This is a genomic window from Novilysobacter erysipheiresistens (assembly GCF_036663935.1).
Taxonomy (GTDB): domain Bacteria; phylum Pseudomonadota; class Gammaproteobacteria; order Xanthomonadales; family Xanthomonadaceae; genus Novilysobacter; species Novilysobacter erysipheiresistens.
Window position 1 is genome coordinate 1 of record NZ_JAXGFP010000001.1, and the last position, 56,467, is coordinate 56,467.

The 56,467-nt window shown below is 68.3% G+C and carries 50 protein-coding genes (1 of these 50 cut by a window edge); 23 read left to right on the forward strand and 27 right to left on the reverse strand.

Annotation, left to right across the window (positions count from 1 at the left end; all coding sequences use genetic code 11):
- A partial coding sequence (locus tag SNE34_RS00005) for an adenylyl-sulfate kinase (protein WP_332613590.1) occupies positions 1-220 on the forward strand: 220 nt, incomplete at its 5' end.
- Between the two features lie 60 nt (positions 221-280).
- Here the strand turns inward: SNE34_RS00005 and SNE34_RS00010 are convergent.
- Together SNE34_RS00010 and SNE34_RS00015 are read right to left on the reverse strand one after the other, a co-directional pair.
- A complete protein-coding gene (locus SNE34_RS00010) occupies positions 281-529 on the reverse strand; it encodes a GlsB/YeaQ/YmgE family stress response membrane protein (RefSeq protein ID WP_332613591.1) in 249 nt (82 codons plus the stop codon).
- A 67-nt stretch (positions 530-596) separates the two neighbouring features.
- Positions 597-2,117, reverse strand: a complete 1,521-nt coding sequence (locus SNE34_RS00015; RefSeq protein ID WP_332613592.1) for a M20 family metallopeptidase — start codon at positions 2,115-2,117, stop codon at positions 597-599.
- A 199-nt stretch (positions 2,118-2,316) separates the two neighbouring features.
- On the opposite strand from SNE34_RS00015, the gene SNE34_RS00020 reads away from it, so the two are divergent.
- Both SNE34_RS00020 and SNE34_RS00025 read left to right on the forward strand, forming a co-directional pair.
- Positions 2,317-2,601, forward strand: a complete 285-nt coding sequence (locus SNE34_RS00020) for a ComEA family DNA-binding protein (protein ID WP_332613593.1) — start codon at positions 2,317-2,319, stop codon at positions 2,599-2,601.
- A gap of 147 nt (positions 2,602-2,748) precedes the next feature.
- Positions 2,749-3,345 carry a HutD/Ves family protein gene (locus tag SNE34_RS00025; RefSeq protein WP_332613594.1) on the forward strand — a complete coding sequence of 199 codons (597 nt, stop codon included), beginning with the start codon at positions 2,749-2,751 and terminating at the stop codon, positions 3,343-3,345.
- A 128-nt stretch (positions 3,346-3,473) separates the two neighbouring features.
- Here the strand turns inward: SNE34_RS00025 and SNE34_RS00030 are convergent, their stop codons facing one another.
- The 11 genes from SNE34_RS00030 to SNE34_RS00080 form a co-directional block, all read right to left on the reverse strand.
- Positions 3,474-6,044, reverse strand: coding sequence for a sulfite reductase flavoprotein subunit alpha (locus SNE34_RS00030; RefSeq protein ID WP_332613595.1), 2,571 nt, complete (start codon positions 6,042-6,044; stop codon positions 3,474-3,476).
- Positions 6,044-6,724 (reverse strand): Fe2+-dependent dioxygenase, encoded by a 681-nt coding sequence (locus SNE34_RS00035; RefSeq protein ID WP_332613596.1) that lies wholly within the window; start codon positions 6,722-6,724, stop codon positions 6,044-6,046. The genes SNE34_RS00030 and SNE34_RS00035 overlap by 1 nt, the downstream gene beginning before the upstream one ends.
- An 85-nt stretch (positions 6,725-6,809) precedes the next feature.
- A complete protein-coding gene (locus tag SNE34_RS00040; RefSeq protein WP_332613597.1) occupies positions 6,810-8,960 on the reverse strand; it encodes a TonB-dependent receptor in 2,151 nt (716 codons plus the stop codon).
- 142 nt (positions 8,961-9,102) lie between these two features.
- Positions 9,103-9,423 carry a non-heme iron oxygenase ferredoxin subunit gene (locus SNE34_RS00045; protein ID WP_332613598.1) on the reverse strand — a complete coding sequence of 107 codons (321 nt, stop codon included), beginning with the start codon at positions 9,421-9,423 and terminating at the stop codon, positions 9,103-9,105.
- Complete coding sequence (locus SNE34_RS00050) at positions 9,420-9,947, reverse strand: GNAT family N-acetyltransferase (protein WP_332613599.1); 528 nt, start codon at positions 9,945-9,947, stop codon at positions 9,420-9,422. Before SNE34_RS00050 ends, SNE34_RS00045 begins: the two co-directional genes overlap by 4 nt.
- A 128-nt stretch (positions 9,948-10,075) precedes the next feature.
- A complete protein-coding gene (locus SNE34_RS00055) occupies positions 10,076-11,314 on the reverse strand; it encodes a cysteine desulfurase (protein ID WP_332613600.1) in 1,239 nt (412 codons plus the stop codon).
- Entirely contained in the window at positions 11,311-12,618 is a 1,308-nt protein-coding gene (sufD, locus tag SNE34_RS00060; RefSeq protein WP_332613601.1) for a Fe-S cluster assembly protein SufD, read from the reverse strand. The genes SNE34_RS00055 and sufD overlap by 4 nt, the downstream gene beginning before the upstream one ends.
- The gene (gene sufC, locus SNE34_RS00065) at positions 12,618-13,382 is read right to left on the reverse strand and encodes a Fe-S cluster assembly ATPase SufC (protein WP_332613602.1); all 765 of its coding nucleotides are present in this window, start codon (positions 13,380-13,382) and stop codon (positions 12,618-12,620) included. The genes sufD and sufC overlap by 1 nt, the downstream gene beginning before the upstream one ends.
- A 131-nt stretch (positions 13,383-13,513) precedes the next feature.
- Entirely contained in the window at positions 13,514-14,989 is a 1,476-nt protein-coding gene (gene sufB, locus SNE34_RS00070) for a Fe-S cluster assembly protein SufB (RefSeq protein WP_332613603.1), read from the reverse strand.
- Positions 14,990-15,073: 84 nt separating this feature from the next.
- Complete coding sequence (locus tag SNE34_RS00075; protein WP_332613604.1) at positions 15,074-15,541, reverse strand: SUF system Fe-S cluster assembly regulator; 468 nt, start codon at positions 15,539-15,541, stop codon at positions 15,074-15,076.
- A 111-nt stretch (positions 15,542-15,652) separates the two neighbouring features.
- Complete coding sequence (locus tag SNE34_RS00080) at positions 15,653-16,201, reverse strand: c-type cytochrome (RefSeq protein ID WP_332613606.1); 549 nt, start codon at positions 16,199-16,201, stop codon at positions 15,653-15,655.
- Positions 16,202-16,324: 123 nt separating this feature from the next.
- Here SNE34_RS00080 and SNE34_RS00085 point away from each other — a divergent pair, with 123 nt between their 5' ends.
- The 4 genes from SNE34_RS00085 to SNE34_RS00100 all read left to right on the forward strand — a co-directional run bounded on the left by SNE34_RS00085 (position 16,325) and on the right by SNE34_RS00100 (position 21,411).
- The gene (locus SNE34_RS00085) at positions 16,325-16,804 is read left to right on the forward strand and encodes an SET domain-containing protein (RefSeq protein WP_332613607.1); all 480 of its coding nucleotides are present in this window, start codon (positions 16,325-16,327) and stop codon (positions 16,802-16,804) included.
- 218 nt (positions 16,805-17,022) lie between these two features.
- Positions 17,023-17,823, forward strand: coding sequence for a 3-hydroxybutyrate dehydrogenase (locus SNE34_RS00090; RefSeq protein ID WP_332613608.1), 801 nt, complete (start codon positions 17,023-17,025; stop codon positions 17,821-17,823).
- Positions 17,824-17,836: 13 nt separating this feature from the next.
- Positions 17,837-19,003 carry a patatin-like phospholipase family protein gene (locus SNE34_RS00095; RefSeq protein WP_332613609.1) on the forward strand — a complete coding sequence of 389 codons (1,167 nt, stop codon included), beginning with the start codon at positions 17,837-17,839 and terminating at the stop codon, positions 19,001-19,003.
- 113 nt (positions 19,004-19,116) lie between these two features.
- Entirely contained in the window at positions 19,117-21,411 is a 2,295-nt protein-coding gene (locus tag SNE34_RS00100) for a DUF5916 domain-containing protein (RefSeq protein ID WP_332613610.1), read from the forward strand.
- A gap of 114 nt (positions 21,412-21,525) precedes the next feature.
- On the opposite strand, the gene SNE34_RS00105 is transcribed toward SNE34_RS00100, so the two are convergent.
- From SNE34_RS00105 to fusA, 5 genes are all read right to left on the reverse strand, one after another.
- On the reverse strand, positions 21,526-21,981 hold the full coding sequence (locus tag SNE34_RS00105; RefSeq protein WP_332613611.1) for a putative toxin-antitoxin system toxin component, PIN family: 456 nt from the start codon (positions 21,979-21,981) through the stop codon (positions 21,526-21,528).
- Between the two features lie 7 nt (positions 21,982-21,988).
- A complete protein-coding gene (locus tag SNE34_RS00110) occupies positions 21,989-22,732 on the reverse strand; it encodes a hypothetical protein (protein ID WP_332613612.1) in 744 nt (247 codons plus the stop codon).
- Positions 22,729-23,307, reverse strand: coding sequence for a DUF1439 domain-containing protein (locus SNE34_RS00115; RefSeq protein ID WP_332613613.1), 579 nt, complete (start codon positions 23,305-23,307; stop codon positions 22,729-22,731). Before SNE34_RS00115 ends, SNE34_RS00110 begins: the two co-directional genes overlap by 4 nt.
- An 84-nt stretch (positions 23,308-23,391) precedes the next feature.
- Positions 23,392-23,922, reverse strand: coding sequence for a M23 family metallopeptidase (locus SNE34_RS00120; protein ID WP_332613615.1), 531 nt, complete (start codon positions 23,920-23,922; stop codon positions 23,392-23,394).
- A gap of 94 nt (positions 23,923-24,016) precedes the next feature.
- Positions 24,017-26,059 (reverse strand): elongation factor G, encoded by a 2,043-nt coding sequence (fusA, locus tag SNE34_RS00125; protein ID WP_332613616.1) that lies wholly within the window; start codon positions 26,057-26,059, stop codon positions 24,017-24,019.
- Positions 26,060-26,298: 239 nt separating this feature from the next.
- On the opposite strand from fusA, the gene SNE34_RS00130 reads away from it, so the two are divergent.
- Positions 26,299-26,733, forward strand: a complete 435-nt coding sequence (locus tag SNE34_RS00130) for an OsmC family protein (protein WP_332613617.1) — start codon at positions 26,299-26,301, stop codon at positions 26,731-26,733.
- A gap of 134 nt (positions 26,734-26,867) precedes the next feature.
- Positions 26,868-27,581 carry a glycine zipper 2TM domain-containing protein gene (locus SNE34_RS00135; RefSeq protein ID WP_332613618.1) on the forward strand — a complete coding sequence of 238 codons (714 nt, stop codon included), beginning with the start codon at positions 26,868-26,870 and terminating at the stop codon, positions 27,579-27,581.
- Between the two features lie 132 nt (positions 27,582-27,713).
- Here SNE34_RS00135 and SNE34_RS00140 read toward each other — a convergent pair whose 3' ends face one another.
- On the reverse strand, positions 27,714-28,595 hold the full coding sequence (locus SNE34_RS00140; protein ID WP_332613619.1) for a PhzF family phenazine biosynthesis protein: 882 nt from the start codon (positions 28,593-28,595) through the stop codon (positions 27,714-27,716).
- A gap of 175 nt (positions 28,596-28,770) precedes the next feature.
- Here SNE34_RS00140 and SNE34_RS00145 point away from each other — a divergent pair, with 175 nt between their 5' ends.
- The 3 genes from SNE34_RS00145 to murD are packed head-to-tail and all read left to right on the forward strand — an operon-like array spanning position 28,771 to position 34,128.
- A complete protein-coding gene (locus SNE34_RS00145; protein ID WP_332613620.1) occupies positions 28,771-31,356 on the forward strand; it encodes a bifunctional aspartate kinase/diaminopimelate decarboxylase in 2,586 nt (861 codons plus the stop codon).
- Entirely contained in the window at positions 31,353-32,729 is a 1,377-nt protein-coding gene (murL, locus tag SNE34_RS00150) for a UDP-N-acetyl-alpha-D-muramoyl-L-alanyl-L-glutamate epimerase (protein WP_332613621.1), read from the forward strand. The genes SNE34_RS00145 and murL overlap by 4 nt, the downstream gene beginning before the upstream one ends.
- On the forward strand, positions 32,710-34,128 hold the full coding sequence (murD, locus tag SNE34_RS00155) for a UDP-N-acetylmuramoyl-L-alanine--D-glutamate ligase (protein WP_332613622.1): 1,419 nt from the start codon (positions 32,710-32,712) through the stop codon (positions 34,126-34,128). The genes murL and murD overlap by 20 nt, the downstream gene beginning before the upstream one ends.
- A 113-nt stretch (positions 34,129-34,241) precedes the next feature.
- On the opposite strand, the gene SNE34_RS00160 is transcribed toward murD, so the two are convergent.
- Complete coding sequence (locus SNE34_RS00160) at positions 34,242-35,249, reverse strand: polyprenyl synthetase family protein (RefSeq protein ID WP_332613623.1); 1,008 nt, start codon at positions 35,247-35,249, stop codon at positions 34,242-34,244.
- Positions 35,250-35,447: 198 nt separating this feature from the next.
- Here SNE34_RS00160 and ssb point away from each other — a divergent pair, with 198 nt between their 5' ends.
- The 3 genes from ssb to SNE34_RS00175 all read left to right on the forward strand — a co-directional run bounded on the left by ssb (position 35,448) and on the right by SNE34_RS00175 (position 39,053).
- Positions 35,448-35,930 (forward strand): single-stranded DNA-binding protein, encoded by a 483-nt coding sequence (gene ssb / locus SNE34_RS00165; protein ID WP_332613624.1) that lies wholly within the window; start codon positions 35,448-35,450, stop codon positions 35,928-35,930.
- A gap of 75 nt (positions 35,931-36,005) precedes the next feature.
- Positions 36,006-36,950: a dTDP-4-dehydrorhamnose reductase gene (rfbD, locus tag SNE34_RS00170; protein WP_332613625.1), complete on the forward strand. Its 945-nt coding sequence runs from the start codon at positions 36,006-36,008 to the stop codon at positions 36,948-36,950.
- Between the two features lie 42 nt (positions 36,951-36,992).
- Positions 36,993-39,053: an alpha/beta hydrolase family protein gene (locus SNE34_RS00175; protein ID WP_332613626.1), complete on the forward strand. Its 2,061-nt coding sequence runs from the start codon at positions 36,993-36,995 to the stop codon at positions 39,051-39,053.
- A 68-nt stretch (positions 39,054-39,121) separates the two neighbouring features.
- On the opposite strand, the gene SNE34_RS00180 is transcribed toward SNE34_RS00175, so the two are convergent.
- A complete protein-coding gene (locus tag SNE34_RS00180) occupies positions 39,122-40,864 on the reverse strand; it encodes a peptide MFS transporter (RefSeq protein WP_425604415.1) in 1,743 nt (580 codons plus the stop codon).
- A 157-nt stretch (positions 40,865-41,021) separates the two neighbouring features.
- Between SNE34_RS00180 and SNE34_RS00185 the strand changes: the two genes are divergently transcribed.
- On the forward strand, positions 41,022-43,112 hold the full coding sequence (locus tag SNE34_RS00185; RefSeq protein WP_332613629.1) for a S9 family peptidase: 2,091 nt from the start codon (positions 41,022-41,024) through the stop codon (positions 43,110-43,112).
- A gap of 29 nt (positions 43,113-43,141) precedes the next feature.
- Positions 43,142-44,383, forward strand: a complete 1,242-nt coding sequence (locus SNE34_RS00190) for a DUF819 family protein (RefSeq protein ID WP_332613630.1) — start codon at positions 43,142-43,144, stop codon at positions 44,381-44,383.
- A gap of 95 nt (positions 44,384-44,478) precedes the next feature.
- Here SNE34_RS00190 and SNE34_RS00195 read toward each other — a convergent pair whose 3' ends face one another.
- From SNE34_RS00195 to SNE34_RS00215, 5 genes are all read right to left on the reverse strand, one after another.
- Positions 44,479-45,480 carry a magnesium and cobalt transport protein CorA gene (locus SNE34_RS00195; RefSeq protein WP_332613631.1) on the reverse strand — a complete coding sequence of 334 codons (1,002 nt, stop codon included), beginning with the start codon at positions 45,478-45,480 and terminating at the stop codon, positions 44,479-44,481.
- A gap of 177 nt (positions 45,481-45,657) precedes the next feature.
- The gene (locus SNE34_RS00200) at positions 45,658-46,878 is read right to left on the reverse strand and encodes a lipoprotein N-acyltransferase Lnb domain-containing protein (RefSeq protein WP_425604416.1); all 1,221 of its coding nucleotides are present in this window, start codon (positions 46,876-46,878) and stop codon (positions 45,658-45,660) included.
- Positions 46,879-46,930: 52 nt separating this feature from the next.
- Complete coding sequence (locus tag SNE34_RS00205; protein ID WP_332613632.1) at positions 46,931-47,821, reverse strand: CorC family transporter; 891 nt, start codon at positions 47,819-47,821, stop codon at positions 46,931-46,933.
- A gap of 79 nt (positions 47,822-47,900) precedes the next feature.
- The gene (gene ybeY / locus SNE34_RS00210; protein WP_332613633.1) at positions 47,901-48,374 is read right to left on the reverse strand and encodes an rRNA maturation RNase YbeY; all 474 of its coding nucleotides are present in this window, start codon (positions 48,372-48,374) and stop codon (positions 47,901-47,903) included.
- 28 nt (positions 48,375-48,402) lie between these two features.
- Entirely contained in the window at positions 48,403-49,389 is a 987-nt protein-coding gene (locus SNE34_RS00215) for a PhoH family protein (RefSeq protein WP_332613634.1), read from the reverse strand.
- 111 nt (positions 49,390-49,500) lie between these two features.
- On the opposite strand from SNE34_RS00215, the gene SNE34_RS00220 reads away from it, so the two are divergent.
- From SNE34_RS00220 to SNE34_RS00230, 3 genes are all read left to right on the forward strand, one after another.
- Positions 49,501-51,180, forward strand: coding sequence for an amidohydrolase (locus tag SNE34_RS00220; RefSeq protein ID WP_332613635.1), 1,680 nt, complete (start codon positions 49,501-49,503; stop codon positions 51,178-51,180).
- A 143-nt stretch (positions 51,181-51,323) separates the two neighbouring features.
- Positions 51,324-52,061, forward strand: a complete 738-nt coding sequence (locus tag SNE34_RS00225; protein WP_332613636.1) for a hypothetical protein — start codon at positions 51,324-51,326, stop codon at positions 52,059-52,061.
- A gap of 180 nt (positions 52,062-52,241) precedes the next feature.
- Positions 52,242-53,918 (forward strand): carbohydrate binding domain-containing protein, encoded by a 1,677-nt coding sequence (locus tag SNE34_RS00230; RefSeq protein ID WP_332613637.1) that lies wholly within the window; start codon positions 52,242-52,244, stop codon positions 53,916-53,918.
- A 66-nt stretch (positions 53,919-53,984) separates the two neighbouring features.
- Here SNE34_RS00230 and SNE34_RS00235 read toward each other — a convergent pair whose 3' ends face one another.
- The gene (locus tag SNE34_RS00235; protein WP_332613638.1) at positions 53,985-54,194 is read right to left on the reverse strand and encodes a hypothetical protein; all 210 of its coding nucleotides are present in this window, start codon (positions 54,192-54,194) and stop codon (positions 53,985-53,987) included.
- A 177-nt stretch (positions 54,195-54,371) separates the two neighbouring features.
- Between SNE34_RS00235 and SNE34_RS00240 the strand changes: the two genes are divergently transcribed.
- The 3 genes in view from SNE34_RS00240 to SNE34_RS00250 are tightly spaced (at most 20 nt apart) and all read left to right on the forward strand, a layout consistent with a single transcriptional unit that may run on beyond the window.
- The gene (locus tag SNE34_RS00240; RefSeq protein WP_332613639.1) at positions 54,372-55,016 is read left to right on the forward strand and encodes a TetR/AcrR family transcriptional regulator; all 645 of its coding nucleotides are present in this window, start codon (positions 54,372-54,374) and stop codon (positions 55,014-55,016) included.
- Between the two features lie 5 nt (positions 55,017-55,021).
- Positions 55,022-55,978, forward strand: coding sequence for an HlyD family secretion protein (locus SNE34_RS00245; protein ID WP_332613640.1), 957 nt, complete (start codon positions 55,022-55,024; stop codon positions 55,976-55,978).
- 20 nt (positions 55,979-55,998) lie between these two features.
- A protein-coding gene (locus SNE34_RS00250) for an ABC transporter ATP-binding protein (protein ID WP_332614577.1) crosses the window boundary here: on the forward strand, positions 55,999-56,467 show its 5' end (the start). Its footprint extends 470 nt past the window's final position; the window shows 469 of its 939 coding nt (coding positions 1-469); it begins with the start codon at positions 55,999-56,001; its stop codon lies off the right edge, out of view.

The following is a 56,467-nucleotide window of genomic DNA, read 5'->3' on the forward strand; positions in this document are numbered from 1 at the left end:
CGAGGTGTACGTCGACACCCCGCTGGAGATCGCCGAGCAGCGCGACGTCAAGGGCCTGTATGCCAAGGCGCGGGCCGGACAGCTGCGCAACTTCACCGGCATCGACTCGCCGTATGAGGTCCCCGAGGCCCCCGACTACCGGCTGCCCACCACCGAGCAGAGCGCCGAGGTGTTCGCCGAACAACTGGTCGAGCGGATCCTGGACAGATCGGCGCGCTGAGGCGGCGCCAAACGAAAACACCCCGGCCGGAGCCGGGGTGTCGGGTTGCCGCAAGGGCGGTCAGCCCGGTCGCTTGGCCTGTTTGCTGCGGATCATCTCGTAGACGAACAGCAGCACGATCGCGACGATGATTGCCACGACCCAGCTCAGGATGCCGTCGGTGACCAGCATGCCGCCGATCACCGCGCCGGCGATGCCGAGCACGATCGTCATGATCCAGCCCATCGGGTCGGCGCCCGGTTTGAAGAAACGGGCGAGGACGCCGATCACCGCGCCGCCGATGATGTACCCCAGAATGCCGTCGAACATGGTCGCTCCTTAGCAAGTGGTTGGTACCGCGATCGGATCGTAACAGCTGCCGCGCGCCGGCGAGTCCTCAACAGCAACCGTGCTCGCCGCGCTCCTGGGTGCTGGCCGCGGCGGCCACGCCGGTGGTCTCGCCGCGTTGGCCCGCCTGGTGGTGGGCGGCGATCACGTGGGCGACGCAGGCGGTGACCCGCTTGCCCATCGGGATGTGCAGGAACTCGTTGGGGCCGTGGGCGTTGGAATGCGGGCCGAGCACGCCGGTGATCATGAACTGCGCGCCGGGGAACTTCTCGCCGAGCATACCCATGAACGGGATCGAGCCGCCTTCGCCCATGTACATCGCCGGCTTGCCGAAGAACGCCTGGCTGGCGTCGTCGATCGCGCGGGTCAGCCACGGCGACTGCGCCGGTGCGTTCCAGCCGGTCGAGGATTTCTCCAGCTCCAGTTCGACGGTGGCGCCGTTGGGCGGGTTGTCGAGCAGCACCTGCTTGAGCAACTCGCCGGCGCGCTTGCCGTCCAGCGTCGGCGGCAGGCGCAGCGACAACTTGACCGCCGTGTGCGGCCGCAACACATTGCCGGCGGAGGCCAGCGGCGGGATCCCGTCGATGCCGGTCACCGACAGCGCCGGCCGCCAGGTGCGGTTGAGCACCAGTTCGGTGAGGTCGTCGCTCATCGGCTGCATGCCGTCGAGCAGCGGGAACTTGTCGAACACCTCGGTGCTCAGCACCTCGGCGCACTTGCGCGCCTGTTCCAGACGTTCGGCCGGCACTTCCACATGCAGGCCGTCGACAATGATGCGGCCGGTGTCCTCGTCCTCCAGCCGCGACAGCAACTGGCGCAGCAGGCGGAAGCTGGACGGCACCACGCCGGACGCATCGCCCGAGTGCACGCCTTCGTCGAGCACCTTCACCGTGAAATTGCCGCCGGCCAGGCCGCGCAGCGAGGTGGTGCACCACAGCTGCTCGTAATTGCCGCAGCCCGAGTCCAGGCAGACCACCAGCGACGGCTTGCCGATGCGCTCGGCAAGGTGGTCGACGTACGCGGGCAGGTCGTAGCTGCCGGACTCCTCGCAGGCCTCGATCAGGATCACGCAGCGCGCATGCGGCAGGCCCTGTTCCTGCAGTACGAGGATCGAGGTCAGCGAGCCGAAGATCGCGTAGCCGTCGTCGGCGCCACCGCGGCCGTACAGCTTGTCGCCCTTGATCACCGGCTTCCACGGGCCGAGGTCGTCGTCCCAGCCGGTCATTTCCGGCTGCTTGTCGAGGTGGCCGTACAGCAGCACGGGGTCTTCATCGCTGCCGCCATTGGCGGCGGGAATGTCGACGAAGATCAGCGGCGTGCGACCTTCCAGTCGGATCACCTCGACCTGCATCCCGGCGATCGGCTGCGCCTTCGCCCAGGTTTCCATCAACACGACCGCCTGCTCCATGTAGCCATGCTCGACCCAGTCGGCGTCGAACATCGGCGACTTGTTGGGGATGCGGATGTAGTCGACCAGCTGCGGAACGATCTCCCGGTCCCACTTGTCCGCAACAAAGCTCTCGACGACGGCCGGGGCCGGAAGTGCGGGCTGGGTGTTGTTGTCGGACATGGGCAAACCTCGGAACAGGGCAAAGAAGCCCATTGTAACGCCGGGCGTGTAGGGCTTTTCCTACCCGGCGACGGGGCGACGCCTGCAATGCCGGCGGCGCGTTCGGCGATGGGCCGCGACCGGTCGGCGGCGGAGACTGTTTCCACCGGCGAGGGATCGCCGGCCGGAACACAACCCACCCCTTCGCAAGGAGTCCGCCATGAAGTCCCTCGTTGTCGTCGCCAAATCGTTGCTGCTGTCGCTGCTGATCGCCGGTTCGGCCTTCGCCGCCGACAAGGTCAACATCAACACCGCCGATGCCGCCACCATCGACGACGTGCTGCTCAACGTCGGCCCGGCCAAGGCCCAGGCCATCGTCGACTACCGCAAGGCCAACGGCGCATTCCGCAGCGCCGAGCAACTGGCGATGGTCAAGGGCATCGGCCTGAAGACGATCGAGAAGAACCGCGACCGTATCGTGGTCGGCGGCAAGAGCGCCAAGTAAGAAACGGGAAGTACCGGGCAGGACGCCCGCAGGACATCGGGAATTTCCCGGACACGGATGTACGCCGGCTGCTGCGGAAGGATCCGCGGCGGCCGGCACTTTTTCGCGGTATCGCTAGACTGGGTGCATCTCACCGGACCTGTCGCCATGCGTATCGCCCCCGGCTCCCGTGTCATTCCCGCCAACGAGTACCGCCGTGAACGCTGGAAGAACCAGCTTGGCTGGACCCGCGAGATCGCCCGCGGTGGCGGCGACGGTGGCGAGGATTGGGACTGGCGCCTGTCGATCGCCGAGATCGAACGCGACGCCGCGTTCTCGACGTTCGCCGGCATCGATCGCGAACTGGTGCTGCTGGCGGGCAACGGCCTGCGCCTTCGCTTCGAAGACGGCGAGACGGTCGAGCTGCAGCCACCGCATGACAAGCACCGGTTTAGCGGCGAGCGCGCGGTCACCGGCGAACTGATCGACGGCCTCACCCACGATTTCAACCTGATGTGGCGGCGCGACCGGGTGCAGGTCGAACTGTGGCACCGGCCGCTGGTCGGACCGATGGTGATCTTCGCCGAGCCCCACAGTACCTGGGCGGTGCACCTAATCGCCGGCCAGGCGCGTTTCGCCGACGACTCTGGGCTGCCGCCGCTGGCGAGCGGCGATACCGCGATCCTGGCTGCCGGCGAGGACAAACTGCGGCATGTGCTGGACGGTGGCGGCGAGGCGCTGGTGATCCGCATCGCGCCGCGCTGACGCCAAGCTCCGAGCAAGGGGATCACTTGTAGGAGCGGCTTTTTAGCCGCGATCTGAAACCGTTCGATCGTGCCGATTCCAGATCGCGGCTAAAGCCGCTCCTGCATCGAACCAGACGGCAACGCGCCTCAATACACGTCGCGCCGATACCTCCCATCGGCCGCCATCGCTTCCAGCATTTCCCCGCCGAGGATTTCGCCGAGCACCGCATCCACCGCCGGCGCCATGCCTTCGAGGCTGCCGCAAACGTAGATCGCGCCGTCCTCGCCGATCCAGCGGCGCACTTCGTCGACGCGCTCACCCAGCAAGTGCTGGACGTAGCGACGCTCGACCTGGTCGCGCGAAAACACCCGGTCCAGTCGCGGCAGCCCGCCGTCGCGTTGCCATCGCTCCAGCTCGTCGCCGTGGAAACCGTCATGCGCGGCGCTGCGCTCGCCGAACACCAGCCAGTTGCGCCGGTGGCCGGCGGCAATCCGCGCCTTGAGCACCGCGCGCAGGCCGGCCAGGCCGGTGCCGTTGCCGATCAACAGCAACGGACGATCGTCGACCGGCGGGTGGAATGACGGATTGCAGCGGATACGCAGGTCGATGTCGCTGTCCGGGTCGGCGTGTTCGGTCAGCCAGCCACTGCCGCTGCCGAACCGGCCATCGGGGCCGCGCATCTGCCGGACCAGCAACTGCAGGCTGCCGTCGGCGGGCAACGAGGCGATCGAGTATTCGCGATGCGGCAGCGGCTTGAGGGCCTCGGCGACGGTTTGCGGCGGTTGTCCGCGCATGCTGTCGGGATCGGGCAGGCGCGAGCGGGCGACAACGGCCGCAAACGGTTCGTCGTGGCCATCCAGTTGCACCGGTGCGTCGCCGTCGATTGCCGCCGCGCGCAGCCAGGCGGCCACTTCGGCCGATGCGTGGCGCGGCCCGACTTCTGCGATATCGCCGGCGCTCCAGTCGAGGTCGCTCGCCGCTTCGGGCACCAGCGCCAGGTGGAACGCCGGGGCGCCGGCACTGCCGGGGTTGAGCAGCCGGCGCTCGGCCAGTCGCCAACGGCGATAACGCGGCACGCTCCAGTCGGGCAGGTCGCTGCGGCCGGCGAGCTGGCCGATGTGGTGCTGCCAATGGCGCAGTGCACCGGCGTCGGCGCCATCGACGTCGATGCGGTCGAACAGCGGCTGCGCGCCGGCATGGTGCAGCCACAGGTCGAGCGTACGGCCGAAACCGCAGTAGCTGTCGCCGTACTCGCGGTCGCCCAAGGCCAGCACGCCGTAGCGCAGGCCGGCCAACGTGGGCGCCACCGCACCGTCGCGCATGCGCCGGACGAAGGCGCGGGCGTGGTCGGGCGCTTCGCCTTCGCCGAAGCTGGAGGCGATGAACAACACCTGGCCGGCGGCGGCGAGCATGGCCGGGTCGAGCTTGCCGAGTGGCTGCACGTCCACCGCGCAACCGCCCTCGCGCAAGGCCGCGGCGGTCTGCCAGGCCAGGCCTTCGGCGGTGCCGGTCTGGCTGGCGTAGGCGACCAGTACCGGTGCGCCGCCGGCGGGACCGCGCGGCTGCGGTGCAGTGAGCGAAGCCACTCCGCCCGCCAGCGCCGCGGCGGCGCGCTGCTTGCGGCCGCGGTCGAGGTAGAGCATCCAGCCGGTAATGGCGAACAGCGGCATCAGCAGGCTGGCGAGCATGAACACCACCACGCCCGTCGTCCCGAAGAAGCTGCCGCGATGCAACGCGAACATGCTGGCGCCGATCTTCTGTCGCCACGAGCCGTCGTCGTAGCGCTGGTGGTCGACCACCTCAAGGCTCCAGCGGTCGAGCTGCAGTTCGTTGCGCGCGCGCTCGTGCGCCGGGTCGGCGTCGAGATAGCGGAAGCCGATCGGCTCGGCGCCGTCGGGCCAGTTCAGCGTCGCGTTGCTCCACGCCGGTGCGACCGCATTGAACGCCTGCCAGGTCGCGGCGATGTCGATTGGCGGCGGCGTGCCGCGATCGGTGTTCTCGCGCGGCTGCGCCTGCTCGTCACGTCCGGCCCAGTCGTTGACCGCGCTGCGATACCAGTCGTAAGACCACCACAGCCCGGTCAACGACATCACCAGGTACGCGACCAGCACCCAGGTGCCGACGATCGAATGCAGGTGCCACAGGAAGTTGCGGCCCTTCTGCCGCCAGTCCAGTCCCAGCCAGGTGCGCAGGCTGCCCCAGCGGCGCGGCCAGCGCAGGTACAGGCCGGAGACGCAGAAGAAGATGAGGATGACGGTGGAGGCGCCGACGATCTGCTTGCCGACCTCGTCGGCGACCAGCCAGCGGTGCAGCTTCATGGTGACGCTGAAGAATTCCTTGTAGCGTGGTTCCGGCAATACCCGGCCGTCATAGGGATCGACGTGCACGCGCTCGCCGCGGCGGCCCCCGTCCTTTGCCGCAAAGCCGACATAGGCGCTGTCGCGCGGATCGGCTGACAACTGCAGCGAGGCGATCGCATCATCCGGCCGCTGCGCGCGCACGCGTTCGACCAGCGCCTCGGGCGACAAGGCCGCGCCGCGCGGCTCGACCGTCATCACCCCGGGGTTGAGCGCCTTGAGCAGTTCGTCCTCGAAGCTGAGCATGCCGCCGGTGAATCCGACCAGCGCCAGCACCACCCCGGCGGTGATGCCGAACAACCAGTGCAGCTGGAAGATCGCGTTGCGGAAGCTGAGGTTGGACAGGGTCGAACTCGACATCAGGTATCCGCCCAGCGGCGCAGGAGGTTGTGGTAGACGCCGGTCAGGCCCAGCGCGGCGGACGAATCGGGCAGGTCGCGATGGACCTGCTGGGTGGCACGGTCGAGGTCGTACAGCAGGGTGCGCTGGCCGTCGTCGCGGACCATCGACTGGATCCAGAAGAACGAGGCGACGCGCGCGCCGCGGGTGACCGGTTGCACCAGGTGCAGGCTGCTGGCCGGGTACAGCAGCAAATGTCCGACGGGCAACTTGACCGCGTGGGTGCCGTAGGTGTCCTCGATCACCAGTTCGCCGCCGTCGTATTCGTCGGGCGCGCTCAGGAACAGCGTCGCCGACAGGTCGGTGCGGACCTTGTGCGGGGTGCCGCGGACCGGGCGGATCGCGTTGTCGACGTGGCTGCCGAACGAGTGGCCGCCGGCGTAGCGGTTGAACAGCGGCGGGAACACCTTCAGCGGCAACGCCGCCGACATGAACAATGCGCTCTGCTGCAGCGCGCCGAGGATCGCGTCGCCGAGTTGGCGGGCGACGTCGGAGTCTTCCGGCAATTGCTGGTTGTGCTTGGCCTGCGCCGACTGGTAACCGGCGGTGACGCGGCCATCGGCCCAGTCGGCCGCATCCAGCGCCTTGCGGCACTGCGCGACCTGTTCGGCAGTCAGTACGTCGGGAACCTGCAGCAGCATGGCGGAGCTCCGGAAAAAAGCACGGCCCGCCACTGTCGGCGGGCCGTGAAGGCGAATCAAATCACTGGGAGAGAGAGCGGGTGCATCAGAAGCTGAAGTCGGCGCTCAGCATCCAGGTGCGCGCGGCGCCGGGGACGTAATGGCCGCCGCCGACCTGGTCGACGTAGTCCTTGTCGCTGAGGTTGTAACCGTTCAGGCGCAGCGCCAGCGCGTCGCTGACCCGGTAGCCGACCATCGCGTCGTACAGGGTGTAGGACTTGGCCATGCGGCCGTTGTCCTCGCCGGTGTAGCGCGAGCCGACGTGCTGGATGCCGAAGCCGGCCTCCAGCGAGTCGGTGATGGCATAGCTGTTCCACAGGCTGGCGCTGTTGCGCGGGGTGTTGCCCAGCGCGTTGCCGACCACCGCCGGGTCGAGCGAGGTCAACACTTCGCTGTCGAGCCAGGTGTAGCCGGCGAACAACGTCCAGGCCTCGGTGACCTGGCCGGCCACGCCGATTTCGAAGCCGTCGACGCGCTGCTCGCCTTCGAGCACGTAGATGCGTTCGGTTTCGAGCGGATCGCGCACGCGGGCGTTGGTCTTTTCGGTACGGAACAGCGCGGTGCTCAACAGCAGGCCGTCGGCGAGTCGCCACTTGGCGCCCAGCTCGATGGTGTCGCTCTGCTCGGGATCGAGCTCGGCGGTGTTGGCGTTGAGTTCGAGCTCTTCGGCCGACGGATTGAACGAGTTGCCGTAGGCCAGGTAGACGCTGGCATCGGTCACCGGCTTGAACACCACCGCGGCGCGGCCGCTGATCTCGGTGTCGGTGCGCGAGAAAGTGCCGCGGGCGGCGAGGTTGCGGTCCCAACCGGTGGCTTCGGCCTCGAAGCGGTCCCAGCGCAGGCCGCCGGTCAGCTCCCACATCGGGTTCAGTTCGATGGTGTCGAACGCGTAGACGGCGATCGACTCGGCTTCGGAGTCGGCATCGTTCTCCGGGTCGCGGGTGATGCCGCCGACATAGGGATCGTTGAAGTCCGGGGCGAACAGGGTGGTGTGCGGCTCATCGGTAACGCTGCGGGCGAGGTTGGTCGACTCCTCCTTGCCCAGCTCCAGGCCGGCGACCAGGGTGTGGCGCGCGGCGCCGGTGTCGAAGCGCGCGGTCAGGTCGGTGGCGTTGAGCAGGATGCGGTTCTCGGTCAGGCGGGTCTTGCCGCCACGCTTGATCTCCAGCGAATCGTCGGCGACAAAGCGCGCCGCGGTGATGATCGAGTCGCGCTCGCTCTGGCCCCAGCGGGTCAGGTTGCGCAGTTGCAGGGAGTCGTTGAACACGTGGTTGACGATCACCGTCGCCATGTCGGCGCTGGTGTCCTCGTAGTCGCGGTCCACCAGGCCGTAGAAGTTCTCGCGGTCGACCGGCGAGCGTCCGTTGCGGCTACCGACCAGCAACTCGTGGCTGTCGCGCACCCACGGTTGGCCGTAGTCGGGCATGTTTTCCTGCTCGATGTGGAACAGGCTCAGGCTGGTGACGGTGTCGCTGCCCAAGCCGAAGCTGACGGTCGGGGCGATGCCCCAGCGCTTGGCTTCGACCGCATCACGGCCATTGACCTCGTTGCTGTGGCCCATCAGGTTGATGCGGAACGCCGCGCCGTCGCCGACCTCGTGATTGAAATCAGCGGTGACGCGCTGCAGGTCGTTGTCGCCCACGCTGATGCTGGCATTGTTGAAGTCGCCCAGTCGCGCGGTCTTGCTGACCAGGTTGATCGAACCGCCGGTTGAACCGCGGCCGGAGGTGGCCGAGGCCGGGCCCTTGACGACTTCGACCTGCTCCAGGTTGAACGGGTCGCGCGAGTAGCCGCCGATGTCGCGCACGCCGTCGACGAACAGGTCGGTGCGGGCGCTGAAGCCGCGCAGGGTCAGGTTGTCGCCGGCCGGCACGCCGCCTTCGCCGGCCTGCATGCTGATGCCCGGGACATTGCGCAGGGCATCACGCAGGGTGGTCACGCCTTGCGCCTGCATCAGCTCGGCCGGGACGATGGTGACGGTCTTGGGGGTGTCGAGCAGCGGCTGGGTGGACTTGGGCGACTGCAGCGAGTCGATGCGCTCGCCGTCAACGCGGATCTCGTCGAAATCCTTGGTTTGCATCGGCGCAGCGGCAGCCGGCGCTGCGTCGGCGGGGCCTTCGGCGGCGACGGTCGGCAGGCTCAAGGCGAGGGCGAGGGCACCGGCAAGCGGCGAGACAACGTATCTGGAGGAGGACATGGGATTCCCGAAAGGTGCGGACAGAGCGGCGGGGGCCGCGATTCGGTGGGAATCTTAGTGAGATTGATTCGCATCCGCAATAAAAACTTAACGGGGAATCCGCAGTTTCATGACTCGGTTGGATGGCGCTGGTCCGCAGGGATCAGCGGTCGTCGCGGGTCCAGACCACGCCGTCCTCGACCTTGACCGGGAACCGCACGACCGGCTCATACGCCGGTGCGCACAGGGCGCGGCCGTCGCGCACGTCGAACTTGGCGCCGTGCAGGACACATTCGATGGTCGCCTCGTCGCCGTCGAAGTTGCCGGCCGACAGCTCGAAGTCCTCATGCGAGCACTTGTCCTCGAGCGCATGGAAGTCGCCGTCGTAATTGAGCACCAGGATCGGGGTGTCGCCGTCCCAGACGACGGCGGTCTCGCCGGGCAGCAGCTCCGCGGTGGTGCAGACGCGTATCCAGTCGCTCATCGCAATGGCTTCTCCAGCACTTCGAAACGCAAGTCGTCGCGGCGCGGGATGCCGTAACGCTCGTCGCCATAGGGGAACGGCTTGAACACCCCGGTGCGACGGTAGCCGCGGCGCTCGTAGAACGCGATCAGTTCGCTGCGCAGGTCGATCACGGTCATCCGCATCACCGGCAGTTGCCAGTCGTCGCGCACCACGCGCTCGGCCTCGTCCATGACCCGCTTGCCGATGCCGCCGCCCTGCAGCCTCGGCTCGACCGCGAACATGCCGAAATAGCCGGCGCCGGCGTCCTCGCAGACATGCGCGCATGACAGCAGCTCGCCATCGCGCTCCAGCAGGATTACGCGGCTGCGGTCGCGCTCGATGTCGTGGCGCAGCACATCGGCGTCGATGCGGTTGCCGTCGAGCACGTCGGCCTCGGTGGTCCAGCCGACGCGGCTGGCGTCGCCGCGATAGGCGCGGGTGACGAGGGCGGCGAGGGCGGGGATGTCGTCGACGATGGCGTCGCGGAAATGAAGGTCGGGCATGGTCGGGCTTTTGTAGGAGCGGCTTTAGCCGCGATCGGATGATGGTGGTCTCGCATCATCGCAAACGGATATCGCAGCGCGTGGCGACGCGTTGAAGCAATAGCGCAACCGTGTTCTTGCTTGGCGCCCTACATGAGCAGTTTGCGGACCTTGTTGAGCGCGGCGACGAACGCGTCGACCTCCTCGAAGGTGTTGTAGAACGCGAACGACGCGCGGCAGGTGGCCGGCACCCCGAAATGATGCATCAACGGGTGCGCGCAGTGGTGGCCGGAGCGCACCGCGACGCCTTCCAGGTCGAGCAGGGTGGCCAGGTCGTGCGCATGCGCGCCTTCGACCAGGAAGCTGATCACCGCCGCCTTCTCGCGCGCGCGGCCGAAGATGCGCACGCCGTCGATTCCGTCCAACTGCTGCGTCGCATACGCCAGCAACTCCTGCTCGCGCGCCTCGATATTCGCCATGCCGATCGCCGACAGGTAGTCGACCGCGGCGCCGAGGCCGATGAAGCCGGCGATGTTGGGGGTGCCGGCCTCGAACTTGTGCGGGGCGTCATTGAACACGGTGCCGTCGAAGCGCACTTCCCTGATCATCTCGCCGCCGCCGAGGAACGGCGGCATCGCGTCGAGGTGTTCGCGCCGCGCCCACAGCACGCCGGTGCCGGTCGGGCCTGCCATCTTGTGGCCGGTGATGGCGTAGAAGTCGCAGCCAATCGCGGCCACGTCCAGCGGCCGGTGCGGCGCCGCCTGCGAGCCGTCGACCACGGTGACGATGCCGCGCTTGCGCGCCTCGCGGCAGATCTCGCGCACCGGGTTGACGGTGCCGAGCACGTTGGACACGTGGGCGACGCCGAGCAGTTTCACCTCGGGCGTGAGCAACGAATACAGATGCTGCAGGTCGAGATCGCCATGCTCGTCGATATCGGCGACCTTGATGGTCGCGCCGGTGCGTTCGGCGACCAGCTGCCACGGCACGATGTTGGCGTGGTGCTCCATCCGGGTCAGGACGATCGCGTCGCCGGGCTGTAACCGCGGCAGCGCCCAGCTGTAGGCGACCAGGTTGATCGCGAAGGTGGTGCCGCTGCACATCACCAGCTCGTCGCCGCGGACGTTGAGGAACTTGGCGAGCTTGCCGCGGGCCGCTTCGTAGGCTTCGGTCGCCTCGCTGCCGAGCGCGTGGACCGCGCGGCTGACATTGGCGTTGTGGTTGCGGAAGAAGTCGTCGACGGCGTCGATCACCTTCGACGGCTTCTGCCCCGTGTTGGCCGAATCGAGGTAGACCAGCGGTTTGCCGTGGACCTGGCGCTTGAGTACCGGGAAATCCTTGCGGATGGCGGCCCAGTCGATTGGCGTGCGGGCGCGTTCCTGGTTCATGCCGCCTCCATCGCGCTGGCCACCGAGCGTGCCAGTGCCGCATCCAGCCTTGCCGCCACCGCCTCGCGCACGCCGGCGTCCTCGAACACCGACAGAGTCTCGCGGCAGAACGCGGCGGTCAGCAGGGCGCGCGCGGTGTTGGTCGGGATACCGCGCGAGCGCAGGTAGAACATCGCGGTCGGGTCGAGCTGGCCGACGGTGGCGCCGTGCGCGGCCTGCACCTCGTCGGCGTGGATCACCAGCACCGGTTGGGTGTCGATCTCCGCGCCTTCGTTCAACAGCAGGTTCTTGTTCGACAACCTGGCGTCGGTGCCGTCGGCACCTTCGCGGATCAGGATGCCGCCGTGGAATACCGTGCGCGAGCGGTCGGCGCCGATGCCGCGCCAGGTCAGCTCGCAACGGCTGTCGCGGGCGACGTGGTCGATACCGAGGCGGGTATCGAGGTGGCGACGGCCGTCGGCCAGCAGCACGCCGTTGGCATGCAACTTCGACTTGTCGCCCTGCAACGTGACGTTGAGCTCGTGGCGCGACAGCCCGGCGCCGAGCTCGAGGTCGAGCCGGCGATACTCGGCCCGCTCGGCCAGCACCGCGTCGGTGCGGTTGAGCAGGGTCGCGCCGGTCGACTCGTCCTGCACCCGCGCGTGCAGCAGGCGGGCGTTGTCGGCGAGGTGGACATGCATCAGCGCGTTGCCGAAGTGGCGGTGTTCACCGGAAGCCAGCTGGTGCTCGACCAGGCGCAACTCCGCGCCGGCGGCGAGTTGGACCAGATGGCGCAGGTGCCAGGCCCGGTCGTTGTCGGCCGGGACGCCGACGAATACGAGATGGACCGGGGTGGAAGCGCGTGCATTGGCCTCGGCGCGCAACACCACGCCCTCGTCGGCAAGCGCGGCGTTGAGCTTGGCGAACACCTCGTCGGCGCGCTCGAAGCGGCGGGCGAGGAAGTGCGATTCGCTGGCGTCGCCGTCTTGAAGCACTTGCGACAGCGGGGCCAGGCTGACGCCGGCCGGAAGCGTGGACAGGTCGGACGCGCCGGCATCGAAACGGCCGTTGACGAACACGATCCGTGGCGACGGAATGTCCGCGATCAGCGCCGCGTCGAAGGTGGGCACGGCGTCGACCGGTGCGAACGTGCGGCGCTCGAACGCGCGCAGCGGCGTGTACTTCCACGCCTCGACCCGCGCGTGCGGCAGGCCGTCGCGCAGGGCGTCATCGAGCGCGGCTCGTCGGCTTGTGCCGAGTCCGGCGGCCTCGCGCGCGGGCAATGCGTCGAAGGAGGAGGCGAGCGAGTCGAGCAGGGCGCTCATCAGGCCGTCGCCCCCGGCGCGACCCGGTCCTTGATCCACGCGTAACCGTGTTCCTCCAGCTGCAACGCCAGTTCCGGCCCGCCGGTCTCGACGATGCGGCCGTCGGCCAGCACGTGGACCACGTCGGGTTTGATGTAGTCGAGCAGGCGCTGGTAGTGGGTGATCACCAGGAACGCGCGGTCCGGCGAGCGCAACGCGTTGACGCCCTCGGCAACGGTCTTGAGCGCATCGATGTCGAGGCCCGAGTCGGTCTCGTCGAGGATCGCCAGCTTCGGCTCCAGCAACGCGAGCTGGAAGATTTCGTTGCGCTTCTTCTCGCCGCCGCTGAAGCCCTCGTTGACACCGCGGTGCAGCAGCTCGTCCTTCAGGTGCAGCACCGCGAGCTTCTCGCGCACCAGCTTGAGGAACTGCATCGAGTCCAGCTCCGCCTCTCCGCGCGCCTTGCGCTGCGCATTGAGCGCGGTGCGCAGGAAGTAGGTGTTGTTGACGCCCGGGATCTCGACCGGGTACTGGAACGCGAGGAACACGCCGGTCGCGGCGCGCTCCTCCGGTTCCAGCGCGAGCAGGTCGCGACCCTCGAACGTCACCGAGCCTTCGGTGACCTCGTAGCCCTCGCGCCCGGCGATGATGTTGCCCAGCGTCGACTTGCCGGCGCCGTTGGGCCCCATGACCGCGTGTACCTGGCCCGGCTGCAGCTCCAGCGAAAGGCCCTTGAGGATTTCCTTGCCGGCGACGCTGGCGTGGAGGTTTTCGATCTTCAGCATGGTTGTTCTCGTTTTCCCGCAAGCGGGCGAAATTTGGGTTCTCTGTAGGAGCGACGTGAGTCGCGACCCGCCGAACGCTGGAGGCGACGTACAGGTCGCGACTTACGTCGCTCCTACGTTGGCTGTTCGGTTTACCCGACCGAGCCTTCCAGACTCACTTCCATCAGCTTCTTGGCCTCGACTGCGAACTCCATCGGCAGCTCGCGGAACACCTGCTTGCAGAAGCCGTCGACGATCATCGACACCGCGTCCTCCTCGCCGATGCCGCGCGAACGGCAATAGAACAGCTGGTCGTCGCTGATCTTGGAGGTGGTCGCTTCGTGCTCGACGGTCGCGGTCGGGTGCTTGACCTCGATGTACGGGAAGGTGTGGGCGCCGCACTTCTTGCCGATCAGCAGCGAGTCGCACTGGGTGTAGTTGCGCGCGCCCTCGGCGCCCGGACCCACCTTGACCAGGCCGCGGTAGGTGTTCTGCCCGCGGCCGGCGCTGATGCCCTTGCTGATGATCTTGCTCTTGGTGCGCTTGCCGATGTGGATCATCTTGGTGCCGGTGTCGGCCTGCTGGCGGTGGTGGGTCAGCGCGACGGAGTGGAATTCGCCGGTGGAGTCATCGCCGATCAGCACGCAACTCGGATACTTCCAGGTGATCGCCGAACCGGTTTCGACCTGGGTCCAGTGGATCTTGCTGCGCGCGCCGCGGCACTCGCCGCGCTTGGTCACGAAGTTGTAGATGCCGCCGACGCCGTTCTCGTCGCCCGGGTACCAGTTCTGCACCGTCGAGTACTTGATGTCGGCATCTTCCAGCGCGACCAGCTCGACCACCGCCGCGTGCAGCTGGTTCTCGTCGCGCATCGGCGCGGTGCAGCCTTCCAGGTACGACACCTGCGCGCGGTCCTCGCAGATGATCAGGGTGCGCTCGAACTGGCCGGTGTGGCCGGCGTTGATGCGGAAGTAGGTGCTCAGTTCCATCGGGCACTTCACGCCCTCGGGGATGAACACGAAGCTGCCGTCGGAGAACACCGCGGAGTTCAGCGCGGCGAAGTAGTTGTCGCCGGTCGGGACCACGCTGCCGAGGTACTGCTTGACCAGCTCGGGATGGTCCTTGATCGCCTCGGACATCGAGCAGAAGATCACGCCTTTCTCGGCCAGTTCCTTGCGGAACGTGGTGCCGACCGACACCGAATCGAACACCGCGTCGACCGCGACGCCGGCCAGCTTGGCGCGCTCATGCAGCGGCACGCCGAGCTTCTCGTAGGTGTCGAGCAGTTCCTGCGGCACCTCGTCGAGCGAGGCGTACTTGGGTCCCTTCGGCGCCGAGTAATAGCTGAGCGCCTGGAAATCGATCGGCGCGATGTTCAGCTTGGCCCAGTGCGGCACCGGCATGGTCAGCCAGTGGCGGTAGGCCTCCAGCCGCCACTCGGTCATCCACGCGGGCTCGTCCTTCTTGGCCGAGAGCGCGCGGATGACGTCCTCGTCGAGTCCCGGCGGCAGGCTGTCGGATTCGATGTCGGTGATGAAGCCGGCATCGTACTTGCGGCCGAGCTGCGCGTGGATCTCGGCGTTCTGCTCGACCGGCCGGAGCGCGGTGTCGGTGATGTCGGTGGCCATTGGGCTGCCTACTGTCGTGATGTCTGGTTGAACGAGACTATTGAGCGAGCCTGGTTGACAGATCTGTCGGACAAATCTGTCGAATCAGGCGCTGGCCAGGCGCAAGTCGATGCGTCTGGAAGGAGAGGATGTTGCGGAGCCGGGCGGCGGCACGCCGTCGATCATCTGCGCCAGGGTCACGCTGCGCAGCGCCTCGATCACCACGTCGTTGATTCGCCGCCAGTTGGCGCGCACCCCGCAGTGGTCCTCGATCGTGCAGTTGCCCTCGTGGACGCTGCACTCGGTCATGCCGAGCGGGCCTTCCATCGCCTCGACGACCTCGATCAGGGAGATGTCGGCCGCCGGTCGCGCCAGCCGGTAACCGCCGTTGGCGCCGCGGAAGCCCTCGACCAGCCCGGCCTGCGCCAGCGGCTTGAGCAGCTTGCTGACGGTCGGCGCCTCCAGGCCCGCGCGTTCGGCCAGCTCCGAGGCGCTGAGCACGGCATCGGACTGGGCGGCGAGGGCGGTCAGGACGACCGTCGCGTAGTCGGTGAGTTTGGTGACGCGGAGCATGGGCACGGGCCGGTTGAATCCGTACCGTTATTGTACGGATTTGCGCCCGCGCCGCCAACCACGGCAATTTATCGGTTCAGTACGCCTGTCGCCTCGCCGCCGGTTGACTGGCTATGGCGTACCGATGGCGGCCGACGCCGCGGCCGGCACCACCAGTTCGAAATACGGCGGCGGCGGGTCCTGTCCCGGCGGCAGGTAGGCCGGAGCAGGTGCGCCACCGGGACCGAGCGACTTGATGAAATGGAAGATCGCGCGACGGTCGGCCTGGCTCATCGCCCGCAGGCTGAAGTCCGGCATGATCGGGCGGGTCCGCAGCGCGGCGCTGTAGTCCAGCCACTGGGCCTCGTCCATGTCCACCAGCTTGAGCCGCAGATTCGGGGCGTAAGTGGTGCCCCACGGGCCTTTGTAGCCCAGCGGCGAGCCGGTCAACCACTGCGAGGTGTCGACCTCGCCCTGCTGCTCGGCGTAGCCGACGGTATGGCAATCGTTGCAGCCGGTCGTGCGGACCAGGTATTCGCCCCGGGCGACCAGTTCCCGGGCGGCGTCGGGACTGGCCGTGGCCGCCGGCGGTGCGGCGGGTGCCTCGCCATCGACCCGGCAGGCGGACTGCATGAGCAGCAACGCGGTGGCGGCAAGCGGCAACAGGCGGATGGGTTTCATGGTCGTGTCATCGAGGGTGAACCCCGAAACCAACGCGTCGGGCCAACGCCACCGGACATCGGCATGGTCGCTTGGGCGCCATCCGGGTCAAAATGGTGCATTCATCCCAACTTGGACTCCCGCATGCCGCGCAAGATCGTCGCCCGTCGCTCCGCCATCCACGGCAATGGCGTGTTCGCCGTTGCACCGATCGCCAAGGGCGAGCGCATCGTCGAGTACAAGGGTCGCCGCCGCACCCACGAGGACGTCGATGCCGGCGACAGCGGCGATGCCGATTCCGGCCACACGTTCCTGTTCACCCTCAACGACGAGTACGTGATCGACGCCAACTTCGAGGGCGGTACCGCGCGCTGGATCAACCACAGCTGCAAACCCAATTGCGAGGCGGTGCTGGAAGAGCATGACGGCGATGACCGTCGCAAGGACCGGGTGTTCATCGAGGCGACCCGCGCCATCAAGCCCGGCGACGAGCTGGCCTACAACTACGGCATCACCCTCGACGAGGCGCACACGCCGCGGATGAAGAAGATCTGGGCCTGCCGCTGCGGCGCGAAGGACTGCACCGGCACGATGCTGCAGCCGAAGCGCAAGAAGAAGGTCTGACGGACTCTGGCTGATGTCCGGCCGGGCTCCCTCCGGCCGTAGGAGCGACGTGAGTCGCGACCTGTACATCGCCTCAAGGGTTCGGCAGGTCGCGACTTACGTCGCTCCTACAACCAAGCCATCTCGTCGACAACTGGACCAACGGCGGCGATCCGTCGCGGAACATAGTCACGGGCACCCGTTACCATCGAGGAATTCCATCGCAACGGAGTCCCCGCATGACCTCGATCGAAGGCAAGGTCGCCATCGTCACCGGCGCGGCCAGTGGCATCGGCAAGGAAATTGCGTTCGAGCTGTCGCGCGCCGGCGCGCTGATCGCGATCGCCGACATCAATCTTGACGGCGCCCAGGCCGTCGCCAGTGAGATCGAGCAGGCCGGGGGACGGGCGATCGGAGTGGCGATGGACGTCACCGACGAGGCCGCGGTCGACGCCGGCACGCAGCAGGCGGTGGAGGCGCTGGGCCCGATCGACATCCTGGTGTCCAACGCCGGCATCCAGATCGTCAACCCGATCGAAAGCTACGACTTCGCGGCCTGGAAGAAGATGCTCGCGATCCATCTCGACGGCGCCTTCCTGACCACCAAGGCCGCGTTGCCGCACATGTACAAGGACGACGGCAACGGCAAGAGCCGCGGCGGTACGGTCATCTACATGGGCTCGGTGCACTCGCACCAGGCATCGAAGCTGAAGGCGCCGTACGTGACCGCCAAGCATGGCCTGCTGGGGTTGTCGCGCACGCTGGCGAAGGAAGGCGGCGAGCGCGGCGTGCGCAGCCACGTGGTCTGCCCCGGCTTCGTGCGCACCCCGCTGGTCGACAAGCAGATCCCGGAGCAGGCGAAAGAGTTGGGGATCAGCGAGGAGGAGGTGATCCGCAACGTCATGCTCGGGCAGACCGTCGATGGCATCTTCACCACGGTCGAGGACGTCGCCCAGACGGTGCGCTTCCTGTGCGAGTTCCCCAGCGCCGCGCTGACCGGCCAGAGTTTCATCGTCAGCCACGGCTGGCACATGCAGTGACGGGCGCGCGCTGATGGTCGCCACGCCGACGCTGCGCCTGCCCGACCACATCGCCCTGGTGTTGCAGGGCGGCGGCGCGTTGGGCTCGTACCAGGCCGGGGTATACCAGGGCCTGCACGCGGCAGGGGTCGATCCCGACTGGGTCGCCGGCATCTCGATCGGTGCGTTCAACGCCGCGATCATCGCCGGCAACCCGCCGGAGCGGCGGGTCGATGCCCTGCACGAGTTCTGGGAGACGATCTCGCAGCCGTATTTCCTGCCGGCGACCACGCTCGGGCAGGAGGCGCACTTCCTCGACATGAACGAGCTCGCGCGCGCCTGGCTCGACACCTGGGAAGCCTGGCGGGCGATGACCGAGGGCCAGCGCGGCTTCTACCAGCCGCGCAGCTGGACCAGCTGGCTGCCGGGACAGAACCCGCTGCAACCGACGGGCCCGACCGTCGCCAGCTACTACGACACCAGCCCGATGATCGCCACGCTGGAACGGCTGGTCGATTTCGACCGGCTCAACGACGGCGACGTGCGGGTATCGGTCGGCGCGGTCGACGTCGCCAGCGGCAACCTGGAGTATTTCGACAACCGCTCGATGCGGCTCGACGCGCGCCACATCCTCGCCTCCGGCGCGCTGCCGCCGGCGTTCCCGGCGGTCGAGATCGACGGCCGCTTCTACTGGGACGGCGGCCTCGTCTCCAATACCCCGCTGTCGTACCTGCTGCAGGCCGAACCGCAGGCCGACACCCTGGTGTTCCAGATCGACCTGTGGAACGCGCAGGGTCAATTGCCCCAGACCCTGCTCGACGTCGCCGAGCGCGAGAAGGAAATTCAGTACTCCAGCCGCACCCGGATGGTCACCGACATCCAGCGCGTCGGCCAGCACTACCGCCGGCTGCTGCGGGAGTTGCTGGAGGAAATCCCGGCCGAGGTGCGCGAGTCCAACCCGTGGTGCCGCCACGGCGCCGAGCTGGCCTGCGACAACCGGATCGGGGTGATCCAGTTGATCTACCGCGAGCGCGCGCGCTTCGGCCACTTCAAGGATTACCAGTTCGGCCGGGTGGCGATGCGCGAGCACTGGCAGTCCGGCCTGGCCGACATCGGCCGCGCGCTGGCGCATCCGGAATGGCTGAAGCTGCCGACCGGCGAGAACACCTTCGTCACCCACGACGCCACCGCGCCGGATTGACGACCCCACCTGCGATGCACGAACCGCCGGATTGGTTGCCATGACTTGTGCCAGTCGTCGTAACCGACCGCTTCGGCATAGTCTGCGCGCCGTCTTCGACCGATCCCGACCGCATGCGCCTGCTTCCCCTGATCGCCATCCTCGCCACCCTCGCGCTGCCAGCCCACGCCGTCGGGGATGACGCGCCCGCGGTCGACGCCCCGACGGTCGACACATCGGGTCCGGCGATCACCGTCGACGGTCGCATCGAACCGGCCGAATGGGAGGGCGCGCGCCATATCACCGACTTCCGCCTCACCCAGCCACTGTCGGGGGAACCCGCGCCGTATGCCACCGAGGCCTGGGTCAAGTCGACCCCGGACGGCCTCGCGGTCGCCTTCCGCAATACCCAGCCCGAGGGCGTGCCGCGCACCCGCACCCGCACCCGCCGCGACGAGGGCGGCCAGCTCGACCGGGTCAACGTAATCGTCGATTTCGACGGCGACGGCCGCACCGGCTACGACTTCATGGTCACCCTGGCCGACGGCATCGCCGACGAGGTGATCACCAACGAGACCCAGTTCAACAACGACTGGGACGGCAACTGGAAGCACGCCACCTCCGAGGACGCGACCGGCTGGAGCGCCGAGGTGCTGATCCCGTGGTACATCGCGCCGATGGGCAAGGCCGAGGGCGGCACCCGCACGATCGGCCTGTACCTGGACCGGGTGCTCGGCTCGACCGGCCAGCGCATGTCCTGGCCGGTCGCGAGCTTCATGCGCCCGCGCTTCCTGTCGGACTTCGAGAAGGTCGAGCTGCCGGCCTACAGCCAGTCGCTGCTGGCGGTAACGCCGTACGTGGTCGGCGTCTACGACAACCTGTCGGGCGACAGCGATTTCGACGCCGGCGCCGACATCTTCTGGAAGCCCAACGGCCAGACCCAGCTGACCGCGACGATCAATCCCGACTTCGGCCAGGTCGAGAGCGACGACCTGGTGGTCAACTTCGGCGCCGAGGAGAGCTTCTTCAGCGACAAGCGGCCGTTCTTCACCGAGAACCAGGGCATCTTCAACTTCGGGCTGCTGATCGACAACAGCCAGCTGATCTACACCCGCCGCGTCGGCGGTGCGGCCGACGACGGCAGCGGCCCCGGCGACATCGACGCGGCGGTCAAGCTCAACGGCAGCCTCGGCGGACTCAACTACGGGGTGATGGCCGCCGAGGAAAGCGGCGATGCCGGCCGCTCGTTCCGTGCGCTGCGGCTCAACCACGACTTCGAGAACCAGAACGTCGGCCTGCTGGCGACCCAGGTGCTGCGGCCGTTCCTCGACCGCGAGGCGCGCGTGGTCGGCATCGACCACCGCTGGCAACCGAGCGATGCACTGACCGTCACCAGCAACGTGGTCGGCAGCGACATCGAGCAGGCCGGCCAGACCACCCGCGGCAGCGGCGCGACCACGGTCATCGACTACGAGATGGGCGACGGCTGGCGCCAGCAATGGCTGGCGATGCACTTCGGCGACGACCTGGAGGTCAACGACTTCGGTTACCTCGGCCGCAACAATCTCAACTACGGCCATTGGCAGCTCAGCCGGCGGCTCACCGACCGGCCACGGGATTCGGCCTACGCCTCGCACGACTACCGCGGCCGCATCATCGGCATCGACAACGACGACGGTCTGCGCGTGCAGCGCCAGCTGCGGCTGATCCGCCAGAGCGACCGTCGCGACGGCGGCAGCGAATACCTGCAGCTCAATCTCAACGCCCCCGGCTACGAGGACCTGCTGACCCGCGGCAACAACCCGTTGTACCGGCCGGGCAATTTCGGCCTGAGCTGGGAGCGCATCCGCCCGCGCAAGGGCGCATGGGCGTGGGAGCTGTACACCTGGGTCGGCAGCGGCGGCCTGGAGGGCAACGACGAGATCGGCTACAGCATCGAGTTCGAGCCGACCTATTACTTCAGCGATGCGTTGAGTGCCTTCGTCGGCGGTTACGCGGAGTACGACCCGGACTGGCTGGTGTGGCAGCGCGACAACCTGGTCGGTCGCTTCGAGCAGCGCTCGGTGCAGTTCAACGCCGGACTGGACTGGAGCATCGGCCAGCGCCAGGAACTGCGGGTCAAGCTGCAGACGATCGGGCTGGATGCGCAGCTGACCGAGGCGGTGCAGGTCGGCGCGGACGGGCGCGCGGTGGCGGTGGCGCCGACCGGAGCGAACGAGGTCGACGATTTCAGCCTGCGCAACCTTGGCTTCCAGGTGCGCTACCGCTACATCCTCGCGCCGTTGTCGGACCTGTACGTGGTCTATGGCCGCGGTGGTTACATGCTCGACGAGTTCTCGGTCGATCCGCAGGAGCAGCTGGTCGACAGCTTCCGCCTGCGCGACAGCGAGCAGTTGCTGGTGAAGCTGTCGTATCGGTTCGAGTTGTAGGGGCGGCGGCAATCCCTTGGTCCGTCGCGGTGCCATGGATTCCCTGTAGGAGCGACGTGAGTCGCGACCCGCCGAACGTTGGGGACGATGTACAGGTCGCGACTTACGTCGCTCCTACCCGGAGCCGCCTTGCGCGGCCCATATCTCCGGCGTCGTGATCTCGAACCAGCCCTCGCGTCGGCACCGCTTCGCCAGCGACAGCAGGTGGCGGTCGCGGCTGAGCAGCCAACGCGCGTTTGACGCGTGCGCGAGCTGCAGGAACTTCTGGTCGTCGGGATCGCGGCAACGCGGCAAGGTCACCCCGGTTCGGCGCATCGCCGGAGGCAGCGGACGTACCAGCGCGTCGAATGCCGCGACCATCGCATCGCGGGATGCTTCGTCGAGCCGCAGCAGCGGATAGGTCAGCACCCGCAGCCATTCGCCGCGGCATTCGGTGTCGGTCACCGCGATGACGTCGCCGGCCTCCAGCGCCGTCCGCAAGACGGCGGTGCGCGGGTCGCCGAAGCGCAGCAGGTCGAGGCAGACGTTGGTGTCCAGCACGATCCGCGGTGCCGTCGCGAACCCGCTCAAGACGCCGCTACGGCTGCACTTCGCGGATGTCGGCCGCGGCGATCCGCCACGCGCGCTGCTCCTCGCTGGCGCCGTCGACCACCGCGCGGCGCAGGGTGTAGGCGCCGACGTAATGGTGGACGCTGCCGTCGTCGCGGGTGGCGCGCAGCGCGACCGGGACCTCGATGTAACGCGAGCCGGCGGCGGCGTCGATCCGGCCCGGGGCCATGAACTCGACCGCGACCTCGCGGGTATCGTCGAAGCCATCGGCGAACTGCTGCGGCGACTGGCCACTGGCGTTGCCGCCGTCCGACCACAGGGTATAGGCGCGGCCGTAGCTGCCGGCGTTGATCGCCTCGTAGTAGGCGCGCACCACGGCGACCGCCTCGTCCGCACCGGGGCCGTCGACCAGCGGTTCCGTGCCCGGCGGGTCGTTCGGCAACGGCGGCAAGTTTGCGTCCTCGATCGAACCGCGACCGCCGGGATCGACCAGGTTGCCCTCGCTGTCGATGGCGGTTTCCGGCGGCATGTTGCTGGCCGGTTGCCGCGGCGGACCGACCTGGCCCGGGCCCGGCTGCCCGGGCATGCCGGTGACGTTGCCGCCGGCGCGCTCGGGCGTGGGGAGGGCGTCGTCGCTGGCGGCGAGGGCAGGATTGTCGGCGTTGTCCTGGCGATCGCTGCATCCGGCGATGCCACCCGTCGCGGCGATCGCGACCATCGCCAGGCCGAGCCAGCTTGCTGCGCGCCTTGTCGCGTTCGACTTCAAGATCATTCGCCCAGGTTGATCACGACCACGCCGCGCTCGATCGCGGTCGAGTCGATCCGGCGCGCGCTGATGCGGTCGAGCAGGCTGTTGTCGAGCCGGTAGACCGGTTCTTCGCGGGCATAGTCATCCAACCAGCTGCTGAGCAGTTCGCGCGAGGTGCCGCTCATTACTCCGCCGAGCGCCGGCACGTCGACCGACTCGATCACCGGGTCCTGCAGGTGCAGGCCGCGGGTTTCCGGATCGAACCGCAGGCCGCTGCTGAGGGCGAAGTGCCCGGTGGTGGCGAGGCTGCTGCTGCCCAGCGCCGACAGCCCGACGTCGAAGTCCAGCCGCAGCCGGGTGCTGTCGTACGGGATCGACAGGGTCGGGTTGGTCAGACGCAACGACACCAGCCCGCCAAGCTTGTCGTACTCCTTCGGGAAGTTGCGGTTCAGCGCGTGCTGCAGTTGCGGCTGGGTAAAGGTGACCTGGCTGCCGAGCATCGCGCCGAGGGTATTGAGGGTCGAGCATCCCGCCACCAGCAGCGCGGCCAGGGCGAAGGAGATGAGGGCGACGGACGTGCGGAATACCGGTTTGCGCATGATCGATCCTGGCAGGCGACGACCGCCACCGTACGTGGTGGCGGTGAATGACGGGTTAGCGTGATTGGAGGGCATGACCCGATGCTAGCGCGAAGTCGTTTGCGGTTGCGCGTCGGCGCCCGCGCGCAGCCGCGGCAGCGGATCGAGCGCACCGCCCTCGCCGTAGATGCCGTAATGAAGGTGTGGCGGCGTGCCGCGTGCGTTGCCGCTGTCGCCGACGTAACCGAGCACGTCACCGGGCAGGACCACGTCGCCGGCGGCCAGCCCTTCGGCCCAGTCATCGAGGTGCGCGTAATAATGGTTCTCCAGGCCCGGGCCACGGACCCACACATGGCGTCCACCCAGCCCGCGCTCGCGCACCGCGCCGACCACGCCGCGGGTGGTGCTGGTTACCGGTGTGCCGCGCTCGGCGAAGATGTCGATGCCCTCGTGGCTGCGGTCGCTGCCACGCGCCGCACCCCAGGTGTCGACCAGGTCGACCGCATCGACACCGCTCACCGGTATCGGCAGCGAGGATGGCGGCGGCATCCGCGAGATCTCCCACAGCATCCGCGTCGCGGCCATGAACGACTGCTGCCACGCCCACCAGGCCGCCGCGGCAAACACCGCGAACATGAGGCCTGTTGTCAGCAGGCGGCGAGCGATGGGGGCGTAATCGCGGGAAGTGGATTCGACCATGGTGCCGGCGATGGGCGTACGACGGGCGTACCTAATCCTCCTCGTGCTTCGGCTTGTAGGCCTCCACCAGGCGTCGTTGCACCGGCGCCGGCACCGGTTCGTAATGGCTGAAGTCGAGCGCGTAGCGGCCGCGGCCGGCGGTCACCGATTTCAGCTCGGCGGCGTAACCCTCCAGCTCCGACAGCGGCACCTGCGCCTTGACCGCGATCTCGTTGCCGCGCAGCACGTCGGTGCCGTTGATCCGCGCACGCTTGCCGGCCAGCCCGCCGCTGATGTCGCCCATGTGCTGCTCGGGCGCGCTGACCTCGAGGTCGACGATCGGCTCGAGCACCTGCGGCCGGGCCTTGGCGATCGCGTCGAGGAACGCCTTCTTGCCGGCGGCGACGAACGCGACCTCCTTGCTGTCGACGCTGTGATGCTTGCCGTCGTACACCACCACCCGCACGTCCTGGATCGGGTAGCCGGCGATCGCGCCGCTGTGCAGGACCTGTTGCACGCCTTTCTCGACCGCCGGCAGGAACTGGCCTGGGATGGTGCCGCCCTTGACCTGGTCGACGAACTCGAAGCCGGCCCCGCGCGGCAGCGGTTCGACCCGCAGGTAGACCTCGCCGAACTGGCCGGCGCCGCCGGTCTGCTTCTTGTGCCGGTAGTGGCCCTCGGCCTTGGCGCCGATGGTCTCGCGGTAGGCGATCCGCGGTGGCCGCGACGTTACCTCGATGCCGTACTTGTCCTGCAGCCGGTCCAGGTTGACCCGCAGGTGCAGGTCCGACAGGCCGCGGACCACGGTCTCGTTGGTCTCGGCCTCGTGCTCGACGACGAAGCACGGGTCTTCCTCCGACAGCTTGTGCAGCGCGCTGGCGAGTTTCTGTTCCTGGCCTTTGCGCGCGGCCTCGATGGCGAGCCCGAACATCGGCTTGGGGAAGTCCAGTGGTGACAGGTGGATGTTGTCCTCGTCATGGCTGTCGTGCAGCACCGCGTCGAAATGCAGTTCCTCGACCTTGGCCACCGCGGCGATGTCGCCGGGCACCGCGCGCTCGATCTCGACGTGGTCCTTGCCCTTGAGCTTGAACAGGTGGCCGACCTTGAATGGCTTCTTGCCGTCGTCGACGAACAGCTGGCTGTCCTTGCGCACGGTGCCCTGGTAGACCCGGAACACCGCGAGCTTGCCGACAAAGGGATCGTTGGTGATCTTGAACACATCGGCGATCACGTGCGCCTTCGGGTCGGGCAGCGCCTCGATGCGCTTGCGCTCGTTGCCTTTCTCGAACGGTGGCGGGTTGGCCTCGGCCGGGTTCGGCAACCACTTTTCGGCGACGCCGAGCAACTCCTTGATACCGACTCCGCTGCGCGCCGAGCAGAACAGCACCGGCACCAGGTGGCCCTCGCGCAGGCACTGCTCGAACGCCTCGTGCAATTCGTCGCCGGACAAGCCGCCTTCGCCGAGGTCGAGGTAATGCTCCATCACCGACTCGTTGATCTCGACGATCTGGTCGAGGATCTTCTGATGCCAGTCGGCGACCGCGCCGAGGTCGCTCTGGCCTTCGGTGTTGCCGAGGCAGTCGACCACCGCGTTGCCGCCATCGGCCGGCAGGTTCAGCGGCAGGCATTCCGGGCCGAAGCTGCGGCGGATGTCCTCCAGCGCCTGCGCCGGGTCGGCGCCGTCCTGGTCGATCTTGTTGACCACGATGACCCGGCACAGCCCGCGCGCCCTGGCGTGCTCCATCATCCGCCGCGCGCCGTAGTCGACCCCGGCGGCGGCGTCGACCACGATCGCGACGGTCTCGACCGCCGCCAGCGCCGACAGCGCCGGGCCGCGGAAATCGGGATAGCCCGGGGTGTCGATCAGGTTCACGTGCATGCCGCCGTGGTCGATCGAGGCGACCGCGATGTCGAGCGAATGGCCGCGCTGTTTCTCGACCGGGTCGAAGTCGGACACGCTGTTGCCGCGTTCGACGCTGCCTGCCGTCTGGACGGTGCCGCCGGCGAGCAGCAGGGCTTCGAACAGGGTGGTCTTGCCGGCGGCGGGGTGGCCTGCGAGCGCCACGTTGCGGATGTCTTGGGTGCTGTGGGACATGAGCGGACTTCTCCCTGCATGGAGGGTGGAAGGCCGTCATGGCTGTCCGCGCTGCGCGACCGAGCGTGGTGCGCTCGGCGGGCGGTCATGGCGGGAGGGCCGGCGCGGGGCCGGAGGGCAAGCCTCGCGCCGCCGGTGGGGGGAGTCAATAGGGCACGGCGTTGCATGTCCGACATGCTGCGCTAACACCCGGGCGCGTAGGCTGCGGCTTTCCCCTCCGACTTCCAAGGATCCTGCACATGGGTATCTCCCGCCACGCCACCGCCCACTGGGAAGGCGACCTCAAGACCGGCCGCGGCCAGCTCAGCACGCCCGACAGCGGCCTGATGGACAAGACCCGCTACGCCTTCAGCAGCCGCTTCGGCGACGAGAAAGGCACCAACCCGGAAGAACTCATCGCCGCCGCCCACGCCGGCTGCTTCACCATGGCGCTGTCGGCCAAGCTGACCGAGGCCGGCCACCCGCCGACCCGGCTCGACACCCAGGCCGCGGTCGACCTGTCGATGGAAGGCGGGCCGTCGCTGTCGCAGATCACCTTGAAGGTCGAGGCCGAGGTGCCGGGCATCGACGAGGCGAAGTTCCAGTCGATCGCCGAGGATGCCAAGGCCAACTGCCCGATCTCGAAGGCGCTGAGCGCGGTGCCGATCTCGATGCAGGCGACGCTGGTCGGTTGAGCCCGGACCCCGGCTGGCCTCCGCGAGAACGGGGGCTAAACGGCTTCACGCCACTTTTACGAAATTCAGCCACGGTTGACTCCGACGCGCCGACAGTCGTCCTGCACGCCGCGCATTCGGCGTTGGAGACGGACATGAACCGAATGGTTTCGAACCGCATGGTGGCCCGCACCCTCGTTCTCGCCCTTGCCGTGGCCTTGGCGGGTGCCGGTGGTGCCGCCGCCGCCCAGGACCTGCGCGCCAGCTACGTCCAGCCAAACCCGGACTATTACCAAGGCGACCGTTACGGCCGGTCCGACGCGCACTACGACTACGCCCGGGTGATCCGGGTCGACCCGGTATTCGATTCGCGCGGCGGCTACGCCCAGGCCGGCCAACGCTGCTACCAGCGCCGCGGGTATGCGGACGGCTACGACGGTTACGGCGACGACTACCGCGATGGCCGTTATGACGATGGCTACTATCGCGGCGATTCCCATGACTCCTACCGCAGTGACAACGGCAGCGGCGGCGCCATCGCGACCGTGATCGGCGGCGTCATCGGTGCCGCGATCGGTAGCCAGGTCGGCGGCGGCAGCGCCCGCTATGCGACCTCGGCGATCGGCACCATGGTCGGCGGCCTCGCCGGTCGCGAGATCTACGAACAGAACCGGCGCCAGCGCGACCGCACCGGCACCGTGACCGTCTGCGACCCGGTGCCGGACGACGGACGCTACGTGTCGACCGGTAACCGCGGCGTGACCGAATACGACGTCACCTACGAGTACGCCGGCCGCCAATACACCACCCGGACCCATTACCACCCGGGCGACCGCATTCGCGTGCGGGTCGATGTACGGCCGGAGTAACCGCCAGGCGGCCGCCGTTCAAACGGATGGAGCAGGGGAAGCGCCCAAGGGCGCACGGGGGCCGCAAGGCCCCCTTTTTTTGTCGCGCAGCCGCAAATCCCCTTTTGATCGCGCAGCCGCAAGGCCTCTGTTCTATGGCCAGTCGATCTGCCCGCGCACCACCGTGCAGACCCGGCCGCCCGACCAGACCTCGCCATCGCCATCGACCCGCAACTGCAGGCGTGCATCGAAACCGACCTCGCGGCCCTGGCTGGCCACGTAACGGCCATCGCGGCCGGGCAGGGCATCGTTGCGCTGCAGCCACGCGGCCAGAGTCGCATTGGCAGCGCCGGACGCGGCGTCCTCGAATCCGCCGTTGATGCCGACGAACGCGCGCACCACCAAGTCGTAGTCGCGCCCGGCGTCGGCGCGGGCGAACGCGCAGACGCCCATGCTGGCGGTCGATTCGGCCAGGCCGATGACCGCGGTCCAGTCCGGCGTCGCGCCGCGCAGCGCGGCTTCGTCGCCGGCATCGAGCAGCCACCAACGCCGGCCGCCGTCCATCAGCGCCGGTGGCAGCGTGCCCGTCGGCAGGCTTGCGACCACGGCTGCGAGTCGTGGATCACCGGCTTCGGCGACCTCGATCACCGCGGCTTTCGGCGCGCGCACCGCGATGGTCCGCGTCGCGCCGTCGCCCTCGACCGCCAGCGGCAGCATGCCAAGGTTGCCTTGCTGCCACAGCCGGCCGTCGATTGCTGTTGCCATCCCCGCATCCAGTACCGCGCAGGCGGTGCCGACGCTGGGGTGGCCGGCAAACGCGACTTCGCGCTGCGGGCTGAACATGCGCACCTTGTAGCTGGCATCCGCCGCGGTCGGGGCGAATACGAAGGTGGTTTCCGGCCGTCGGGTCCAGCGGGCAATCGCCTGCATCGCCGCGTCGTCGAGGCCGTCGGTGTCGAGGATCACCGCCAGCGGGTTGCCGGCCCCGGGCCGGTCGGCGAAGACATCCAGTTGCAGGTAGCGGCGCAGCGTCATTGCGGGGGAAATCCTGGGGCTCGACCGGTGGCGGTCGGAGCGGCGGAGCGTTGAGCCTGATCGACCGGTTTGATCGACTAGAATCGCGGTTTCGTGCCATCCGGCAGGCCGGCATGGCGGCAGGTCGGCGTGATTTGACCGGCGCAATTCTAGATGGATTCGACATAGAGGGCTCATGGTGGCGCAAGCGCAACGCTGGGTAATACTCAAGTTCGGCGGCACTTCGGTGTCGCGCCGCAACCGTTGGGACACCATCGGCCGCCTTGCCGCCAAACGGGTCGCCGAGGACGATGCGCGCGTGCTGGTGGTGGTGTCGGCGCTGTCGGGCGTCACCAACGAACTGCTGGCGATCAGCCAGGGCGACGACATCGGCGGGCGCACCCGCGCGCTGGTCGAGCGCCACCACGGCTTTTGCGAAGAACTCGGGCTCGATCCCGCAGGCGTGCTCGACGGGCGATTGGCCGCATTGCAGGCGCTGGCCGGCGACCCGCGCGCCGTCGCGCGTCCGCTCGACTGGCAGGCCGACGTGCTGGCCCAGGGCGAACTGTTGTCCTCGACCCTCGGCGCGGCCTACCTGTCCGCGCAGGGTCTGGATTTCGGCTGGTGCGACGCGCGCGACTGGCTCGACGCGGTGGCGCTGCCGAACCAGAGCGCGTGGGCGACCCGGCTCGCGGTCAACTGCCGGCGCGAGGCCGACGCCGGCTTTGGCGCACGCTTCGCCCAGCAGGCCGCGCCGATGCTGCTGACACAGGGTTTCATCGCCCGCCATGCCGACGGTGGCACCGCGGTGCTCGGCCGTGGCGGCTCCGATACCTCGGCGGCGTGCTTCGGCGCGTTGCTGAAAGCCGAGCGCGTGGAGATCTGGACCGACGTCCCCGGCATGTTCAGCGCCAATCCGCGCGAGGTGCCGGACGCCCGCCTGCTGGCCCGGCTCGACTACGCCGAGGCCCAGGAAATCGCCACCACCGGCGCCAAGGTGCTGCACCCGCGCTCGATCGGCCCGTGCCGCGATGCCGGCGTGCCGATGGCGATCCTCGACACCGAGCGCCCCGACCTGCCAGGCACCCGGATCGATTCCAGCGCCGCCACCGTGCCCGGGGTCAAGGCGATCAGCCGCCGCGACGGCGTGGTGCTGGTATCGATGGAAAGCATCGGCATGTGGCAGCAGGTCGGCTTCCTCGCCGACATCTTCGAGCGCTTCCGTCGCCACGGCCTGTCGGTCGATCTGATCGGCTCGTCGGAGACCAACGTCACCATCTCGCTCGACCCCAGCGAGAACCTCGTCACCAGCAATGTGCTGGAGGCGCTGGCCGCGGACCTCGCCGAAGTCTGCCGGGTCAAGGTCATCGTGCCGTGCAGTGCGTTCACCCTGGTCGGTCGTGGCATGCGCTCGCTGTTGCATCGACTCAGCGACATCTGGGCGACGTTCGGGCGCGAGCGCGTGCACCTGGTCTCGCAATCGTCGAACGACCTCAACCTGACCTTCGTGGTCGACGAGGCCGATGCCGAAGGGCTGTTGCCGACGCTGCACGCCGAGCTGATCCGCAGCGGCGCGATGCCGGTGCGCGACGCCGGCGTGTTCGGACCAAGCTGGCGCGAGATCGCGCATGGCAAGCCCGAGCGCGCGCGGCCATGGTGGGTCGGCAAGCGCGAGGCGCTGCTCGAACGCGCGGCCGCCGGCACTCCGCGCTATGTCTACGACCTCGCCACCGTGCGCGAGCGCGCCCGGGTGCTGACCGGCACCGCGGCGATCGACCGCGGCTTCTTCGCGATCAAGGCCAATCCGCATCCGGCGATCCTGCGCACGATCGTCAACGAGGGGCTCGGCCTGGAGTGCGTGTCGCTCGGCGAGATCGAGCACGTGTTCGCGACGCTGCCGGAGCTGTCGCCGCAGCGCGTGCTGTTCACTCCGAGCTTCGCCCCCCGCCGCGAATACGAGGCCGCGTTCGCCAAGGGCATCACCGTCACCCTCGACAACATCGAGGCGCTGCAGCGCTGGCCCGAGGTGTTCCGCGGCCGCACGCTGTGGCTGCGGCTCGACCTCGGCCACGGCGAAGGCCATCACGCCAAGGTCAAGACCGGCGGCGTCGCGGCCAAGTTCGGCCTGCCGCTGGCCAAGGTCGACGCGTTCCTCGACGCCGCGCGTGTGCTCGACGTCCGCGTCAGCGGCCTGCATGCGCACCTGGGCAGCGGCATCGACGACCCGCAGCACTGGCATGGCGTCTACGCCCATCTCGCCGGCCTGGCCGACAGCGTTGGCACGGTCGAGACGATCGACATCGGCGGCGGCCTGTCGGTGCCGTACACGCCGGAGTCGGCCCACTTCGACGTGGCGCTGTGGCGCGCCGGACTCGACGAGATCAAGGCCGCGTACCCGCGCTACGGATTGGTGGTCGAGCCCGGCCGTTACCTGGTCGCCGAGTGCGGCGTTCTGCTGCTGTCGGTGACCCAGGTGGTGGAGAAGGACGGCGTGCGTCGGATCGGCGCCGATGCTGGCATGAACGCGCTGATGCGGCCGTCGATCTACGACGCCTACCACGGCATCCACAACCTGGACCGGCTCGACGACACGCAGTCGCAAACCTTCGACGTGGTCGGGCCGATCTGCGAGAGCGGCGACGTGCTCGGCTTCGAGCGCGCGCTGCCGGCCGCGACCGCCCAGGGCGACGTGCTGCTGGTCGCCGACGCCGGCGCCTACGGCATGGTCATGGCCAATACCTACAACCTGCGGGCGCTGCCGGCAGAGGACATCATCGAATGAGTGAGTGGAAATTCCAGCGTGACGCGATCAAGGCGTTCCGCTTCATGCGTTGCGGCTTCGACCCGGCGACCGGTGTGGCGCAGTTGCTCTATGCGTTCGACGACGGCCCGGAAATGGTCGAGACGATCACCGTGCCCGGTGCGCCATTCGCGATGGACGGCGAGCGCGCCGCGGCGGTCGAGCGCGCGCTGCGGCTGCTGCATCTGATCGCCGGCGTCAGCTACTACAAGGCGGCGGTGCCGGAACGGATCGAGATCGAGTCGTACGAGATCGATGCCGACACAGCGGCGTTGCTGGAGCTGATCTACCTCAATGGCCTGGGCGAGTTCGCCTATCGCAACGTCCTGGACCTGCACGGTCGCATCCGTTTCCCGCATCGCGACAACGTCGAGGCCGCCGCGCCCGCGCTCGGCCTGCGCGAACACGCGCTGGTCGCGATCGGCGGCGGCAAGGACTCGCTGGTCAGCATCGAGGCGCTGCGCGCGCTCGACGTCGAGCAGACCGTCAGCTGGATCGGCGGATCGCAGCTGATCAAGGCCTGTGCCGAACGCACCGGCCTGTCGACGCTCAATGTCGGCCGCGCGCTGGCGCCGCAACTGTTCGACTACAACCGCGAGGGCGCCTGGAACGGCCATATCCCGGTCACCGTGGTGAACTCGGCGATCCTGGTGCTGGCGGCGTTGCTGCATGGGGTCGACCAGGTGGTGTTCTCCAACGAGCGCTCGGCCAGCTACGGCTCGATGATCACCACCGATGACGGCACGGTCACCACCGAGGTCAACCACCAGTGGTCGAAGGGCTGGGCCTGCGAGTCGGCGTTCGGCGGCTACGTCGAAAAGCACGTCGCCGCGGACCTGCATTACTACTCGCTGTTGCGGCCGTTGAGCGAGCTGGCGGTCGCGCGCCAGTTCACCCGCAGCGACCGTTACGACGCGCATTTTTCCAGCTGCAATCGCAACTTCCACATCCTCGGCGAGCGCCCGACCAACCGTTGGTGCGGGGTCTGCCCGAAGTGCCATTTCGTGTTCCTGGCGCTGGCGCCGTTCATGAGCAAGCCGCGACTGGTCGGCATCCTCGGCCGCAACCTGCTCGACGACCCGGCGCAGATTGCCGGCTACGACGCATTGCTGGAGTACCAGGACCACAAGCCGTTCGAGTGCGTCGGCGAAGGCCGCGAGTCGCGCGCGGCGATGGCAGCGCTGGCTGCGCGCCCGGAATGGCGCGAGGATGCGCTGGTCAAGCGCTTCGCCCGCGAGATCCTGCCGCAACTGGATCACGACGAACTTCGGATCGAATCGCTGCTGGTGCTCGACGACGAACAGCGGATCCCGCCGCGACTGTGGGAACGCCTGCGTGCGCACTTCACCGCTTAGGATCGCGCAACTCGACGGTCGCAGGGTCGCGCTGTGGGGCTGGGGTCGCGAAGGCCGCGCCGCCCACCGCGCGATCCGTCCGCGCCTGCCGGGACTGCCGCTGACGCTGTTCTGCAACGGCGAGGAAGCCGTCGATGCGCGCGCGCTTGGCGATGCGAACCTCCAGGTTGAAACCGACGCCAGCGCGGCACGCCTGTCCGCGTTCGACGTCGTGGTCAAGTCGCCCGGGATCAGTCCGTACCGCGACGAGGCCGTCACCGCGGCCGCTCAGGGCACCCGTTTTATTGGCGGCACCGCGTTGTGGTTCGGCGAGCAGGCCGGCGCCGACGGCATTGCCGCGAACACCGTCTGCGTCACCGGCACCAAGGGCAAGAGCACCACCACCGCGTTGCTCGCCCACCTGCTGCGCGCCGCCGGCCACCGCACCGCATTGGCCGGCAATATCGGCCTGCCGTTGCTGGAGGTGCTGGACCCGCCCGAGTCGCCGGACTACTGGGCGATCGAGCTGTCGAGCTATCAGACCGGCGACGTCGCTGACAGCGGCGCGCGGCCCGCGGTCGCGGTCGCGCTCAACGTGTTTCCCGAACACCTCGACTGGCATGGCTCGCAAGCGCGCTATGTCGAGGACAAGCTGCGCCTGCTGACCGGCGCGCGGCCGCGGATCGCCGTACTTAACGCCAACGACCCGCAGCTCGCATCGCTCGACCTGCCCGACAGCGATGTGCGCTGGTTCGGTCGCGACGACGGCTGGCACCTGCGCGGCGATGCCCTGCATCGCGGCGACACCTTTGTCATGGACACCATCGCGCTGCCGCTGCCGGGCCGCCACAACCGCGGCAACCTGTGCGCGGTACTGACCGTGCTGGAGGCGCTCGGGTTGGATGCGGCCGGGCTGGCTTCGCAGGCGGCATCGTTCCGGCCGCTGCCGCACCGACTGCAGATGCTCGGCACCCGCGGGGCGGTCAGCTACGTCAACGACTCGATCAGCACCACCCCGCATGCGAGCCTGGCGGCGCTGGAGTGTTTCGGCGCGCGCGATATCGCGTTGCTGGTCGGTGGCCACGACCGCGGCGTCGATTGGTCCGAGTTCGCCGCAGCGATGGAGCGCCGCGCTCCGGCCGCGATCATCACGATGGGCGCCAACGGCCCGCGTATCCACGAGTTGCTGGCGCCGCTGGCGGCACAGGGGGGGGTCAAGCTCATCGCTGCGGTCGATCTCGCCGATGCGGTGCGACAGGCCGAGGGCGCGCTGGACGGCGAGGGCGTGGTGTTGCTCTCCCCGGGCGCGCCGAGCTTCGGTCCGTATCGCGACTATGTCGAGCGCGGCCGCCACTTCGCCACGCTGGTCCGCTTCGACCCCGAAGCGATCAGCAGCATTCCCGGCCTCGGCATCGCCTGATCCGGTGGGATTGCTTTGTGTAGGAGCGGCTTCAGCCGCGACCGTGGGATCGTTCGCCCGCGCCGATTTCAGATCGCGGCTGAAGCCGCTCCTACAGGATCCTGCAGCAATGCTCAGTGGTCGCGATTGACCGCGTAGCCGGCCAGCCCGCGCAGCGCACCGACATACTCATTGTCGCCCAGCCCGTCGAGCGCCTGCCCGGCCAGCGCTGCGTAGTCACGGGCGCGCTGCCGGCTGTAGTCGAGCCCGCCGGTGGCGTGGATCGCCGCGAGCACCGCCGGCAAGGCGTCGCTATCGCCTTCCTCGATCGCCTTGCGCAACGTCGCCGCGGTATCGACGTCGGTGTGCCGGATCGCGTGGATCAAAGGCAGCGTCGCCTTGCCTTCGGCGAGGTCGTCGCCCAGGTTCTTGCCGAGGGTGTCGGCGTCGGAGGCGTAGTCGAGCACGTCGTCGGCGATCTGGAACGCGTAACCCAGGTTGAGGCCATAGTCGTGCAGCTTCTGCTGGACCGAGGCGTCGGCGCCGGCCAACAGGGCACCCAGCCGGGTCGCCGCCGCGAACAGCACCGCGGTCTTGCGCTCGATCACCCGCAGGTAGGCGGCCTCGTCGGTGTCGGGGTTGCGCACGTGCAGCAACTGCAGCACCTCGCCCTCGGCGATGCGGTTGGTGGTGTCGGCCAGGATCTGCATAACCGGCATGCTGTCGAGCCCGACCATCATCTGGAAGCTGCGCGAGTACAGGAAGTCGCCGACCAGCACGCTGGCGGCATTGCCCCACACCGCGTTGGCGGTCCTGCGGCCGCGGCGCAAGTCGGACTCGTCGACCACGTCGTCGTGCAGCAGGGTCGAGGTGTGGATGAACTCGATCACCGCGGCGAGCTGGTGCGCCCGCGTGTCGGTCCCGTTATCGGCATGTGGGGCCAGTGCCCGGGTCGCCAGCAGCAGCAACATCGGCCTTAGTCGCTTGCCCCCGGCGCCGATGATGTACTCGGCGACCTGGTTGATCAGCACCACGTCGGAGGCCAGCCGCTCGCGGATCAGCGCATCGACGGCGGCCATGTCGCCCCGGGCGAGGGCCTGGATGTCCGCGAGGGCGAGGGCGGGCTTGGTGCTGGCGTGCATGGGCGAACCGGCGGAAAGGGGGCCCGATTATAGGCCGGGCGTGGATGTCGGCATCGGCCATCGCCCGGGGAAATCCCTGACCCCATACCGCGGCTTTCGCCGCTGGGGGCGCGGGCGGCGGCGCGTATACTGGCCTGCCTGTCGCTATTTTCCAGCGACCCCGTCGATTCCATCCGACCCAGAACAGGACCGATCTCCATGGCACGTGGCGTCAACAAAGTCATCCTCGTCGGCAACCTCGGCAACGATCCCGAGGTCAAGTACACCCAGGGCGGCATGGCCATCACCACCCTCAGCCTGGCCACCACCAGCGTGCGCAAGGACAAGGACGGTCAGCAGATCGAGAAGACCGAGTGGCACCGGGTCAAGCTGTTCGGCAAGCTCGGCGAGATCGCCGGCGAATACCTCAAGAAGGGCCGCCAGGTCTACATCGAGGGTTCGATCCGCTACGACAAGTTCACCGGGCAGGACGGCGTCGAGAAGTACTTCACCGACATCGTCGCCGACGAGATGCAGATGCTCGGCGGTGGTGGCGAGGGCGGTGGCGGTGGCGGTGGCTTCCGCGGCAGCGACCGGTCCTCAAGTTCCGCCCCGCGCCAGGAAGCTCCGCGCCGCGAGGCACCGCCGGCGAAGTCCAACGACTTCGGCGACGACTTCGCCGATGACGACATCCCGTTCTAGGCTTGGCATGCACGTTCGCCACGGAGCAATGGATTCCCGTGAGGGATCCATTGGGCGCAAGGAACGGGTGACGAAATGACAATCCTGCTGCTCGGCGGCAACGGCCAGGTCGGCCATGAATTGCGGCGCAGCCTGGCGTCGTTGGGAAACGTGGTGGCCACCACCCGCGATGGCCGGTTGCCCGATGGCGACCCCTGTGAACCACTGGACATGGCCCGGCCCGACGCGGTCGACGCGCTGATCGAGCGCATTTCGCCCGACGTGGTGGTCAATGCCGCCGCGCATACCGCGGTCGATCGCGCCGAGGACGAGCCGGATCTCGCGTTCGCGATCAACGCCGAGGCGCCCGGCCGGATCGCCCGTGCCTGCGCTGCACGCGGGGCGCGCCTGATCCATTACTCCACCGACTACGTGTTCGACGGAACCGGCGACCGGCCATACCGCGAGTCCGACGCCACCGCGCCGCTGGGCGTCTACGGCCGCAGCAAGCTGGCAGGGGAACAAGCGGTGGCCGACAGCGGCGCGCGCCACCTGATCCTGCGCACCGCCTGGGTCTACGGCCTGCACGGGGCCAATTTCCTGCGCACGATGTTGCGGCTGGGCGCGGAGCGGGACGAACTGCGCGTGGTCGCCGACCAGGTCGGTTCGCCGACTCCGGCCTGGCTGATCGCCGATGTCACCGCGGCGATCCTCCGGCGGGGCATCGTCGAGTCCGGCGTGCGCCACCTGGTCAGCGCCGGCCAGACCAGTTGGCATGGCTTCGCCGAAGCGATCTTTGCCGAAGCACGAGCCCATGGCGTGGTCGAGCGGTCGCCAAGGGTGCTGCCGATCAGCACCGCCGAGTTCCCGACCAAGGCGTCCCGCCCGGCGTGGTCGGTACTCGATTCCGGTCGACTTGCCGCCGAGTACGGCGTCGAGATCCCGTACTGGTACGCGGCGTTGGCGACCACGTTCCAGCGGGGCGCGCGCAACTGGGGCGACACGCCTCGCCTGCATCCATCCAGTTCCGACCGTGGCTGACGCTGCGGTACATAACGACCACGACAGGGGAGTCAGGGGTTAATGAAGTCCAGGATCCGTAGCGCGTTGTTTGCAACCTTGGCGGTTGCCTCGGTGGGCGCCAGCGCCCAGTCGCAGGCCGATGCCGTCGGCGGCGCCATCGCCAGTGCCGCCGTCGCTCACCCGGTCGATGTCGGGCGCTATGTCCGCGCCGACACCTTCAATGAGATCAAGCTGTCGCCGAACGGCGATTACTACGCCGCCACGGTGCCGCTGGATGACGGCGAGCGCACCGGGTTGGTGATCACCCACCGCGAAAGCCACACCGTCAGTGGTACGTTCATGCTCGGCAAGAACACCCATGTCGACGAGTTCCACTGGGTCAACGCCGAGCGGGTGGTACTCAGCATCTCGCAGAAGTTCGGCGCGCTCGACGAGCCGATGGGCACCGGCGAGCTGTATGCGATCAATGCCGACGGCAGCCAGGTAGAGTTGCTGGTGGGCCAGCGCGTGCGCGGTCCCGAACTCGGCACCCGGGTCAGTCGCAAGAAAGCCGAAATGGTCGCCGCCCGCCTGGTCGACGATCTGCCCGGTAACGACCGTGAAGTGATCATCGCGGTCAGCACTTTCGATGCCGATCCGTTTACCCGCGCCGAAAGGATGGATGTGTACAGCGGGCGTCGCCACGAGATGGCCCGCGCGCCGGTGCTCCGGGCCGATTTCGTCACCGACAATCGCGGCCAGGTGCGGTTCGCGGTTGGCGCCGACACCGACAATGCGCAACGGATGTACTACCGGGCCGGCGCCAGTGCCGAATGGCAGCTGCTCAACGACGAAGACCAGACCGGTTTGAGGCAACTGCCGCTGGGTTTTTCCGCCGACGACAAGATCGCCTACATCGAGGTCGAGCACCACAGCGGTCCGAATTCCATCGTCGCCTTCAACGTGGCCGACCAGAGCCGCAAACAGGTCTTGCGGGACGACAACTCCGACCCCGACCGGATCCTGTACGACAGCACCAACGCGATCCCGGTCGGCGCGCTGCTGCGCGATGGCAAGCCACGTACCGCGTTCTTCGACGACGGCTCCGGCGAGGCGCGGCTGTACCGCAGCCTGGAAGCGGCGTTCGGCAAGCAGCCGGTGTTGATCACCTCACAGACCGCCGACGGCCGGATCGCTCTGGTGCGGACCTGGAACGACCGCAACCCGGGCGACTTCTACCTGTTCGACAGGCAGGCCAAGACCGCAGACCTGTTGCTGAGCCGGGCGCAGTGGTTTGACCCCCGGCAGATGGCTTCGACCCGACCGATCGAACTGAAGGCCCGTGACGGCCTGCCGCTCCACGGATATTTGACCCTGCCGGCGGGCTCGGATGGTAAATCGGAGCCGATGGTGGTGTTGCCGCACGGCGGGCCGTTTGGCGTGCGCGACACATGGGATTTCGATGGCGAAGTGCAACTGCTGGCGGAAGCGGGCTACGCGGTGTTGCGCCTGAACTTCCGCGGTTCCGCTGGTTACGGCAAGGCCTTCGCCGACGCCGGCGCCAGGCAGTGGGGCCGGGCGATGCAGGACGACCTGACCGATGCGACCCGTTGGGCGATCGAGCAGGGCATCGCGGACTCCGAGCGCATCTGCATCTACGGTGGCAGTTACGGTGCCTATGCCGCATTGATGGGCGTTGCCCGCGAGCCGACGCTGTACCGGTGCGCGGTGGGCTACGTCGGCGTCTACGACCTGCCGACCATGCACACCGATGGCGATATCCAGCAGCGCGGTTCGGGTGAAACCTTCCTCAACGAATGGATCGGTGAGCGTGACAAACTCGACGCGGTTTCGCCCAACAACCTCGCTGACCGCATCGAGGTGCCGGTCTTCCTCGCCGCCGGCGGCGAGGACGAGCGCGCCCCGATCGAACACAGCGAAATGATGGAGCGCGCGCTGCGCAGCGCCGGGGTGCCGGTGGAAACCCTCTACTACGACACCGAGGGCCACGGCTTCTACCTGCAGGAACACCGCCGCGAGTACTACACGCGGCTGCTGGCATTCCTGTCGCGCCACCTCGGTGGGGGCATCGCCGCCACCACGGCCGGCGGTGGCGATAACGGGGCGACTGCCGACAAGTAGTCGCGCACCTGCAATCGCAAATGGAAACGGCGCCGCAAGGCGCCGTTTCCGCTTCCGGGCGCGACGCCTCACCTCACCCCGTGCATCCAGCGCCGCGCGATCGGCGTCAGCAGGAAGAACACCACGCCCGAGCCGATGCCGAGCCACAGCATCATCTCGAACAGGTCCGCGTACTTGCCGGCGGCGACCGCCATGTCGATCGCCTCGCCTTCGACGATGTCGAGCGAGGCGATCTTGCCGAACTGCGCGGCCAGCACCTCCGAGTACGCGGTGCCGAGCCAGAACGCGCCCATCATCAGCCCTACCACGCGCGGCACCGACAGCTGGGTCACCGCCGACAGGCCGATCGGCGACAGGCACATCTCGCCGATCTCCAGCACGAAGTAGGCCAGCACCAGCCACCAGACGCTGGCCATCGCGCCACTCGCGCCGGCTTCCCCGGCCGCTACCATCAGCGGGATGAACGACAGCCCGGCGAACACCAGGCCGATACCCATCTTGGCCGGCTTGCTCGGGTTGAGGCCGCGCTTTTCCAGCCACGGCCACAGCCACGAGAATACCGGCGCCAGCACCACGATGAAGAACGCGCCGATGAAGGTCAGCGAGCCGGCGGTCTGCGGCACCAGCACCACGTCGTGGGTGAACGCGACCGCCAGCCCGGCCACCATCAGTCCCGCCAATCCCTTTGCCAGGCCGATCCGTCCGCGGTCGCTGGCCATCAGTGCGGCGACCATCAGCGGCGGGCTGGCGGCGAGCGAATAGGTCGCCCACGGCAGCGCCGCCGCATAGCCGGCCGGCGACATCGGGAACAGATCCTTGGTCAGCAGGCGGTCGGTGAAGGTGACCCACGAGCCGTAGGTCTGCTCGTACATCGCAAAGAAGATCAGCACGCCGAAGATCAGCACCACCAGGGTGATCATCTGCTGGCGCTGGACCTTGTCGCAGTGCTTCCACAGGAACCAGACGAACCACGCCGCCAGCGCCGCCGCGATCACGTGCATCGCCCCATGCACGGTCCAGGTGCGCTGGATCAGCTGCCACACCACCGCCACGCCGACGAAGCTGCCTAGGTAGATCCACCACTCGCGCGACAGCCCGGCGACGCGCTCGCGCAGCTTGGCCGGGTCGTTCGGCTCGGCATGGCCGTGCAGGTATTTCTGGCCCCACAGGAACATGCCCAGTCCCGCCACCATGCCGATGCCGGCGGCGCCGAAACCGTACTTCCAGCCGTAGGTCTCGCCGAGGAACGCGCAGATCAGCGAGGCGAACAGCGCGCCGACATTGATGCCGGCGTAGAAAACGGTGAAGCCGGAATCGCGCCGTGGATCGTTCTCCGTGTAAAGCCGGCCGACAATCGTCGAGATGTTCGGCTTCAGGAAGCCCACGCCCATGATGATCAGCGCCAGCGACAGGTAGAACACCTGCAGCGCGCCGTCGTCGCGCACGATGGTGTCGCCGACCACGCGTGCGGCCTCGCCCTCGTAGGCCATGCCGAGGTGGCCGAGCACCAGCAACACGCCGCCCAGCACCACCGCCTTGCGCATGCCCAGGTAGCGGTCGGCCAGCAGCCCGCCGATCACCGGCACCGCGTAGACCAGGCCGCCGTAGGCACCCAGCAGGTCGTAGCCGGCGTCGTCGCCGAACAGGTGGTACTTGAGGATGTACAGCAGCAGCAGCGCCTTCATCCCGTAGAAGGAGAAGCGCTCCCACATCTCGGTGAAGAAGCAGACGAACAGGCCCTTGGGGTGGCCGAGGAACTCGTCGGCGGCGGGCGCGGCGGGTGCGGGTGTGCTCAAGGTGGACTCCGGCATGGCGGGCGGGCGTGGCGCCGGCGCAGTGGCGGGGGACAGCTGCCGCGGCCGGGCGAGTATAGCCAGCGCCGCTTCGACCGCGTCCCTGTCGATCCGCACTTTGCCCCGGCCCGCCTGCGCGCCTACCATCGGGCTTTCGATCGTTCCGGGGAACCTCATGAATCTGCGCCACGCCGCCCTGCCACTGCTGGTCGCGTTTGCCCTGCCTGCCGTTGCGGCGCCGGCCCAGGCGGCCAGCCGCGGCCTGCAACCACGGGACCTGGCGACGCTCGACCGCTATTCCTCGCCGGCCCTGTCGCCGGACGGCCGATTGCTGGTGCTGGCCAAGCGGGTGGTCGACTTCGATGCCAACAAGGCCTCGAACTCGCTGTGGATCGAAAACCTGGTCGCGCGCGATGCCGCGCCGCCGGTGCGTCTGACCCCGGAAGGCTGGAACGTCAATTCACCGGCGTTCGCTCCCGACGGTAAGACCGTGTACTTCCTCAGCGGCAAGTCCGGCAGCTCGCAGCTCTATGCGATCGCGGCCGAGGGCGGCAAGCCGCGCCAGCTGACCGACTTTGCCCTCGATGTCGAGGGCTACCAGATCTCGCCCGATGGCGAGCAGGTCGCCTTCAACGTCGCCGCGTTCGTCGACTGCGGCAGTGACCTGGCCTGCAGCAAGGAAAAGCTCGACGCGCGCGAGAAGTCGCCGGAGACCGGGGTAGTGTTCGACCGCATGTTCGTGCGCCACTGGGATGCCTGGAACGACGGCCGGCTCAACCGCGTGTTCGTCGCCGACCTGCCGGACGGCAAGGCCCCCGTGAACGAGGCCACCGCGATCGCCACCGACGTGATCGGCGACGTGCCGTCGCGCCCGTTTGGCGACAGCAGCGAGTACACCTGGGCGCCGGACGGCCAGTCGCTGGTGCTGAGCGCGCGCCAGGCCAACGCCGGCGAGCCGTGGTCGACCAACTTCGACCTGTACCGGGTCGCCGCCGACGGCGCCTCGCCGTCACGGAACCTGACGGCCGACAACGAGGCCTGGGACACCGGCGCGGTGTTCAGCGACGACGGCAACACCCTGTACTACCGCGCGATGCAGCGGCCGGGCTTCGAGGCTGACCGCCTGCGCCTGATGGCGTTGAACCTCGCCAGTGGCGAGCGCCGAGCGATCGCGCCGGACTGGGACCGCTCGGCCGGCAGCATCGCGGTATCCGACGACGGCGAAACCCTCTACGTGACCGCGCAGGACACGGGCGAGCACCCGCTGTTCGCGGTCCACGTCGACAGCGGCGGCGTTACCGAGATCGTCGGTGACGGCAGCATCGGTTCGGTCCAGCTGCAGAACGGCACGCTCGCATTCACCCGCGACAGTCTGGTCAGCGGCGCGCAGGTGTTCGTCGGCGGCATCAACGGCGCGCCCGAGCGGGCGATCACTCCCAGCGCATCGGAAATGCTGCCGGAGGTCGGTTTCGGCGAGTTCGAGCAGTTCAGCTTCAAGGGCTGGAACAACGACACCGTGCACGGCTACGTGGTCAAGCCCTGGAACTACGAGGAAGGCAAGCAGTACCCGGTCGCATTCCTGATCCACGGCGGCCCACAGGGCAGCTTCGGCAACGGCTGGAGCTACCGCTGGAACCCGCAGACCTACGCAGGGCAGGGCTACGCGGTGGTGATGATCGACTTCCATGGCTCGGTCGGCTACGGCCAGGCGTTCACCGACGCGATCAGCCAGCACTGGGGCGACCGTCCGCTGGAAGACCTGCAGAAGGGCTGGGAGGCGGCGCAGGACCAGTACGCGTTCCTCGACGGCGGCAACGCCTGCGCGCTTGGCGCCAGCTATGGCGGCTACATGGTCAACTGGATCGCCGGCAACTGGCACACGCCGTCGTCCGGCGCGTGGAAGTGCCTGGTCAACCACGACGGCGTGTTCGACACCCGGATGATGGGCTTCGTCACCGAGGAGCTGTGGTTCACCGAGTGGGAGAACGGCGGCACCCCTTGGGAAGTGCCGGAGAACTACGAGGCGTTCAATCCGAGTCGGCATGTGGCCGAGTGGCGCGTGCCGATGCTGGTGGTGCATGGCCAGCAGGATTTCCGGATCCCGGTCAGTCAGGGCCTGGGCGCGTTCACCGCGCTGCAGCGCCAGGGCATCGAGTCGAAGTTCCTGTACTTCCCCGACGAGAACCACTGGGTGCTGAAGCCGCACAACTCGGTGCAGTGGCACGAGACGGTCAACGGCTGGCTTGAACAGCACCTGGGCCAGTAACGGTCCCGATCGACCCACGGAGTTCCCGCATGACCCCAGCCGCACCGAGTGCCCTGATCACCAACGACATCGTCATCCTCGGCCTGATCGCGGGCACCCTGGGCGTGGTGTTCTGGACCTCCACCCGGCCGGGCTGGCAGAAGTTCTACAACGTGGTGCCGGCGTTGCTGCTGTGCTACCTGCTGCCGGGCGTCTACAACACCGTCGGCCTGATCGACGGCGCCAACACCAGCCTCTACAACCCGGTCGCCAGCCGCGTGCTGCTGCCGGCGGCGCTGGTGCTGCTGACGCTGTCGATCGACATGAAGGCGATCCTGCGGCTGGGGCCAAAGCTGCTGGCGATGTACGCGGCGGCGTCGATCTCGGTGATGATCGGCGCGGTTGCCGCATTCCTGGCGATGCGCGTGGTGTTCCCCGAGGCGATGGGCGGCGACACCTGGCGCGGCATGACCGCGCTGGCCGGCAGCTGGATCGGCGGCGGCGCCAACATGATGGCGATGGCGGAGATCTTCGAGGTCGATCCGACCACGTTCGGCCAGTTCGCGGTGGTCGATGTCGGCGTCGGCTACGCGTGGATGGCGGTGCTGATCTTCCTGGCCGGGCGCGCGCAGGCGATCGATACCCGCAGCGGCGCCGATACCTCCGCGATCGATGACCTCAAGCAGCGCATGGCCGCGTTCAAGGCCGAGCACGGCCGGATCCCGAGCCTGGCCGACCTGATGATGATCGTCGGCATCGCGATCGGCACCGTCGGCCTGGCGCATGCGATCGCCGGGCCGCTGGCGGCGTGGTTCGACGCCAACGTGTCGTGGGCCGAGCAGGTCAGCATGCACGAACCGTTCGTGTGGATCGTGGTGCTGTGCACGGCGATTGGCCTGGGCCTGAGCTTCACCCGCGCGCGCAACCTCGAGGGTGCTGGTGCATCGACCGTCGGCACCCTGTTCCTGTACTTCCTCATCGCCGCGATCGGCATGCAGATGGACATCCTCGACCTGTTCGACCGGCCGCTGCTGTTCCTGCTCGGCATCGTCTGGATCGCGATCCACATCGTGCTGCTGTGGATGGTCGGCAAGCTGCTGCACGTGCCGTTCTTCTATTTCACCATCGGCTCGATGAGCAACATCGGCGGGCCGGCCTCGGCGCCGGTGGTCGCCTCGGCGTTCCACCCGTCGCTGGCGCCGGTTGGCGCGCTGCTGGGGACGCTGGGCTATGCGACCGGCACCGGCGCGGCGTACCTGCTCGGGCTGATCCTGCAAGAGTTGGCGACTTGAGCCCGGTCTGTCGCCGTGCAACTGTAGGAGCGGCTTTAGCCGCGATCTGAAGCCGGTCGCTCGACCCGATTTCCCGATCGCGGCTAAAGCCGCTCCTACAACCAGCGCGCCCGCTTGAACATTCGGTACAGCACCGCGCAAGTCACCGCGACCACGCCGATCAGAACCGCGTAGCTCCAGCGCCCGGCCAGTTCCGGCATGTGCACGAAGTTCATCCCGTACCAACTGGCGATCAGCGTCGGCGCCGCCAGCAGCGCCGCCCAGGCTCCCAATCGCTTCACCGTCTCGCCTTGACGAACCGTGACCAGCGCCAGGTTGACGCTGACCGCGGCGGTCAGCATCTCGCGCAGGGTGTCGGTGGCCTCGTTGATCCGCACCGCGTGGTCGTGGACATCGCGGAAGTACAGCTGGATCTCCTCGCCGATCAGGCTGCCGCGCGGGCGTGCCAGGTGGCCGAGGATGTCCTGCATCGGCGCCACCGCCATCCGCAGCCGGGTCAGCTCGCGCTTGAGGTCGTAGAGCTTGTGTACGGTGTGCTTGCGGAAGTCCTCGGCGAAGATGTCCTGCTCCAGCGCGTTGAGGGCGTGGCTGAATTCGTCGACGATCGGCCCGAACCCGTCGACCACCATGTCCAGCACCGCGTAAAGGGCGGCGTCGGAACCGTGCTGCAGCAGCTCCGGTTCGCGCTCCATCCGCGCCCGCGCGGCGGCGTAGCTGGTGGAGGCGCCGTGGCGCACCGTGACCAGGTAACGCGGGCCGACGAACAGGTGGGTCTCGCCGAAGCGGATGTGGCTATCGACATTCTGGGCGGTGTGGATGGCGATGAACAGCGACTGGCCGTAGGTTTCGATCTTCGGGCGCTGGTGGGCGTTGCGCGCGTCCTCGATTGCGAGGTCGTGCAGGCCGAACTCTTCCTGCAACTTGTCGAGCAGGGCATCGTCGGGCTCGTGCAGCCCGACCCAGACGAAACTGCCGTCGTCGATTGCAAGCACGTCGCTGATCGCATCGAGGCTGATGTCGCGGCGCTTGCCGGTGCGGTCGTAGGCGGCGCAGTTGACGACGCAGGCGGGTGGCGCGGAAGTGGTCATGAGCGGCATCGTGCCCACTGCGCCGGTCCCGGGCAAGCATCATGGTTTCTGTAGCAGCGACGTAAGTCGCGACCCACTGGCAGGCGTTTGCTCGTCTCCACGCAGTGGGATCCGAAATCGCAAGCGGGGACCACGCGTTGATCGCGGCGTTGTTGCTGGGTCAGTAGGTCGCGACTTACATCGCTCCTACAGCCGTGTTCTCGACCGGCGTCCCCACGTCCACGCCAGCGCCGCATGCACCGGCAACAGCAGCACGATCCAGTGCAGGTGCCGTTGCGGCAGCGCGCTCACCCAATACACCAGCAGTGCGACCAGCGGGCAGGCCGCCACTATCCACAGCATGCGGCGGAACCAGCGGCGCGGTATCCGGCCGCGCAACAGCTGCCAGGCACCCGGCAGCAGCGACCAGCACAGCGGGTTGAACAGCAGCAGGTTGTGGTTGACCCAGCCGAAACGGTGCGCGGTGCCGAACCAGATGAACAGGAACAGCGCACCGACGGCGCCGGCCAGCGTCCAGCCGGACAGCGCGAGCGCGGCCAGCACCCGCGGTCGGCGTCGTCCGAGCCAGACCGTGACACCGGCAATCACCAGGCCGGCCAGAGCCCACCATTTCCAACGCCTCGTCGAGCCCTGCGGCTCGGGGGCGATCCGGTGCGGCAGGATCTCGTATTCCTCGCTGACCAGCGGGCGGCCATCGGCCAGCCTGACTTCGCGCAGGGCGTCGGCCAGGCGCATCGGCACGAACGCCTCTTCCCAGCGCGACAACGGCCGGTCCGCGCTTGGCCCGAGGCCGATGTCGAAGCCCAGCCACATCAGCGGCGCCGGCGAGGCCAGCCGCAACGCTTCCGTGCGGTAGGTGCTGCCTTCGGAGGGCGTCGCCATGTGCCGTTCCAGGACACCATCGAGCGCGCCGTCGATCGCGTCGCGGACCCGGGTCGAGCAATTGTCGAGGAAGTAGTCGTAGCCGTAACGCGCATTCTCCGGCCGCGCATTGACCGCCAGTGCATCGGCCAACGCTTTTGCATCGGCGGGCGCGAGATCGAGCCACTGGATGCTGACCCCACGGCCTTCCTGGCGGTAGATCGCCATGTCCTCGTGGAACGGCAGCGCGACCAGCCGGTAGCTCATGTCGCCGCGGATGAAGTTGGCGACGAAATCGGGCTCAGCGAGGTCGAAGAAACCGAAGTTGTACGAGGTCGCACGGCCGGTCGCGGGGTCGATCACCACCAGCGCGTTATGGCCGAAGCGCTCCCAGAAGATCTCGCCGGGTTGCATGGTGACCACGCCGATCCGCGGGACGGGTGGGGCGCTGGCAGCCGGATCGACGGTACCGGCATGGCCGCTGACGGGCAGCAGCAGTGCCAGCCACAGCAGGGCCTGCACCAGCAGCACTCGCGTCGACAGCACTCCTGCCGACCATCCGGACACCGCTACGGCCGCGCCCCCGCGGCCGCCAACCTCAGTCGCCACCCAGCACGCTCACGTGGAAGGCGTGTACCCGTCGCGCGTCGGCACCGGAAACCCGGAACACGAAGCGGTCCAGGGTCAGCTCCTCGCCGGCCTCGGGCAGGTGGCCGATCGCGGCGGTCACCAGGCCGCCGATGGTGTCGTACTCGTCCTCGTCGAAGGCGGCGCCGAAGCGTTCGTTGAAGTCCTCGATCGGGGTCAGCGCGTCGACCACGAACTGGCCGTCGGCCTGCGCCGCGATCAGTGCATTGGGGTCCTCGGCGTCGTCGTGCTCGTCGTCGATCTCGCCGACGATCTGCTCCAGCACGTCCTCGATGGTGAGCAGGCCGGCGACGCCGCCGTGCTCGTCGATCACGATCGCCATGTGGTTGCGCGACTGCCGGAACTCGCGCAGCAACACGTCCAGCCGCTTGGATTCGGGGATCAGCACCGCCGGGCGCAGCAGCGCATGGACGCTCGGCGGGCCGTTGTCGGCGACCACGCCGCGCAGCAGGTCCTTGGCCAGCAGGATGCCGAGGATTTCGTCCTTGTCGTCGCCATGCACCGGGAAGCGCGAGTGACCCGACTCGACCACCATCTTCATCAGGTCCAGCAGCCGCGCCTCGGCCGGCAGCACGACCATCTGCGAACGCGGGATCATGACGTCGCCGACCACCAGGTCGGAGACCGCGATCGCGCCTTCCATCATGGTCAGGGTGTCGGCCGCGATCAGGCCGTCGGCCTGCGCATCGCGCAACAGCTCGACCAAGTCCTCGCGGGTGGTGGGCTCGCCGGACAATGCCGAGCTGATCCGGTCCAGCCAGGAGCGGCGCTTGTCGTGGGCCCGCTCGGGCGCGTCGATCACGGAATCGTGGGCGTGGGTACTACTGTCGTCCTCGGACATGGAGTGCATTCGTCAAATACGCCCGGGGGATGAGCGTCGGGGCGAGTTTAGCGCATCGCCGTGACCGGATCGGCCCGGCTCAATCGACGGCGAGATAGGGGTCGGCGATGCCGAGGCCGGCGAGGATCTCGCGCTCCAGCTGCTCCATGCACTCGGCCTCGCGCTCGTCCTCGTGGTCCCAGCCGAGCAGGTGCAGGGCGCCGTGGACGGTCAGGTGGGCGTAATGGTCGTTCAGCGGCTTGCCCTGTTCGCGGGCCTCGCGGGCGACCACCGGGGCGCAGATCACCAGGTCGCCGAGCAGCGGCAGTTTCAAGCCTTCCGGCAACTCGGCGGGGAAGCTCAGCACGTTGGTGGCGTAGTCCTTGCCGCGGTAGTGGCGGTTCATGGCGCGGCCTTCCTTGGCGTCGACCAGGCGGATCGCGAGGTCGGCCTGGCGGATCCGGCCATCGAGCGCGGCGCCGACCCAGCGGCGGAAGCTGACCGCGGCCGGGATGCCGGCGCGCGGCACGCCGTAGCTGATGGAGACATCGAGGACGGTCGGGCCGTGGGTCATGAGGTGTTCCTGGCGGACGGGCGTGCGCTCAGCTGGCGGGGCCGGTCTCGCGGTCCTGGGCGTCGCGGGCGTCGTAAGCGGTGACGATGCGGGCGACCAGCGGATGGCGCACCACGTCGCGCGCCTCGAAGAAGGTGAACGAGATGCCGTTGACCTCGCGCAGCACGTCCAGCGCATCGCGCAGGCCCGACTTCTGGTGCTTGGGCAGGTCGATCTGGGTAAGGTCGCCGGTGACCACCGCAGTGCTGCCGTAGCCGATCCGGGTCAGGAACATCTTCATCTGCTCGATCGTGGTGTTCTGCGCTTCGTCGAGGATCACATACGCATCGTTAAGCGTGCGTCCGCGCATGTAGGCCAGCGGCGCGATCTCGATGACGTTCTTCTCCAGCAGCTTGACCACCTTTTCGACCCCGAGCATCTCGTACAGGGCGTCGTACAGCGGGCGCAGGTAGGGATCGACTTTCTGGGTCAGGTCGCCGGGCAGGAAGCCGAGCTTCTCGCCGGCCTCGACCGCCGGGCGCACCAGCACCAGCCGCTGCACCCGCGACTCGTTGAGCGCCTCGACCGCGCTGGCGACCGCGAGGAAGGTCTTGCCGGTGCCGGCCGGGCCGATGCCGAAGTTGATGTCGTGGGTGGCGATCGCATGCAGGTACTTCGCCTGGTTGGCGCCGCGGCCGCGGATGGTGCCGCGCTTGACCCGGATCGTGACTTCCTGCGGCTCGATGTCGTCATTGACCATCTGCTGCGCGTCGACCTCGGTCAGGGCGAGGTGGATTGCCGGTTCGTCGAGGGTCTGGTCGATCGCGTCGGTCCACAGCCCGCGCAACAGCTTCTCGGTCGTCGCGACCATCGCCTTGGGGCCGGTCAGGCGGTAGATGTTGCCGCGGCTGGAGACCTCGACCCCGGTGCGCAGCTCGATCATGCGCAGGTGGCCGTCGAACGGGCCATTGAGGTTGGCCAGGCGTTCGGCGTCGGGTGGGTCGAGGGTGAATTCCGAAGTCGTGCGTGAAGGCATCGCGAGGCGGGAGCTTCGATGGGCACGCCAGCTTGCGCCTGCCCGGGGTTTTTCGCAAAGTGCAGCGACATCACTAGGTGGGGACGCAACATGCGGAAGACAGGCAGGACGATGCGCGCGATGCTGGGCTTGATGGTCGCCTCGACATTGCTGGCGATGGCGATGCCGGCACTTGCGGCCGAGGTGACGGTGCTGAGCGCCGGCCGCATCCACACGATGGACGCCTCACAGCCGCAGGCCGAGGCGATGGCGTTCGACGCCGACGGTCGCATCCTCGCGCTCGGCGAACGCGAAACCCTGTTCGCGAAGTATCCCGATGCGCAGCCGCTGGATGTGGGCGATGCCACGGTGGTGCCCGGGCTGATCGATGCCCACGGCCATGTCGCCGGGCTCGGACTCACCCAGATGCGCGCCGACCTGGTGGGCGCCACCAGCAAGGACGAGGTGCTGGCGCGGCTGCGCGCGTTCGCCGCCGACTTGCCGGAAGGCGCCTGGTTGCTGGGTCGCGGCTGGGACCAGAACGACTGGCCGGAACGTACGTTCCCGACCGCCGCCGATCTCGACGTCGCGTTCCCCGACCGTCCGGTCTGGCTGACCCGCATCGACGGCCACGCCGGCTGGGCCAACACTGCGGCGATGGAGGCCATCGACCAGGACACGCGTGCCAGATTGACGCAGGGCGACTGGCAACCCGACGGCGGCCGCATCGTGCGTGATGCGCAGGGCCGGGCGACCGGCATCTTCGTCGATGGCGCGATGGCGCTGGTCGACGCGGCGATGCCGCCGATGGACGCCGCCACCGCGCAGCGGGCGCTTGCCTTGGGCATGCAGGCGGCGGTCGAGCATGGACTCACCGGCGTGCACGACGCCGGCGTATCGCTGCAGCAGTTGCGCGGCTACCAGGCGCTGGCCGATCGCGGCGAGATGCCATTGCGCGTCTATGCGATGGCCGATGGCGACAGCGAGGCGCTGGCATGGCTGTGTGAGAACGGCGTGTACGCGCACCCGGGCGGCCGCCTGCAGATGCGCACGGTCAAGCTGTACATCGACGGTGCGCTCGGCAGCCGCGGCGCGGCGATGATCGAGGACTACAGCGACGACGCCGGCAATCGTGGCCTGTTGTTGATGTCGCCGAAGCAGATGGTCGATGCCGCCGCGCGCGCAAAGGATTGCGGTGTACAGGTCGCGACCCACGCGATCGGTGATCGCGGCAACCAGGTCGTGCTCGACGCCTACGAGCAGGTCCTCGGCGACGACCGCGGCAGCGACCATCGCTGGCGCATCGAGCACGCGCAGATCCTGACCGAAGCCGACATCCCGCGGTTCGCCGAGCTCGGCGTGATCGCCTCGATGCAGCCGACCCACGCCACCTCCGACATGCCGTGGGCGGCCGACCGGGTCGGTTCCGAACGCATCCAGTGGGCGTATGCCTGGCGCAAGTTGCGCGACGCCGGCGGGCGGCTGTCGCTGGGCTCGGACTTCCCGGTTGAGTCGGTCGATCCGCGGCTGGGCCTGTACGCCGCCGCGACCCGCACCGATGCGCAGGGCATGCCGGCCGGTGGCTGGATGCCGCAGGAAAAACTCACCGCCTGGGAGGCGCTGCGCGGTTTCACCAGCGACGCGGCCTGGGCCGGGTTCGCCGAGGATGAAACCGGTCGTCTCGCGGTCGGCCGGCGCGCCGATTTCGTCGTGCTCGGGCAGGATCCGCTGGCGATCGATCCGGCGCAACTGGACGAGCTCGACGTGCTCGCGACCTATGTCGATGGCGAGGCCGTGTACCGGCGCCCCTGACGGGTTGAACCGCTGGCCGGACCCTACGCCGGAGTGTGGCGATATCGCGCTGCGGGTCACGCCACTTTGCCTGTTGTGGCGTTTAGAATTGCAGCCGGAGTTGCACGCTGTCCACGGATTCGGATTCAAGGAGCGGGACCTGCATGAAGCACAAGCGTCGGCGCAATGGCGCCCTCATCGTCGTGGCCGTCGCCATCGCCGCCACCGGTTTGCTGTTCTGGGCCGCGCCCGCGCGGGATCGTGACGCCGTCCTTGCCGCAGACAGCCATGCCGACGCGGTTGATGCCAATTCCCGTGCGGCCGGTGCCGGCAATGCCGCCTGGGTCGACGCAGGCCGTCGGCGTCCGCGCGCCGATGCGCCTCCGATTCCAGCCGGCCTGCCGCCGGTCGATCCGGTCGATCCTCCCGAATACGCCACCGGCTTGCCGATCGAAACCCTGTATGCCCCCGATCCGCAGGCGAGGGCGCATTTCGCCGACAAGCTGCCGTTCGGCGTTGACGACCGTACTTACGTCGAGTTCAACCGCCGCGCGCTGGCCGTCCTCCAGCCCGGTTCGACCCTGACCCTGCGCACCCCCGACGACGGCAAGCCGCACACCGTCGACATCGACGCGATCCAGGTGCATCCCAACGGCGACAAGTCGTGGATCGGCCACGTGCAGGACGCCGCCGGCGAAGTGTTGCCGGTGGTGTTTACCCAGGGTCGCGATTCCAGCTTCGGCAGCATCAGCACCCGCAGCGGGACCTACGCGGTGGAAGCCGAAGGGCGGCTGGGGTGGATCGCCAACATCAACACGTTGCGCAGTCACCAGGATTTCGATCGGCCCGACGTGATGGTCCCCGATCCCGACGACGCGCCGGGCGTCCCCGGCCAGCCGTAAGCATTGCGTACCTGGCGCGGGCATCCGTCGATGCCCGTGCGGATCGCCTGTGTCCCGCGGTCGGCGATTTGCCGGCGGCATCCCCCGTGCCGGCCGAGTGGCCGGCCACTCATCCCTCCGAACGAAGGATCAGCCGATATGGAAGTCTCCCCCCGAATCCGAAAACGTCGCCTCCAAGCATTGGCACTGGCGATGGCCGGCACCGTGCTCGCCAGCCAGGCCGCGGCCGAGAACGTCGTCGACATCATGTACGTCTACACGCCGCAGGCGGCCGAGTACGGCGGCGACATCGAAACCCGCCTCAACCAGTACATCGCCCAGTCCAACCAGGCGTATGAGACCAGTGATGTCGACATCCGCCTGCGCCTGGTCCACAGCGTCCAGAGCAGTCACCCGGATTACACCTACACCGGCAACACCGCACTCAACCAGATCACTTATTACGACGGTGCGATCCACGCCCTGCGCGACGACCACGGAGCCGATTTCGTCGGCCTGTTGAACATGTCGCCGGGCGGCCTGTGCGGCGTCGGCTGGCTCGGCCAGAGCAGCGGCGGGGTCATCACCGACTACTCCAAGTCGATGGCGTACAGCAGCTCGGCGATCGACTGCGGCTACCTCACCTTCACCCACGAGCTGGGCCACAACTTCGGCATGATGCACAGCCGTCGCCAAGGCGATACCTCCGGCGGCCACCACGCCTACGGCATGGGTTACGGGGTGGACTACTCGTTCGCCACGCTGATGGCCTATGCCTACCTGTTCAACACCAACTACGTCTACCGCTTCTCCAACCCGCGCCAGACCTGCAACGGCAGCGCCTGCGGCAATGCGTCCACCGCCGATGCGGCACGTTCGCTGGGACTGATGGCCGACCAGTACCCGGATTACCGGCCCTCCCGCACCGACCCGGATCCGGATCCGGCTCCGGACCCCGAACTGCCGGTGCCGCCGCAAGGCAGCAACGTGGTCGCCAACCCTAGCTTCGAGGGCAGCCTCGATGGCTGGAGTGGGGCGCACGGCGGCAACCCGTCGCTGAGCGGCGTGCGCCGTCACGGTGGCAAGCAGGGCGTCGCGGTGTCCAACCGCGGTTCCTACGCCGCCGGGTTCGCCCAGGACATCACCGGCAAGTTGCGGGCCGGTACCGACTACACGTTCGGCCTGTGGATGCGCCTGCAAGGCAAGTCCAGCGACACCGCGCGGGTGGTGCTGGAAGTCAACGGCGGGCAGAGCTATGTCGACCTCGGCCGGTTCGGCGTGACCGATCGATGGACCGAGATCCGCGGCGAGTTCAACCACCAGGTCGCGGCGGGCAGCACGGTGCGGTTGCTGGTGTACGGACCGGCCGCGGGCGTGAATTTTTACGCCGACAGCGTCAGCGTCGCCCCGGTCGACGACGGTGGCGGGGAGGATCCGGGCAACCTGATCCGCAACGGCGATTTCGAGGGCGGCACCGCGGCTTCCTGGGCCACGACATTCGGCGGCCAACTCGGCGTGGTGACCGACGGCTTCGACAGCAGCCGAAGCCTGCAACTGGCCGGCCGCAGCGCCTGGTACGACGGCGTCAGCCAGGAGCTGGTCGGGATCGAGCCGGGCCGCCAGTACCTCGCCGGCGCGCAGGTCAAGGTTGCCGGTCGCAACGACCCGACCGCGCTATGGCTGTTGATCCACGACGACAGCGGCCGTTACTGGCAGCGGGTGGCGTGGGTCGCAGCGAACGACAGCGACTGGACGGCGCTGTCGGGCAAATTCCAGATCGATCCGGTCGGCAGCCTGTACTCGGCTTCCCTGCACGTGATGGGACCGGGTGCAGGGGTGGACCTGCAGGTCGACGACGTCAGCGTCGTCCCGTTGTGAAAATTCGATTGCTGATCGAATGATCGACACGACGCCGGCCCCGCGCCGGCGTCGTTGTTTCCCGCATCAGCGACGCAAGGCGCGGACCAGCAGGGCCAGGCCGAGGCCAGCGAGCACGACGCTGCCGCCCAGCCAGATCCACGCGACCGCCGTCGGCGCGAAGTGGCCGTCCTCGAACCCGCGCGCGTGGAACTGCAGCAGGCCCAGGGCGGAAATCGCGCAGAACCACAGGCCCAGCGCGCAGCGGCGGAGCTGGGTGTCGGGCGGTGTTGGCATGGAGTCGCTCCGGTGAGATACCGCCGAAAGCGTAGTCCATCGGGCAAGGCGGACTGAGCTGCAAAGCGGATTCCGATGGGTTGCATTTAAATTAATCAAAGAATTAATATTGCTGCATGACGCGTCGAAGCAAACCCTCGGCAACCACCGACACGCGGGTGACTTCCGCCAATGTGAGTGCTTCCGGCAAAACCCGCGCGCGCGCGCGGCCGGCCCGCCGCCACCGGCGAGGACTTGCGCGAACGCCTGCTCGACGCCGCGGTCGCCTGCTTTTCCCGCCATGGCATCGCCGCGACCTCGTTGCGGGCGATCGCGGCCGAGGCCGGCGCCAATCCGGCGTTGTTGCACTACTACTTCGGCGATCGCGCGCAACTGCAGCAGACCGTGATCGACGAACGGGTGATGCCGGTGTTCGCGCAATTGCGCGAGCCGCTGCTGGCACATGGCGACGATGTCGCCGGCCTGGTCGCCGGCTTCGTCCAGGGCATCGGCCGCATCGTCGGCGCGCATCCGTGGCTGCCGTCGCTGTGGGTGCGCGAGGTGCTATGCGAGGGCGGTGCGTTGCGCGACCTGCTGGTCGAGAGGATTGCGCCGCAGTTGCCGCAAATGATGGTCGGCAGGTTCGCCGACGCGCAGGCACGGGGCCGGCTCAATCCCGACCTCGATCCGCGCCTGCTGATGGTCTCGCTGATCGGCCTGACCCTGTTCCCGGCGGCCGGCGCACCGATCTGGCAACGCATGTTCGATGCCTCGGACCTCGACTATGAAGCGCTGCGCCGGCACACGCTGGTACTGCTCGACCGCGGACTGGAGTGCGGATGATGAGGATGGAATCGTGGCGATACGGCGCATGCGGATTGCTGGTGCTCGCGTTGTCCGCGTGTGCGGCGGAGGCGCCACAGGCGCTGGGCACGCTGGAGTACGAGCGCATAAGCCTGCCCGCGCCGGCGGCCGAGCGGATCGTCGCAATCGAGGTTCGCGAGGGCGAGGCGGTCAAGGCCGGGCAGTTGCTGCTGCGGCTGGATGACGACACTCTCGGCCCCAGCACCCGCGCGTTGCAGGCGCAGGCCGAGGGTCGCCGCAGCGCGTTGCAGGAACTGGAAGCCGGGCCGCGCGAGGAAGCTATCGCCGCGGCCCGTGCCCGGCTGACGGCGGCGCAGGCCCGGGCCCGTGAGGCCGGCGCCTATTACGCACGCCTGCAGCCGCTGGGCGAGCGCCAACTGGTCGCCGCCGCCGACGTCGACCGCGCCCGCGCGGTGGCCGCCGACGCCGGTGCGCAGGTCCGCGCCGCCCGTGCCACGCTGGACGAGTTGGAGCACGGCACGCGCAGCGAACAGGTCGAGCAGGGCGAAGCCGCATTGCGCGCCGCGCAGGCGCAGGCCGCCGCGCATGAAGTGGTGCTGGACAAGCTCGACGTGGTCGCGCCGCGCGCCGGCCGCGTCGACGCGCTGCCGTACGAACTGGGCGACCAGGCACCGGTCGGTGCGCCACTGGCGATCCTGCTGGTCGGCGATGCCCCGCACGCACGGGTCTACGTCCCCGAACCGATCCGCGCCGGCGTGCAGGTGGGCGATGCGGCGAAGGTGTTCGTCGATGGCCGCGAACAGGCGTTGCAGGGCCGCGTCCGCATGATCCGCAGCGAGCCCAGCTTCACCCCCTATTACGCGCTGGTCGGCGAGGACGCGGCGCGCCTCAGCTATCTCGCCGAGGTCGAGCTGACCGGCGAGGACGCCAGCGGACTGCCGGCGGGACTGCCGGTCCGGGTCGAGTTCGACGTGCGGTGATGGATACCGCCGCCCCGGCTATACAGGCCTGCGGCCTGACCAAGCGTTTCGGCGACCTCACCGCGGTCGACCATGTCGACCTGGTCGTGCCCAAGGCCTGCGTCTACGGTTTCCTCGGTCCGAACGGCTCGGGCAAGTCGACCACCATCCGCATGCTGTGCGGGCTTCTGACGCCAAGCGCCGGCGAGATCGAGGTACTCGGGCTCAAGGTGCCCGCGCAGGCCGAGGAGGTACGTCGGCGGATCGGCTACATGACCCAGAAATTTTCGCTGTTCGCCGACCTCAGCGTGCGCGAGAACCTCGAATTCCTCGCCGCGGTGCAGGGCGTGCCCAAGGCCAGGACCGCCGCGCGGGTTGGCGAGTTGATCGAGCAGTACCAGTTCGGCGACCGACAGAAACAACTGGCCGGCACCATGAGCGGCGGCCAGAAGCAACGCCTCGCGCTGGCCGGCGCGGTGATCCATCAACCGGAGCTGCTGTTCCTCGACG

Excerpts from the sequence above, each read along its gene's own strand:
- SNE34_RS00195 (WP_332613631.1), bottom strand. The coding sequence starts at position 45,480 with ATGCCGCTCATGACCACTTCCGCGCCACCCGCCTGCGTCGTCAACTGC.
- SNE34_RS00190 (WP_332613630.1), top strand. The coding sequence starts at position 43,142 with ATGACCCCAGCCGCACCGAGTGCCCTGATCACCAACGACATCGTCATC.
- murL (WP_332613621.1), top strand. The coding sequence starts at position 31,353 with ATGAGTGAGTGGAAATTCCAGCGTGACGCGATCAAGGCGTTCCGCTTC.
- SNE34_RS00185 (WP_332613629.1), top strand. The coding sequence starts at position 41,022 with ATGAATCTGCGCCACGCCGCCCTGCCACTGCTGGTCGCGTTTGCCCTG.
- SNE34_RS00030 (WP_332613595.1), bottom strand. The coding sequence starts at position 6,044 with ATGTCGAGTTCGACCCTGTCCAACCTCAGCTTCCGCAACGCGATCTTC.
- ssb (WP_332613624.1), top strand. The coding sequence starts at position 35,448 with ATGGCACGTGGCGTCAACAAAGTCATCCTCGTCGGCAACCTCGGCAAC.
- SNE34_RS00015 (WP_332613592.1), bottom strand. The coding sequence starts at position 2,117 with ATGTCCGACAACAACACCCAGCCCGCACTTCCGGCCCCGGCCGTCGTC.
- SNE34_RS00100 (WP_332613610.1), top strand. The coding sequence starts at position 19,117 with ATGCGCCTGCTTCCCCTGATCGCCATCCTCGCCACCCTCGCGCTGCCA.
- SNE34_RS00205 (WP_332613632.1), bottom strand. The coding sequence starts at position 47,821 with ATGTCCGAGGACGACAGTAGTACCCACGCCCACGATTCCGTGATCGAC.
- SNE34_RS00140 (WP_332613619.1), bottom strand. The coding sequence starts at position 28,595 with ATGACGCTGCGCCGCTACCTGCAACTGGATGTCTTCGCCGACCGGCCC.
- sufC (WP_332613602.1), bottom strand. The coding sequence starts at position 13,382 with ATGCTGAAGATCGAAAACCTCCACGCCAGCGTCGCCGGCAAGGAAATC.
- SNE34_RS00035 (WP_332613596.1), bottom strand. The coding sequence starts at position 6,724 with ATGCTGCTGCAGGTTCCCGACGTACTGACTGCCGAACAGGTCGCGCAG.
- SNE34_RS00160 (WP_332613623.1), bottom strand. The coding sequence starts at position 35,249 with ATGCACGCCAGCACCAAGCCCGCCCTCGCCCTCGCGGACATCCAGGCC.
- sufB (WP_332613603.1), bottom strand. The coding sequence starts at position 14,989 with ATGGCCACCGACATCACCGACACCGCGCTCCGGCCGGTCGAGCAGAAC.
- SNE34_RS00130 (WP_332613617.1), top strand. The coding sequence starts at position 26,299 with ATGGGTATCTCCCGCCACGCCACCGCCCACTGGGAAGGCGACCTCAAG.
- SNE34_RS00225 (WP_332613636.1), top strand. The coding sequence starts at position 51,324 with ATGAAGCACAAGCGTCGGCGCAATGGCGCCCTCATCGTCGTGGCCGTC.
- SNE34_RS00020 (WP_332613593.1), top strand. The coding sequence starts at position 2,317 with ATGAAGTCCCTCGTTGTCGTCGCCAAATCGTTGCTGCTGTCGCTGCTG.
- SNE34_RS00095 (WP_332613609.1), top strand. The coding sequence starts at position 17,837 with ATGGTCGCCACGCCGACGCTGCGCCTGCCCGACCACATCGCCCTGGTG.
- SNE34_RS00245 (WP_332613640.1), top strand. The coding sequence starts at position 55,022 with ATGGAATCGTGGCGATACGGCGCATGCGGATTGCTGGTGCTCGCGTTG.
- SNE34_RS00120 (WP_332613615.1), bottom strand. The coding sequence starts at position 23,922 with ATGTTCGCGGTGTTTGCCGCGGCGGCCTGGTGGGCGTGGCAGCAGTCG.
- SNE34_RS00085 (WP_332613607.1), top strand. The coding sequence starts at position 16,325 with ATGCCGCGCAAGATCGTCGCCCGTCGCTCCGCCATCCACGGCAATGGC.
- SNE34_RS00025 (WP_332613594.1), top strand. The coding sequence starts at position 2,749 with ATGCGTATCGCCCCCGGCTCCCGTGTCATTCCCGCCAACGAGTACCGC.
- SNE34_RS00090 (WP_332613608.1), top strand. The coding sequence starts at position 17,023 with ATGACCTCGATCGAAGGCAAGGTCGCCATCGTCACCGGCGCGGCCAGT.
- SNE34_RS00075 (WP_332613604.1), bottom strand. The coding sequence starts at position 15,541 with ATGCTCCGCGTCACCAAACTCACCGACTACGCGACGGTCGTCCTGACC.
- SNE34_RS00045 (WP_332613598.1), bottom strand. The coding sequence starts at position 9,423 with ATGAGCGACTGGATACGCGTCTGCACCACCGCGGAGCTGCTGCCCGGC.
- SNE34_RS00180 (WP_425604415.1), bottom strand. The coding sequence starts at position 40,864 with ATGCCGGAGTCCACCTTGAGCACACCCGCACCCGCCGCGCCCGCCGCC.
- SNE34_RS00235 (WP_332613638.1), bottom strand. The coding sequence starts at position 54,194 with ATGCCAACACCGCCCGACACCCAGCTCCGCCGCTGCGCGCTGGGCCTG.
- SNE34_RS00175 (WP_332613626.1), top strand. The coding sequence starts at position 36,993 with ATGAAGTCCAGGATCCGTAGCGCGTTGTTTGCAACCTTGGCGGTTGCC.
- SNE34_RS00010 (WP_332613591.1), bottom strand. The coding sequence starts at position 529 with ATGTTCGACGGCATTCTGGGGTACATCATCGGCGGCGCGGTGATCGGC.
- SNE34_RS00055 (WP_332613600.1), bottom strand. The coding sequence starts at position 11,314 with ATGAACCAGGAACGCGCCCGCACGCCAATCGACTGGGCCGCCATCCGC.
- SNE34_RS00040 (WP_332613597.1), bottom strand. The coding sequence starts at position 8,960 with ATGTCCTCCTCCAGATACGTTGTCTCGCCGCTTGCCGGTGCCCTCGCC.
- SNE34_RS00080 (WP_332613606.1), bottom strand. The coding sequence starts at position 16,201 with ATGAAACCCATCCGCCTGTTGCCGCTTGCCGCCACCGCGTTGCTGCTC.
- fusA (WP_332613616.1), bottom strand. The coding sequence starts at position 26,059 with ATGTCCCACAGCACCCAAGACATCCGCAACGTGGCGCTCGCAGGCCAC.
- SNE34_RS00220 (WP_332613635.1), top strand. The coding sequence starts at position 49,501 with ATGCGCGCGATGCTGGGCTTGATGGTCGCCTCGACATTGCTGGCGATG.
- SNE34_RS00135 (WP_332613618.1), top strand. The coding sequence starts at position 26,868 with ATGAACCGAATGGTTTCGAACCGCATGGTGGCCCGCACCCTCGTTCTC.
- sufD (WP_332613601.1), bottom strand. The coding sequence starts at position 12,618 with ATGAGCGCCCTGCTCGACTCGCTCGCCTCCTCCTTCGACGCATTGCCC.
- ybeY (WP_332613633.1), bottom strand. The coding sequence starts at position 48,374 with ATGACCCACGGCCCGACCGTCCTCGATGTCTCCATCAGCTACGGCGTG.
- SNE34_RS00110 (WP_332613612.1), bottom strand. The coding sequence starts at position 22,732 with ATGATCTTGAAGTCGAACGCGACAAGGCGCGCAGCAAGCTGGCTCGGC.
- SNE34_RS00115 (WP_332613613.1), bottom strand. The coding sequence starts at position 23,307 with ATGCGCAAACCGGTATTCCGCACGTCCGTCGCCCTCATCTCCTTCGCC.
- rfbD (WP_332613625.1), top strand. The coding sequence starts at position 36,006 with ATGACAATCCTGCTGCTCGGCGGCAACGGCCAGGTCGGCCATGAATTG.
- SNE34_RS00215 (WP_332613634.1), bottom strand. The coding sequence starts at position 49,389 with ATGCCTTCACGCACGACTTCGGAATTCACCCTCGACCCACCCGACGCC.
- SNE34_RS00145 (WP_332613620.1), top strand. The coding sequence starts at position 28,771 with ATGGTGGCGCAAGCGCAACGCTGGGTAATACTCAAGTTCGGCGGCACT.
- SNE34_RS00050 (WP_332613599.1), bottom strand. The coding sequence starts at position 9,947 with ATGCCCGACCTTCATTTCCGCGACGCCATCGTCGACGACATCCCCGCC.